Here is a 52,297-nt window from a genome sequence, read left to right on the forward strand (position 1 = left end):
CGAAGTGCCGGTCGCCAGTGGCGTCGGGCACGTACTTCACAGTGACAACGATCCTCAAGCTCATGGCTTTCCTTTCAGCCGGAGTAGTCGTGGAAGCCGCGGCCCGTCTTCCGGCCGAGGAGACCTGCGTCCACCATGCGCAGCAGGAGGGGCGGCGCGGCGTGCAGCGGCTCCCTGTGCTCGGCGTACATGGAGTCCGCGATCGCCTTGAGGGTGTCCAGGCCGATCAGGTCGGCCAGATGCAAGGGGCCCATGGGGTGGGCGCAGCCGAGCACCATGCCGTTGTCGATGTCGTCGGCGGAGGCGAGACCCGACTCCAGCATGCGGATCGCGGACAACAGGTAAGGCACCAGGAGCGAGTTGACGACGAATCCGGCCCGGTCCCTGGCGTGGATGACCTGCTTGCCCAGGGCCCGGCTGACGAACTCCCCTGCCCGGTGACGGGTTTGTTCACTGGTCAGCAGGGACGGGACCAGCTCGACGAGGTCCAGAACCGGCACCGGGTTGAAGAAGTGCACGCCGATCACCTGCTGTGCGCGCCCCGTCGCCGAGCCGAGTTTCATGATGGGAATGGAAGAGGTGTTGGAGGCGAGGATCGCGTCCGGTCGGGCGAGCACCTTGTCGAGTACCGCGAAGATCTCGGTCTTCACCTGTTCGTCCTCGGCCACCGCTTCTATGACGATGTCGCGGTCGGCGAGGTCGGCCAGGTCGGTGGTGAAGCCGATCCGACGGAGGGACGAACCGCTGTCGGCCGGGGCGAGTCTGCCGCCGCGTACCGCGCGTGCCAGAGACCTGGCGATTCTTTCCCGGCCCGCGTCGACCGCCTCGGGGCCGGTCTCGCTGACGAGGACGTCGAGGCCGGCTCGGGCACAGACCTCGGCGATGCCGCTGCCCATGAGTCCAGCTCCGACGACGCCCACGCGGCGGATGGGCTCGGGAGCCGCTCCGTTCGGGACGGCGTCGGAGGGGGTGCCTGACGGCTGTGTGGACATGAGTACCTCTCCATGGTGTCTGGTCCGGCCGGGCTCAGCCCCGCAGCAGGCTCCGCTGCAACTTGCCGGTGGCGGTGCGCGGCAGACGGTCCCGCAGTTCGAGCCGACGGGGGATCTTGTGTCGGGTGAGGGAGGTGGACAGGAACGTCTGGATGTTCTCCAGGGAGCAGTCCGTGCCCTCGGCGGGTACGACGATGGCGGTGACGATCTCTCCCCAGACGGGATCGGGCGTTCCGACGACCGCCGCTTCGTCCACGCAGGGACACGCCGCCAGCGCTTCCTCCACCTCCGTCGGATCCACGTTCTCCCCGCCGGTGATGATCGTGTCCTTCATTCTGCCGACCACCACCAGACGGCCCTCGGGATCCATGTAGCCCCGGTCGCCCCCGTGGAACCAGCCGCCGGCGTCGCGGGCCGCCGCCGAGTCCTCCGGCAGGCCCAGGTATCCGGCAGCCACGCTGGGGCTCCGGACGACGATCTCCCCCGTCGTGCCGTGCGGTAGGGGGCGGTTGTCGGGACCGACGATCCGGACCTCGGCCAGTGGGGCGGCCAGTCCGGCCTCACCGGAGCAGCCCGGGCCGTCGCGCGGGTCGCGGTAGGTGACGCCGGCGGCGGTCTCGGTGAGGCCGTAGGAGCTGAGGACCGGGATGCCGCGGCGGTGGAACACCTCGGCGACCGGCGCAGGTGCCGCCGCTCCCCCGCTGAGGATCCAGCGCAGCGAGGACAGGTCCGCCGCGGCGAAGCCCGGGTGCCGTGCGATCAGGGCGAGCATCGCCGGTACGGCGAAGGTCACGCTGACGCGGTGCCGTCGTACGGTCGTCAGGAAGTTGTCGACGGAGAAGGCGGGCTCCAGGATGACGGTTCCGCCCTTGGCCCAGGTGTAGGAGCCGACGCCGCTCAGTACCGCTATGTGGAAGACGGGTGTGGTGATGAGCGTGACGTCGTCCCGTGCCAGGTCCAGGCCCAGGAGTCCGTTGACACAGCTCCAGAACACGTTGCCGTGGGTGAGGAGTACACCCTTCGGGCGGCCGGAGGTGCCTGAGGTGTAGGCGATGAGGGCGAGGTCGTCCTCCGCCACGGGTGCCGGGGTGTCGTCGTCGGTGGGTTCGTCCGGCGGCCGGTTCAGTGCGGAGTATCCGTCGGGTGGCTCCTCGTCCAGGCACAGACGGGTGATGTCCGGCGTTGCGGTGCCGTCGAGTTTTGCGGCGCAGGCGGCGTCCGTGACCAGGACGTCCGCCCCCGAGTCGGCCAGCAGGTAGGCGATCTCGGGGGGCGTGGCCGCCCCGTTGACCGGGACGAACACGCCTCCGATGCGGGACGTGGCGTACATCAGGACGAAGACCTCGGGGCGCGAGGCGCCCGCGTAGGCGACGACGCTGCCCGGCCCGGCACCGTGCCCGCGCAGGTGTCGTGCGCAGGCGACGATCCAGTCCCGCAGCTGCCCGTAGGTCCATGCGCGGTCACCGAACACGAGCGCCGTGCGGTGGGGGTGCAGCTGGGCGCGGCGTTCCAGCAGATGGCCCAGGCGGAACATGGGGCGTGGTCGGGTGGGGCCGGTCATGGCGTCGGTCCTTTCAGGCGTGGCGGCCGGTGGCGCCGGTTCTGCTTCGGGTGTCGGGGGTGTCGGTGCGGATGACCGGGTGGTCGCGCGGTCCGTCAGGCATCGGCCGGCTCCGCGGTGACGGGCGCGTCCGGTCGGTGTCCCTTGATCAGGACCACGGTGACCACCGCCGCCGCGATCGCGCACAGTCCGACGATCAGGTAACCGAGCGAGTAAGCGTTGCCCAGGGCCTGGAAGGCGGTGTCCTTCAGCGGGTTGAACGGCACGGTCGAACCGTCGGGCAGGGCGACGGTCTCGGGGACGGCGTTCGCGCCGAGGGGACCGGAGTTGACGGCCGCGATGGCGCCCTCCACGGTCTCCCGCTGCGCGTCCGGGGCGGTTGCCGCTGAGGCGTTGAAGGTGTCCAGGGCCTGTCCCAGGGCCGGGTCGGACGCGACCTTGTCGCTGATCTCGTGCGCCGCCCGGCTGAGGGCGATGGCACCGACGACGGCCGGGCCGAGCGTGAACCCGAAGTCGCGCAGCAGGCTGGTCCAGCCGGCGGCCATGCCGGCGAGGTTGTGCGGCACGGTGTTGATCACCACGGCGGTGACCGCGGACAGCACGAACGCCACGCCGGCACCCGCCACGACGAGCGGAGCGATGAGGGGAGTCACCGACTGCTGGTCGATCGGTATCGAGGCCATCCAGAAGTCGCCCGCCCCGAGGAGCAGAAGACCACCGCCGAGGACCCACTTCGGGTCGTACCGCTCGATGAGGCGGGAGGCGATGGGCACCTGGATCAGAGCCGAGACGCCGTTGAAGACGATGAACGCGAGGGATGCCTTCAGGGGGGTGAAGCCTTGGATGGCGGTGAGGCGGATGCTGGTCACATAGCCGGTGCCCAGGTAGCAGAACATGCCGACGACCGTGACGATCGCCGCGACGGTGAAGTTGCGGTTGGCGAACAGGTCGAGCTGGAGCAGCGGAGACGTCGAGCGGCGTTCGGCGAGGACGAAGGCGACCAGGAAGACGGCGGCCACGACGAACCCGCCGATGACCTCGATGCTGCCCCAGCCGCTCGTGGGCCCCTGGATGACGGCGAACAGCAGGGCCACGGCGGCGACGGCTATCGTGATCTGCCCCGGCCAGTCCAGGGAACGGCCGTCGGGCGACTTCGAGTCCTTGGCCAGGGCGAAGGCGAGCACGGCCGACACGGCGGCGAGTACGACGACGACGAGGAACGCCCACCGCCAACCCGAGTTGGGCCACGAGCCGAACTGCGACTGCGCGACCAGGCCGCAGGCCAGGGGCGACAGCACGCTGCCCATGGACAGCGCGGCCGCCCAGACGGAGATGGAACGCGCTCGTGCGCGTGGCGTGTGCGTGCCCGCGGCGATCATCGCCAGGGTCGTCGGGATCACGGCGGCCGCGCCGATACCGGCGATGATCTGGCCGGTCCACAGCACGGTCAGCCGGGTCATGTGACCGGCCTCGGGACCCGGTGTCAGCACGCAGACGGCGAACCCGACCGCCACCAGCACCGAACCGCCGACCAGAAGCCGGCGCCGTCCGAACATGTCACCGAGCAGACCGAAGGTCAGCTCCAGGACCGTGACGGGGACGAGGAAGGCATCGGTGATCCAGGTCAGCTCGGAGGCCGAGGTATGGAAGTCCTGCTGGAACAGACCGTTGAGGCCGGCGGGCACGGTCAGGGCGAACTGGGCCATGAAGACGCAGAGAGCCGCCGCGATGAGCGTGCCCCGTGCCAGGGTGTCGACGCCGAGCGGCTGCCCGGACTTCTGCCGCACTGCCGAGGAGGCGGTCTTCGCTGCCGACGATGCGGCCGGGGAACCGGCGCCGCTTCCGACGCCGGTGTCGGATCTGGCCATACGTGGGTCCTTCCGAGGTGATGCGTGACGTGACCTGTCGGTAAGGGGGGTGGCTGTACCTGTCGGTAAAAGGGAGTGGCGGCCGGGCTGTCAGCGCCCGGAGGCGGGTGAGATGACGAAGTTGCTGAAGCCCCCGTGGCGGGAACCCACGTTGTTGATCGCGGCGTTCACCTCGTCGAGCGGGTAGACGTGGTGGCGCAGCGGCGAGAGATCGAGCAGGCCCGACGCGACCATGTCGGCCATGTCCTGTCCCTCGCCGGGCGTGAACCAGACGGACCCGCGGACGATCTGGTCCAGGTCCATCATTCGGTGCAGGTCGAGGGGCACTTCCCCGGCGACGGCGCCGATGTTGACGGCGACGCCGCCGCGGGCCAGCGCCCGCACGCCCTGCTGAAGGGTTTCGTGGGGTGCGCCCGGCCCGAGGGCGTCGATGTAGGCGTCCACGCCGGCCCCGCCGGTCTCCGCCGCGATCCACTCGTCCACCGGACCGTCGTGCAGGGAGTGCAGGCGCACCAGTCCCGGCCTGAGCTTGTCGATCTCGGCGAGCAGGTCACGGTCGCGGCCGGTGCCGTACAGCGTCGTGATGCCCATCGCCGGGGCCAGCAGCGCCGCGGCGATGCCGAGGGTGCCGGTGATGCCGTTGACCAGAACACTGCGCCCGGGGCCGACGCCGGCCTTGCGGAGCGCCGAGTACATGGTGCCCAGGTAGCCGAAGCGGGCGGCGGCCTCGAAGGGCAGGGAGTCGGGGATGTGGACGAGCGACGACGCGGGCGCGATCATCTTCTCCGCCAGGCCGCCCTGGTAGCGGTCGAGCAGCCTGACGGAGGTGGCCGAGAAACCGAAGTAGCCGGCGAAGGCGAAGCTCGCGCAGTGGACGAGCCTGCCGTTACGGCAGGCGCGGCACGCGCCGCAGGTGCGGCCCGGGTTGACGTAGACCCGGTCGCCGACCTCGACGCCATGGACCCCCTCGCCGACCTCCTCGACGACACCGGCGGGATCGAGCCCGAACACGGCCGGGAGGGAGGGCAGGGGGTTGAGCGGGAACCAAGTGGTCCAGTTGCTCAGGATGTTGGCCAGGTTGGGTACGATGTTCACGGCGTGCACGGCCACCCGGACATCGCCGGGTCCGGGCGCCGGTACGGGAATCCGCTCGATCTTCATCGGCTCGCCGACGTTGTGCATTCGCGCTGCGCGCATGGTCGAGGTCATGGCCTCTCCTCAAGGGGGCGGAGTTGTCTCCGGGTACGGCAGGGGCGGGCACTGGGCGGGTACTGGGGGTGCTGTCGGCCGCTGCCGCCGCGGTCTTCCGGTGGCTCCACGGGCGGCCCCTTGGGCCGGTGACGGCGAGGGGCCGTCAAGCCGCGCCAAGGGCGTGTGAAGAGTGGGCGAACCCGCCACGGGTGGGTTCTTACGCGTTCGGGCTGGTGAGGGGCCATACGACGATGCGTCTTCCGCCGTGCTCGGGGTCGTCCCGCCGACCTCGGTAACGGTGGTGCTGCGCCGCGCCGCACGGGCCCGGTCTCACGACCGCCCGGTCAGCGGTATGCGGCGAGACCCGTGACGGACTCGCCGACGACCAGGGTGTGGATCTCCTCGGTGCCCTCGTAGGTGAGCACCGTCTCCAGGTTGTTGGCGTGCCGCAGCACCGGGTACTCGGTGGTGATGCCGTTGGCGCCGAGGATGGTGCGGGCGTCGCGCGCGATGTCGAGGGCGGCGCGGACGTTGGCGAGCTTGCCCAGGCTGACGTGCTCGGGTCGCAGCTGACCGGCGTCCTTGAGCTTGCTCAGGCGCAGGGCGAGCAGTTGGGAGTGCACGAGGCCGACCTGCATTCCGGCGAGCTTGCGCTGGGTGAGCTGGAAGCCGCCGAGGGGCCGCCCGAACTGCTCGCGGGTCGTGGAGTAGTCCAGGGCCGAGAGGTAGCAGGTGCGGGCCGCGCCGACGACACCGCACAGGATGCCGAAGCGTGCCTCGGACAGGCAGGACAGTGGCCCGCGCAGTCCGGTCACCCCAGGGAGCACCGCCGACGACGGCAACCGCACGTCTTCCAGGTGCAGTTCGGCGGTGACGGACGCGCGCAGCGACAGCTTGCTGTGGATCTCGCTCGTCGTGAAGCCTGGGGTGCCCTTGGGGACGAGGAAGCCGCGGATGCCGTCCTCGGTGCGGGCCCAGACGACGGCGACGTCGGCGATCGAGCCGTTGGTGATCCACATTTTGGTGCCGTTGAGGATCCAGTCGTCGCCGTCGCGCTTGGCGACGGTGCGCATGCCGCCGGGGTCGGATCCCTGGTCGGGTTCGGTGAGTCCGAAGCAGCCGACCGCCTCACCGGAGGCGAGCCTGGGCAGCCACTCCTGCTTCTGTTCCTCCGAGCCGTAACGGTGGATCGGGAACATCACGAGGGAGCCCTGCACGGACACGAAACTGCGCAGTCCGCTGTCGGCGGCTTCCAGTTCGCGGCAGGCGACACCGTAGGCTGCGGCACTCGCGCCGACGCAGCCGTAGCCGTCCAGGTGCATGCCGAACAAGCCCAACTTGCCGATCACGGGCGCGAGTTCGTGTGTCGGGAAGGTGCCCGACTCGAACCAGCCGGCCACGTGGTCAGTCACGTGGTCGCGGACGAAGGCGGCGACGGTGTCGCGGATGAGCCGTTCGTCGTCGTCGAGTTCACTGTCCAGGTCGAGGGCGTCGACGGGGTTGAGGTGGGGCATCAGGAGTTCCTCCGGGCACCGATGAGAACGAAGAGCAGGGTTGCGGGTGAGGTGGAGCGGTTGCGCCAGGCGTGCCGGGTGCCGTTCTGCACGACGACGTCGCCGGGGGTGAGGGTGGCCTCGTTGCCGTCGTCGAGTTCGAGGACGATCTCTCCCTGGAGGAGGACGCCGTAGTCGACGGTGTCGGTGGTGTGCATGCCGGGGTGGTCCGGCTCGAACAGTTCGGCCAGGCCGGGGCTGGTGCGCAGGCGTTCTGCGACGGCCGCGGCCGGGTCGAAGTCCTCGCTCGCGTAGACCGTGTCCGGCGGGATGACCAGGTGGATCAGGCGGGTGGCGCCGGGCTCGGGGGCGTACGAGGTGACGGCGGTCGTCGGGTCGGTACCGTCGAAGGGCACGGTGGGCTGGGCGGGGGTGGCCCAGACGAGTGACGAGACGAAGCCGGGGGTGTGCTGGAGTGCGTGGGTGCGGGGCGGTCGCCCGTCCTCGACGACGGCGGCTTTGCCGTCCGCCGTCGGGCCGGTGACGATTCTCCGTGGCATGGTGCGGCTCCTCGGAAGGGGAGGTGCGGGGCGGGGCGCCGGCAGTTCGGACGGGCGGGCTGAGACGCACGGCTCGTGCCGGATCGGACAGCCGAGCAGGGGCGGCCCTTGAGACGCCGTACTGCTGGGGCTGTTGACGATGTGGGGTACTGCCCGGCGCGCCGGGAGGGGCGCCGGCTCGCCGACCCTGAGGGTTGGCGGGAGTGCGAGGGCAGTGGCCCTGGAGCTTCCAGGGAACGACGAGGTGCCCGTCGACTCCCCTAGGAGGGGCGCTCCTGGTTGACCATCTTGTCGAGCAGGATCACCAGTTGGGAGACCTCTTCGTCGTCGAGGACGGCCATCCAGGCGTGCTCCCGGGCGGTCTGCCCCTCGATCGCCTGGTGCAGCAGGTCCAGGCCGTCGGATGTCAGCGAGACCCGGACGACCCGGCGGTCGTCGCGCTCGCGGCGCCGCTCGACGAGCCCGCGCTCCTCAAGGGTGTTGAGGGCACTGGAGACGCTTGCCCGGGAGGTGCCGGAGATACGGGCGATCTCCCGCTGCTCCAGATCACCGAAGATCCACAGCGTGTTCATGATCCGGAACCCGGCCCAGGTCACCCCGAGCGGCCGGTGTACGGCACCTTCGAAGTCCTGGACCAGGCGGGCGACCAGCCGGGTGAGGTGGGTGACCACTTCGACTCCGCGGATCTGGCGCTCGCTGTGCCCCAGTTCCTTGTGGTGTGCCCGCACCTTGGCGGCGAACTCACGGGAGCGCGGATGAACGACGGGGTCACCGGGGACATCCGGCACGGACGGAGCTCCCTTCACAAGGTGGCGCGGACAGCGCCCGGCGGTATCAGCGGCTGATCGGATTGCGCATCGTACCGACCCCTGTGACCTGGGTCGTCAGCGTCATCCCCGGTTCCAGGTAGAGCCTCGGCGTGCGCCGGACCCCACAGCCGGCCGGGGTTCCGGTGAAGACCAGGTCGCCCGGCTCCAGGGTCACGTACCGCGACAGCCAGGAGACCAGTTCGGGGACGCTGAAGATCAGGTCGGAGGTCCGGCCGCGCTGGACCTCCAGGTCATCGACCCAGCCCACGACCTCGATGTCGTCCGGGTCGTCGAACTCGTCGACGGTCGACATCAGCGGCCCGCACGGGCTGAAGGTGTCGTAGGACTTGGCGAAGGTGAACTGGTTCAGCGGCTTGCGCCACTGCTCCTTGCGGTCGGTGACGTCCTGCCCGGCGGCCACGCCCGCGATGCCCTGCCAGACGTCCGCCGGTTCCACCGCGCGCAGCGTCCGCCCGATCACCACCACGACCTCGGCCTCGAAGTCGACCTTGTCGATGCCCACGGGCACGACGACCGGGGCGTACGGGCCGGTCAGCGAGCTGGTGAACTTGGCGAAGATACCCGGCTGTTCGGGTATCGGCATGCCCGACTCCTCGGCGTGCCCCCGGTAGTTGAGCGCCACGCCCAGGATCTTCCCGGCGCGCGGTGAGACCGGACCGAGCTGCTTCTCGTCGTAGGCGAGCAGATCGGCGTCGGTCGCCGCTTCCGCGAGGCGGCGCAGTTCGGCATGGTTGGCCAGGTCATACAGCACGGCGGGGTCGGGGCCGAGCGCTCCGTTGCTGGCCTTCTCCACGTCGAGGGCTCGGTCGCCGACGATGATGGTGGCGCGGCCGGCGAGATTGGCAAGCTGCATGGTCGTTCCTCCTGGGACGGTTGGGGCGGGCGGTCAGGACACCGTCGGCGCGGGCAGCGGGAATTCCTCGCGCAGCGCGGCGATGTCAGGTTCGGGCTGGATACGGAAGACGTTGATCGCCATGGCCACGGTCTGGTACTGACCGACCGTGTAGACGAGATCGATGAGCTGCTCGGTGGTGAGGCGCTCGCGCAGTCCCTGCCACACCGCGTCGTCCAGATCGGCTCCTGCGAACAACTGGTCGGTCGCCGCGAGCAGGGTGCGCTCGACGCCGCCGAATCCGGGGTCGCCGGGTCGGCCGAGGGCGCGGATCTCGTCGTCGGACACCCCGGCCCGGCGGGCGATACGGACGTGCTGCAACCACTCGTACTCGGCCTGGGCGAGCCAGGCGATCCGCAGGATCACCAGCTCGCGGGACCTCGCGGGCAGGGTGTTCTTGCCCAGGACGTGGTTACCGAAGACCAGGAAGCGGCGCAGCGCGTCCGGGTGGGCGGCCAGTGTCGCCCAGATGGCGTAGATGTCGCCGTCGCCGTTGCGGTACGACCGCAGGGCTTCCAGCGCCTTGTCCGGTATGTCCTTCTCCTCGACCGGAGGCAGACGCGGCTCAGTTACAGGCATGGCATGGCCCTTCACGAGTGACCGGCTTTGGTTCACGCCGCAGACCATAAGTAGATAGAACACCGATAGTCAACAGGTTTACAATCCTGCTCGTAACCTGTAGGACTTCTGACAGTAAGAACTTGAACGATTACCTGGTCGGCAGCCGGACCGTCCCGCACCCCGAGCAGGCCACAACGACCATGGGAGGTCTCGGTGAGCATTCGCAGCCTGGGTTACCTCGGCATCGGCGCCCCTGACCCCGACGGCTGGGTCGCCTACGCCAACGACGTCATCGGCACCATGCCCGCCGGCCCACCGGGCTCCCCGCAGGAGCGGAAGCTGCGGCTGGACGAGCATCCGTACCGGTTCAGCGTCGAGAGCGCCGAGTCGGGAGGGGTCACCCGGATCGGCTGGGAGGTGGGCGACCCGCGCGGCCTGGAGCAGATGGCACTGCGGCTGCGCGCCCACGGGGTGGAGGTCCACGAGGGCTCCCCCGAGGAGCGCGCCGACCGGCAGGTCGACCGCATGGTGTGGTTCGACGGACCGTGCGCGGTGCGCACCGAACTGTTCACCGGTCGGCACCTGTCGCCCGCGCCCTTCGTCTCGCCGCTCGGCGTGACGTTCGTGACCGGGGACCAGGGGATGGGGCACGTGGTCCTGAAGTCGCCCCGCGCACTGGAGGCGGTCGACTTCTACCGGGACGTCATGGGCTTCCGGCTCAGCGACGTGACCCACCTGCCGCTGGGCGGGACGTTCCACTTCATGGGCTGCAACCCCCGCCACCACAGCATCGCCTTCGTCGAGTCACGCAAGCGCGAAGGCACGCACCACATCCTGTGCGAGGTCTCGGACATGGACGCCGTCGGCCGCGCCCACGACCGGGCCCGCGCCCACAAGGTCCCGCTCATGGCGACGCTGGGCCGGCACTCCAACGACTGGATGTTCTCCTTCTACATGCGCTCCCCCGCCGGCTTCGGCATCGAAGTGGGTGCCGAGGGACGGCGGGTGGACGACGGGACCTGGGTGAGCCGCGTCTACACCTCGGACATCTGGGGCCATCACCCGGTCGACAACGGCGACGACGCGTACGCGGGAACGGAAGGGACGGCCTGATGAGACTGCTGCCGAGCTATGTACAGGACCGGTGGTACACGCCGACCGGGGACGGCACGCCTGTGTACGACGCGGTCACCGGCGAGGAGATCGCCCGGGCTTCATCCTCGGGCATCGACATGGCCGGGGCGCTCCACCACGCGCGCACCGTCGGCGGGCCGGCCCTGCGCGCGCTCACCTTCCACCAGCGCGCCGCACTGCTCGCGGACCTCGCCACCCACCTGCGCGGACACCGCGAGGAGCTGTACGCGCTCTCCGCCCGGACGGGCGCGACGCTGTACGACTCGAAGTTCGACATCGACGGCGGCATCCGGGTGCTGCGCCACTACGCCGACCTGGGTCTGCGTGAACTGCCCGGCGGGGACGAGCGTTTGGTCTACGCGGAAGGCCCTCAGGAGTCCCTGAGCCGGGACGGCAGCTTCCTCGGCGGGCACGTCTGCACACCACTGCGGGGCGCGGCCGTACAGATCAACGCGTACAACTTCCCGGTGTGGGCCCCTCTGGAGAAGCTGGCCCCGGCCCTGCTGGCGGGCGTGCCCAGCCTGATCAAGCCCGCCACCCCGACCTGCGTGCTGACCGGTCGGCTGATCGAACTGATCCTGGAGTCCGGGCTGCTGCCGCCCGGCAGCCTCCAGTACGTCTGCGGCGGCGCCGGGGACCTGCTCGACCACCTCACCGAACAGGACCTGGTGTCGTTCACCGGCTCGGCGGCCACGGCCGAACGGCTGCGCACCCACCCGTCGGTCATCGGGCAGGCGGTGCGCTTCAACGCCGAAGCGGACTCGGTGAACTGCTCGGTGCTCGGCCCGGACGCCATCCCCGGCACTGCCGAATTCGACCTGTACGTCGACCAGTTGGTCACCGAGATGACCGTGAAGGCGGGACAGAAGTGCACCGCCATCCGCCGGGCGTTCGTGCCAGCCGACCTGATGGACGCGGTCGGTGAGGCGGCCGCCGCCCGGCTGGCGGAGGTCGTCGTGGGGGCGCCGTCCGACCCCGCGGTGCGCATGGGCGCCCTGGCCGGGCTCGCACAGCGCGAAGAGGTGCGCCGCTGTGTGAAGACGCTTCTCGACTCCGCGCGCCTCGTCTTCGGACACCCCGACCGGGTGGAGGTCCGGGGCGCCGACGCCGAACGGGGCGCGTTCCTCTCCCCGTTGCTGCTGCGCTGCGACGACCCGGGCGCCTCCGCACCGCACGAGGTGGAGGCGTTCGGCCCGGTCAGCACGCTCATCCCCTACACGTCACCGGAGCACGTGGCCTTCCTGGCCTCCCTCGGCCGGGGCAGCCTCGCGGGGTCCGTCGTCACCGGCGACCCGGCCTTCGCCCGCGAGGTGGTGCTGGGAGTCGCGCCCTGGCACGGCAGGCTCCTGGTTCTCGACACCGACTCCGCCCAGGCGTCCACCGGACACGGCTCCCCGCTGCCCGGCCTGATCCACGGTGGTCCCGGACGGGCCGGCGGCGGCGAGGAGATGGGCGGCATCCGCGCCGTTCTGCACCATATGCAGCGCACCGCGGTCCAGGGAAGTCCACGCATGCTGGCGGCGCTCGGCGGTCGCGCGCCCGAGGAGCGGTGACAGGCGGGAACGCCCGCCCCTGAAACCCCGCGGGAGGCCCCTACCCCTGCCTCCCGCGGACAGGCGGCCGGGCCGGCGCCACGACGGGATGTCCCCTCGCCGCACACCTGCGGACATCCCGGCAGGCCCGGCCGCCGTGCGGCCCCGACGGACGGCGACGAGCACCGTCCCCTCTCAGTATCGTTCCCGCCTCGCGGGCGCCAGCTCCTGCTCGGCCCACAGGCACTTGCCCTCCTCCAGGTAGCGGGCGCCCCAGCGGCGGCAGAGCGCGGCGACCAAATAGAGCCCTCGTCCTCCCTCATCCGTGTACGTGGCACGCCGGATGCGCGGGGTCGTCAGACTGCCGTCGTACACCTCGCAGATGAGCGACCGGCTGCGGAGCAGGCGCAGCCGCAGAGGTCCCTTGGCGTGCCGGATCGCGTTGCCGACCAGCTCGCTCACGACGAGCTCGGTGGCGGCCTCCAGATCGCCCAGGTCCCAGACGGCCAGTTGGTGGCGGACATGCTCGCGGGCCTGGGCCGCGGCCCGGGGATCCTCGGCGAGGGGCCACGACGCGACGTCGGTGGCGGCGGTCGGGCGCGTGTGAGCGATGAGCAGTGCGGCGTCGTCGTCCCGCCTCGCCTCGTCACCGTGCGGCCCATCTCCGGCTCCGGAAAGCCGGGAACGTACATGTCGGTGGCGAGCGGGGCCACCGCGGTCAGCGCACCGAGCAGCGCGATCAGCACACCGGGTCCGCCGGGGCGGCGCGGCGAGGGTCGGGGCCTGGGACACCGATTCGGAACTCCTGGTGGTTACCATGGATCAACACAGTAAATGATTTGTATACTGGTTAACAATTGGCGGAAACAATGACTTCCCCCTCGGCTCCCGTCGACTTCCGCGCGATGTGGACCGCCGCGCGCCCTGATCTCGACACCTCCCCCATGGACATCGTGGGCCCCATCAAGCGCATCGAGGCCATGCTGACCACCGCCCTGGAGCCGTTGTACGAGGGCGCCCCGCTGACCGCACCGGAGCTCGACGCCCTCGTACAACTCCGGCACGCCCAGAGTCCGGTGATCGCCCGTCGGCTCGCCGAAACCCTGGGATGTTCCCGCGCGGCCGTCAGCAAGACGCTGGCCAAGCTGGAGAAGCGCGGCTTCGTCGAACGCCGTCCGAGCCCTGCCGACCGGCGCGCCGCACTGGTCACCGTCACACCGGCGGGATGCGACGCGATCGACACGATGTTCCCCCGGCAGCTGGCGACGGAGGCCGAGTTGCTCGACAGCCTCGGTGCGGAGCGCGAGCGGGTGGTGGAGGCGCTGAACCTGCTGGAGAAGGCCCTTCAGCAGCGGGTGGCGAGGCAACGGGCCTGACCCCAGCGGCCGGCGGGCCTCGACGCGTCGAAGTCGCGCGTCACCCTGGCCCTGGTCAACCCCGGGCCTCCTGCTCGTGGCCCCGGCACCTGCCGCGCCGGGACCACGGCAGCGGGCGCCCGACCTCGGCCTCGACGGCGATCAGCGCCTCCTGGTGCCAGCCCGCCCGCTCGAGCCGTCCTCGTGCAGCTCCTTTCGCTTCCCCAAGTCGTGGAGCCTGCCGCCACATGCGCAGAGCGCGGCCGGAGAGAGAGTGGTCACATTCGGGCCGGCGGAGGGCTACGGGGATTGCGGAAGATCGACCGAAAACATAGCTTGACCCGGCGAAAAGAAGGCCCTTGCCCTGCAAGGAATCGCAGCGGGACGCCGCAGCGCAGTGACAGCTCGCGTGCCGCACACTCCGACCCGCGCCCCGGCTCCTCACGCACCCAGGTTCCTGCATGCCCAGACGCACCCTCGCCCCTGTCCTCCTCCTGCTCGGCTCGCTCGCCCTGACGGCCGCCTGCTCCACCGGCTCGACACCGGCGGACTCCGCGCCGTCCCCGGACGGCCCGTCCCGGACCCGAGGGAACGACACCGGCAGCCAAGTCGATCTGACCAAGCTCAAGGGCGTCAACATCGTCAACGACAGCAGCACCGACCCCTCATGCCCCTGGGCCACGAGCTACCCGGACGTCCCCGGCGCCGACAGGATGACGACCGCGATGAAGAAGGACGTGGAGGGACGCCTCGCGGTCTTCCTCGGCACGGACATCGGCGGCCCGCCGAGCTGCGGCGGCTCGGCCGGGACAGACGGCCCGGAGGGCCCCGAGCTGAACGTCAGCTTCTCGTTCCTCGTGGCCTCCGGCGACGTACTGGGCGTCCGGCTGGGGACGGTCGACCGTACGTCGAACGCGGACGGCCTGGCCACCAGGGCGTACTGGTACGACGGTGCCGCCAAGAAGTACCGGCCCTCCCCCGGCTTCATCGCGGACGGCTCCTGGGACGCCTTCGTCTCGGCCCTGAAGAAGCGCCTGGAGAAACGGGAGGGGGTCACCCCCGACACCGTCGAGGCCCTCGACGACCAGGAGAGCCGCGACGCCTACCTGGACGACATGGCCTTCACCACCGACGGTGATCTCAAGGTGGACTTCGACCGAGGCACGGTCGGCCTCCCCCCGGCCGGCCGCATCTCCGTCACCCTCCCCAGGGCGACCGTCACCCCATGGCTGTCCGACTTCGGCAGCCGCGCCGAGCGGCAGACCACCGACCCGGACGACAAGCTCGACCTCGGTGCCGCCCACACACCCGCCCCGCCCGTCGCCGCCCAGCCGGACCCAGGGGAAGACACCACGGACTGCTCCAAGGCCAAGTGCATCGCCCTGACCTTCGACGACGGCCCCGCCGCCCCCGAGACGGGAACGCTGCTCAAGCACCTCGCCCAGTACAAGGCGCGGGCCACCTTCTTCGTCGTCGGCCAGAACGTCGCCACCCACCCGGACATCGTCCGCGCCGAGATGAAGTCCGGCCACGAGATCGCCAACCACTCCTGGAACCACCCGGTGCTCACCAACCTCACCCCCGCCCAGATCCGCTCCCAGCTGCAGCGCACCAACGCGGCGATCAAGGCCGCCACGGGCAAGGAACCCACGCTGTTCCGCCCGCCGTACGGCGCGATCGACGGCAAGGTCCGGGCGGCCACCAGCCTCTCCCCCGTCCTGTGGGACATGGACACCCTGGACTGGAAGACCCACGACCCCGCCAAGGTCGCCCAGACTGTCATCTCCCAGGCCGAACCCAACGACGTCGTCCTGATCCACGACATCCACCCCACCTCGGTCGCCGCCGTGCCGCAGATCCTGCGCACCCTCACCTCCCGCGGCTACCATTTCGTCACGGTCAGCCACCTGCGCGCGACTCTCTGAGCGCCGGCGGGCACGGCACGGTGAGGTGGACGGCCCTACCGCTGCTGCTTGCGGTCGCGATGCGCGGACACGTGGACCCGGGTGGCGCACAGGCGTGAGCAGTAGGTGCGGCGGCCGTTGCGGGAGACGTCGACGAAGACGGCGCGGCAGCCTGGTGCCGAGCACCGCCCGAGACGGCAGGGATCGGTCTCGGTGAGGACCAAGGCGAGCCCGGCCGCGGTAACGGCCCGCACGCGCGTGACGACGTCGGCGTTCTCGTCGGCGTAGTGCAGGTGGGGCGGCTGGCCGTCGTGGGTGGACACGTAGGGGCGGGCCGCCGCATCGGTCAGCAGGCGGTTGACGGCATGGACCTGCTCGGGCGTGGTGGGGGCCGCGAACGCCTCCCACAGGCGCGGGCGCCAGGCCAGCAGCCGCTGGAGCTGCTCGCCGGTCAGACGGGGGCGCGCCACCCGGTGCTCGGCCAGCAGCGTCTCGACCGTCGCGGTGTCGCACCGGTCGTCCAGGTTGGCCAGGGTCGCCGCCAGCAGGGCCGCGTTGCCGCCGTAAGCGTTGAAATGCATTTACTCATTGCATCACGCTCACGGCGTGACTTCATGCCTCTTCCTCACCTTGTCGAAGCACTCGACCTCCCTGGGCTGGGTGCGCTACCAGCGCTGCGCCTGCGGCCGCCCCCGTGTGCTGCTGGCCGGGGATGTCCTCAAGGACGGCCCTGCGCCGCCCCGCGGACCGTCACCTCAAGAGCCGGTGACGGTGACGGTCGGACGGGCAGCCGGTGGCGGTGAGCCGGCGTGCCAGGGCTGAGCTGGGCCCAGCTGGGCTCCTTCGTCGCGCTGTGCCTGGTCCTGGCGGCGACTCCGGGCGCCAATCTCACGGTCGTGCTCGGCTGCGCGCGACAGGGCGGTCAGCGTGCCGCGGTCGCCGCCACGGTCGGCTTGACGCTCGGCAAGGTCTTCTGGGCGGCAGGCTCCGTCCTCGGGCTCGCCACGCTGCTGGCGACCTCGCGCGTGGCCTACGACACACTCCGCCTCGCGGGCGCGGCATACCTGATCTGGCTGGGCGTGCAGGCCCTACGCTCGGCCCGGCGCAGGCCAGCGGTTCAGCCGCCCGACGGTCTCGTCCCCGGGCTGTCCGCGCTCGGCGGGTTCCGCCGCGGTCTGATCGGCGACCTGCTCAACCCCAAGGTGGGAATCTTCTACACCACCGTCTTCCCCCAGTTCATCGGACCGGACGATGCGGTCGTCCCGGCGGCCTCTACCCTGCTCGCCGCTCACACCGCGGTGCTCATGACGTGGTATCCGGGGATGAGTTATCTGCTGACCCGGGTGGGCCGCCGGCTCGCGAACCCTGGAGTCTCGGCGGTGTTCGACGGGGTCATGGGTTCCGCACTCATCGGGCTCGGCATCCGACTGGCGATCGTTCCGCTCTGAATCGATGGCGATCTGGGGACGCCTCTCGGCAACACGGGCCCGCACCATCGGACAGGTCACCACCTCCACTCCGTGTGCCGACAGCCGTGTTCGTCGCCTGACGGTCGACGCATGCACGACGCCTTGCTCCAGCTCGTCCATGGCATGACCCTCGCCCGCCAAACCCGGCATTCTGAAGGCGTCCCATGGCGCACTCAGCAGCCCTGGGGGTGAGGCGGCTTCCTTCCACTGTCGGTTTGACGGGTGCGGTCACGTAGATGGCCTCACCTGGACGCTAGCGAAGGCGGGACGGCGCATGCGCCAGGCGCGTCACGGTGCCTGGCCCGGAGGGCGGGGTCTCACCCACCGCGTGCAGGTGGCCCGGGATCACAACCCGACGTCGGCCAGCCACTGGCTCGTGGCCCGAGGGGTGACGTCCAGCAGCTTCTGGGCGGAGGTCTCCGGCGCGATCGAGCGGTCCGGCATGGCACTCATCGCCTGGTAGGCCCCCGCGATATCGGCAGCCGCGTCCTCCCCGATCAGAGGCGCGACCGAGGTACGGAACTCCTCAGGGGTGATCGGCTCGAAGAGAACGTCCCGGCCCAGCCTGGCGCCGAACGCCTCGGCCAGATCCGGCCCCGTGATCGCCGGGTACTGTCCGACAGAGACCACACCGGTGACGTCCAGGCGCTCGAACAGGGCGACGGCGGCGTCGGCGATGTCCAGGTGGGACGCCCAGGAGACGGGGAAGTCGGCCCGGATCGGGTAGGGCAGAACACCGCGCTCACGGACCGAGTCGATGACGTAGGGCATGAGCAGGTTCTCCAGGTACAGCTCGGGTGCGATCAGTTCTAGCCGTCGATGTCGGCGGCGCGGGCTCAGCATGCGGCAGAAAACGAAGACGGGGCGGCGTACACCGGACTTACAGATGTTGGCAGGCTCACCCGACCATGAACAGCCCGCGCGCGGGACCTCCGTGCGCCCAGCACACCGCACCGGCCTGGGCCAGGCTACGCCGCGGACCACGGTCGGCCACAGCCTCGCCGGGTCCAACGGCGCCTGGGCGGTCGCGTGCACGCGGTCCGCGCAGCCCCGGAGCAACAGGCAGTGTCGCAGACGCCCCCATAGGCGTTGGGCTTTGCGGGAGCGAAGGATGGGTCCCGGTTGGTCGCGAAGAGTTCCCGTATCACATGGTGTGCATCGGCCATAGGAGTCGTGTCGTCGCCGCGTCCTTGCTTCGGGTGCTCGAGAGAGGAGAACCCGAGTGCAACGGTGCCCACGACGGACACTGAAACCCACCTACTCAAAAGCCCCGCCGGGCCGCACCCCGCGGGCCTTCTCGTCACAGACGCCCCTATAACGCGGGGGTGCGGGCGATCGACCAGGCCGTCGACGGCCTGGTCCGCGGCGAGGCCGCCTGGGCCGCCTGCGACCTGGCGAAGCGACGGAAGCTGCTCGAGCAGATGCAGGCAGCCACCGCCGAAGCGGCCGAGGCGTGGGTGCGCGCGGCCGTCGTCTACAAGCGGCTGCCCGGCGACAGTCCGCTGCTCGACAAGCCGGCCACCAGCGAACTGGGCGGGGTCTCCCCCACGATCGTGCTGCCGGGCGGCTGGTCCGAGGCGGACCTGCGCTAACAGGCCGAGCACATCGCCACCCAGAAGCTGCACAGCAACGGCTACAACTGCGTAGCGAGCCGGGCGGTCGTCGTCAGTGCCGATTGGGCGCGGAAGGACCGCTTCCTGGCCCACCTGCGAGCCGCGCTGGCCGACGCACCCGCTCGCCCCCCGCACTACCCCGGCAGCGACGACCGGGGCGCCCACGCCCTCGACACGTACGGCGACGACGCCGAACGGCTCGGAGCAGGCCGCGTGCTGATCACAGGTCTCGCCCCGGCGGAACCCGGACCAGCTCTGACCACGGAGCACTTCGCCCCCGTCCTCGCCGTGCTGAAACTCCCCGGTGACCCGCGCCAGTTCCTCGCCGAGGCGGTCCGCACCACGAACGAGGAGTTCGCCGGCACCCTCGGCGTGAACCTCATCGCGCATCCGAGCACGATGGCCGTGCTCAGCCCCGCGCTGGACGAAGCTGTCTCCGAACTCTGCTACGGCACCATTGCGTTGAACGCCTGGATCGGCGTCGGCCGTCTCACCGCAACCACAACCGCCTCCTGGGATGCTTTCCCGGGGCACACCCCCGACGACGTGCAGAGCGGCATCGGCGTCGTGCACAACGCGCTCCTCCTGGACGGGCCCGAGCGCACCGTGGTCCGGAGCCCGTTCCACCCTGCGCCCCAGGCGCTCCTGCACGGGGTTCAGCTTGATCGGGCGGGCACTCTGGGTACCGATGCAGCACGCCCGTCACTTCCTGACCGAAGCGGCAGCATCCGCCTCACCCCGCAGCCAGGCTCTGCGCTCGACGACCGGCGGGCAGGGCCCGGCTCAGGGCAAACCCATCGCCAACGAGACAGGGCGGGGTCGGCGCCTGGCCCCGCCCACGGGGTTCCCAACTGTCTCTCTGGACGGGCTCTCACCTCGCCCGGCCTCGAGTGGTCCAGAAGCTCCTCACGGTCTTTCCGACGAGGAAGTCATGGACACGTCACTCGTCGCAGAGAGTTGGTGAGGCGCCCTGACTTTAGAAGAAGTGCTTGCGTCCACCGACCGCGCGACCGGTCGCACCCAGGATCCACAGGATGGCGCCAACCAGAATGAGGATGCCACCGATCGTCGTCAGCAGACCCATGCCGACAAGCAGGCCGATGATCAGCAGAATAAGCCCGAGAATGATCATTTTAAACCCAATCGTCAATTCCGGCTCATGCGCGTGTGCGTATGAGCTTCACCAGGGGCCTGAGTTCGTCCCTTAGTGGGTAGATCCCGACCAGCTCCGAAGGCCAGGACCTCGGTGCGATAGCCCTTGTGCCCGGCGACACGGTGTTCACACCCTCCTTCGAAACTTCGTTCAGTACGCCATCTCCTCGACCGTCCTCTGCTCCGGAAGGTCCTTCCACCCCGGACGGTTTGGACGTTGGTGACGGAGACATCGGGCAGCGGCGCCTACGGGCAGGTCCTCAGGTCCAAGGGCTTCTTCACCCTCGCCAGCCGGCCCTGGATGTGCCGGGACTGTGGCGCAGGCCGGTTCGGTGGCTCGCTTCGACCCTTCCTCTGCTCGTGACACCGCCAGCCCTTATGCGCAGGAACTCGTCTTCATCGGCACCCAGATGGACGCGGAACTGCTGCGGGCCGACCTGAACGGCTGCCTCATGCAGGAAGGCGTAGCTCTGCCCGCTTCCGATCCCTTCCCTGCCTGGGACACCTACGGCTCCTGCGAGAGCTGCGCGCATGAGCACGACTCCCTCACCACGGTGACGGGGCACTGAAACTCCGGGTCGGTCGGTGGTCGCAGCCACGGCGGAGCTTCAATGGTCCCTGACACGAGACCTTTCGGGCGCCAGCCCCGCCCTGCCTCCCCGCGGGGTTCCGTCGTCTCACGGCTGCAATGTCGACAGCGGATGCGATCGCAAATCCGTCGTCCCCACAAGCAACGCAGGAACCTGACTGAGCGAGGAGCCGAACGCGTCTTGTGCGCCAGCGCGTTCGACCTCACGGCGAAGCCGCCCCTATAACGGGGGGACGCTGGATACCGTCCTGACCAGGTTGAAGACCTCTCGGGCGGCATATCGCTTGAGGCATCGGATGATCTCACGTCGGGTCTTGCCCCCCTGGGTGCGGCGCTCGTAGTACGCCTGGGTGCGCGGGTCGTGGCGCAGGCGGGTGAACACGATGCGGTGCAGGGCAGCGTCGGCCTGGCGGTCGCCGCCATGGTTGAGACGACGCGAGGTCCGGCGGCCCGAGGAGTACTCGATGGGACTGACTCCGCACAGAGCGGCGAAGGACGCCTCGGTGCTCAGCCGCTCGGGGTTGTCTCCCATGGTGATCAGGAGTGTGACGGCGCTGTCCGGGCCGATGCCCACCGGTATGAGCAGTTGCGGGGCGTGGCGTTCGACGAGCCGGGTCAGGCGCTGATTCAGCTCATCGTCTGCCCGGTGAGCTGCTCGATGCGCTGGGCCAGCAGACTCAGGGTAATGCGGGTGGCCTGGGCCACGGCCTCCTCATCGCCCCCTGCGTCGTCGCCGTCGCGCGGGCTAACAGGTCATCTCATTTGGCGTGTTCGACAACCTGTCGGTGTGGGGATCGTCGAGCGGCTGGTGCCGGATGAGCTGTGGGAGTCATTCCAGCGGGTGGTGCCGGAGGCGCCGACCCGTCCGCAAGGTGGAGGCCGGAGTCGGCACGGTGACCGCGAAGTGCTGGCGCCTGCACCGCCGCTACGAACGCAAAGCCAGCCACTTTCTGGCCTCCGTGCCGCGCGGCCCCAACGACGCACGCAACAACCCTGCCCACAGGCGGGCCCGACCGGCCCGGTCCAGGGCCTCGTGGGCGGCCAGCAGGCCGCTGGTGACCGCGCCGAGGAAGCCGCCGGCCAGGCAGTCCTGGCCCGAGAGGTACAGGCCCTTGACCTCGGTTCGTGGGCGCAGCCAGTCCGCCAGGCCGGGGCGGTGGCCGTCGCCGAAGCCGGCCACGTCCTTGGCCAGCCCGTACAAGCTGCCGCCGGGCCAGCCGGCGAAGTGCTCGGCCGTCAGCGGGGTGCCGAGCTCGTGGTAGGCCACCCGGCCTGTGGTGCGGGGCAGCTGGCGGTGGAGTTGGTCAAGGAGCTGTGCGGTGAGCTCGGCTTTCAGGGCCAGATAGGCGGGGTCCCGGTGTCGCCATCGTGAGCCGTGGAATGGCTCGAACAGCTCTGGCCGTACGTAGGTCAGGATCTCTCCGGTCGACCGTCCGGGGTGCCGTGCGGTCCAGGTCGGGTCCTTGGCGCAGGAGAACGAGAAGAAATAGCCGCTGGTCCGCCCGCCCGTGCCGTCGAAGAGGGCGTCGCAGTCCTCGTCGGTCACCATCAGGTTGTGCCGCGGCAGCCCGAGTTCCGCGGGGTCACCGTCCAGTCCGAGGAAGAGCACCACGAACGGGAATCCGCGCCGCATGCCATCCAACCGGTCTGCGCTGCGGTCGGGTTGGCGTGGCAGCAGGGTGCGGTACGTGTTCTGGGCGCCTGCCGCGCTCACCACCACCGGAGCCCGCACGCGGGTGCCGTTCGCCAGCACCACGCCCGTCGCGCGCGACCCGTCCAGCTCGATCCGGGCCACCGGCGCCCGCACGAAGACCTCGCCGCCGGCGGCGCGGATCGGTTCGAGCATCGCGCGTGCGATCGCGGCACTGCCACCCACCGGGTACCAGGCGCCGGTCCGGAAGTGCTCGAACAGCACCGCGAGGAGGAAGAACGGCAGCCTCGCCGTGGAGTCGGCCAGCAGCAGCGCGCTCGGGGTGAGCACAGCCTGCCGCAGCCTCTCGTCGCGAACCAGCCCTTCCACCACGTCCCGGGCCGGCCGCAGCGCCTGGGGCGGCACGGCCGTCGCCCGCAGGACCCGGGCCAGCCGCCGCACCACCGGGCCTGTCAGCCGTCCCAGTGCGAGCGCGGGCAGGACCGCCCGGCACCGCCCGATCAGCCCGAACAGCGCCTCGATGCCCGCTCGTTCGGCCGGGAAGCGCGCGATCAGACCGGACCGATAGGCCGAGAAGCCGACCGGCGCCCGGTACACCTCCCCCGCCAGGCGGTACTCGTCGTACGGGTCCCCCAGCGGGGCCCATTGCAGAGTGCCACCGGTCAGATAATCCGAGAGGACACGGACCGGCTCTCGCTCCGTCAGCTGTCCCACGTAGTGGATTCCGACGTCCCACTCCCAGCCGCGCCGCCGGTAAGCGTGGGTGTAGCCGCCCGCGGTGTAGTGCTGCTCGAACACCGCCACCCGCCGGCCCTGGCGCGCCAGGCATACCGCGGTGGTCAGCCCGCCGGCCCCGGAGCCGACCACCGCCGCGTCGTACTCGTCCGTCAGCCCGCCCGCCGCCAACGGCCGGCCCACCAACACGCGCCCCGTCACAGCCACCACCTTCGCTGCAGTTCTACATGCCTACATACACCGGGTGAAACGAGCTGTTCACCCCCAGTCACGCAACCGCATCGCTGCGGACCACGACCTGTGGCTGGCCGAGGCATCCGGCTCGAGCCATGGCCGTGACGAGCACGGTGCCGGCCATGTGGAGCCACGCACGCGGTGGTGCTCGCGGAAAGCCGCCGACCCCAGCACCTCGCCGTGTACGCGCTGGTGCTCGCGCGGTATCTGGCCTCCTTGACGGTGGTGTGCATCCCACCTGCCGAGAAGTCCCCCCACGACGACGGTGTCTGCGCTGCCGGGGTCTCCCATCCCCGGGAAGCCTCCCTTACGCCGGCTCCACAGGTGGCAATCTGAGGGATCTGCCCCGGCTGCTCTCCTCAGCCTCGCGAGCGCCCTGCGGTCCTTCCCGAGCTGAGCGCGCGGTCGCTCGGGACATCAGGGTGCGGTAGCAGACCTTCCCGCTGTGGCCGAGGGGCATCTCGTCCACCACCAGGAGACGTTCGGGGTGTTTCCGGCGGGCCAGGCCACGGCCCTCCAAGTGGGTCGTGAGGTCGGACAGCGTGAGAACGGGTGTGCCCGGGACCGGGCGGATGCAGGCGCACAGTCGTTCCCCGAGGTCCGGATCGGGCACCGGGACGCAGACCGCCTCGGCCACCGCTGGATGGGTGCCCAGTTCGTGTTCGACCTCGGCGAGACTGATGTTGAGACCGCCGCGCACGGCGATGCGTTTGAGCCGGCCCAGGACGTGCAGCCTTCCGCGCTCGTCCAGCCGACCGAGGTCGCCCGAGCGCACCCAGCCGTCGGAGGTGCGGTAACGGGTGTCCAGTTCAGGCGCGTTGACGTAGCACAGCGGCGTCATGGGACCCAGGGCCTCGATCTGACCGGTCCGCCCGGTGGGGAGCGGCGCGCCGTCGGGTCCGGTGATCCGGATGCGGGCCACCGCGGGGTCCGGAGTGCCGACGCTGTCGCCCGGCGGGTGGCGTTCTCCGGCCGTGTGGCAGTTCACGCCGTCCGACGAGCCGTACACGGTCACCACCGGGCGGCCGAACCGTTCACGGCATGCCTGGGCGGTGGCCGCCGGCAGAGGGGCGCCGCTGGAGACGACGGCACGCAACGACGATGTGTCCTCGTCCGGCCGCGCCGGGAGGTCGGCGATGCGCCGGAGCATGGTGGGCACCGCGAAGAGGTGGGTGGGACGATGTTCGGCGACCGTCCGCAGCGCTCCGGCCGGGTCGAAGGCCGACTGCACGATGAGGGTGCCGCCGAGGGCGGCGAGGGTGACCGGTGTGCCCAGGGAACCGAAAGAGGAGGCCAGCGGGACGAGGACCAGGTGGCGTGGCGGCACCGTGGTGTCGGGGTGCAGGCTCCCGACGTACCGGGTACGGCCACCGGCAAGGGCGTGATGGCTGTACGCCACCATCTTCGGCTCGGCTTCCGAACCGGACGACACCAGGATGCGGGCGGGCCCGTACGGGTCGGCCCGCCGCGGCCGCCAGGGCCGGGCCGGAGTCGGCAAGGAGTGCAGCCCGTGCGTCCGTCCGTCACCCGGGCCGGGGGCGAACACGGTGCGCAGGTGCGGAAGATCCGCGACGGCCTGTGCCCGACAGGCCGATGTGAGGACGGCGCCGCGGGCCCGCGAGCGGGCGAGCAGCGCCCGGACGTCCCGGTCGTCGCCGCCCGGGGGGATCGGGAGGGCCACCGAGCCGATCGCGTAGACGGCGAGTTCCGCGGCCACGGCGTCGCGTCCGTTGGGCAGCAGGAGCGCCACCACGTCCCTGTCTCCCAGGTCCTCCTGGGCGAACAGGGCGGCGATCCGGCGGACTTCGGCGTCCAGCGCCGCGTAGGACAGCACTCCGGCGTCGTCCACCAGCGCCTGGCGGTCCGGATGTTCGCGGACCCGGCCGGTGAACAGTGCGTAGAGGTCGGTGTCCGGGCACAGGCCCGCCGTCACCCAGGCACGTCGTCGGGCGCGGGGCACCAGATCCGGGAAGCGCACTCCGGCGCGTGAGGTCCACACCGGCTGCCCGCCCCGGCTCGCGGACGGGGCAATACGGTGCCGGGTCGCGGGGGCAGCTGTCATGCGAACTCCCAGGGAGCGTACGGGCGTGCGTGGCCGGTGGACGGATCAGGGGGTGCGACGGCCGCCCGGAAGGCCGGATCGCGGGCCAGAGCCGCCAGGTCGGTGAGTACGGGGGTCGCGGTCAGACCGGCCTCGGCCAGTCGAACCGTCCACTCCTCCGTGGTGCGGCGGGCGAAGCGGGCCGCGAGGTCCTCGGCGGCCATGGGGCCGACGCCGTCCACCACGCGGAGCACCGCCTCGGGGCACGCCCGGGCCTCGGGACCGAGGTACAGATCGCCGTCCGCTGTGCGCAGCGGCCGGTCCAGCGCCGTCCAGCGGACCCTGTGCGCGGAACGGGGGACGAGAGCGGCCGCCGAGACCAGGGAGGAGTCGACACGGCTGCCCCGGCCCGTCGCCTCCCGAGCGGCCAACGCGGCCAGCACCCCCTGGGCGCACACCAGCCCACCGAGCACGTCGGTGAGGGTCATCAAGGAGGGGGCCGGGGGCTGGTCCGCCGGCCGTACCGCCGCGGCGAGGCCGCTGTGCACCTGGGCGAGGTAGTCGGTGCCCAGGGGCGGCGGCCGGTCGCCGAAGGCGTCCCCGAAGCCGGATGCCCAGGCGTACACCAGGGCGGGGTGGTCGGGCAGCAGGTCGGACGCGTCCAGGCCGAGCCGCGCGGCCTTTCCGGGGGCCCAGTTGTGCAGGAAGACGTCGGCCGCGGCGGCCAGCGCGCGAACCATGTCCCGGCCCGGCGCGGTGGTGAGGTCGGCCTCGACCACCGGCTTGCCCGCGTTGAGAGCCGAGAACCGGGCCGAGCAGTCCCCCGCCAGCGGAGGGAGCCAGCGCATCGGGTCGCCGCCGGGCGGTTCGATCCGGACCACCGCGGCACCCAGCATCCGCAGGACGTGCCCGGCGAGCGGGCCCTGCACCCTGCGGGTGGACTCCACCACCCGCAGGCCCGTCAGCGGCAGGACGGCACCGGAGAGCGGGACGGCCGGGCGTGGGCCGGGCACGGCGGTGTCTTGGTGCCCCCGGGCCCTGGGGAAAGGTGCCGGTCCCGGAGTGAGGCACCAGGCGGCCGGGCGGACCGCGGGGGCCGGGTCGGAGCCGACGGTGAGGAGGCTGACGCCGGTATGGTGCGTGGCGGCCCGCAGCTCCGCCAGCGTGCGGCGGCGGGCGGCCTGGCGCAGTTCGTCGGGCAGTGGGCAGACGGCGGTGGCGAACCGCTGCTGGAAGGGCAGCCAGCCGCGGCCGGCGAGCGCGGGGGCCACGCCGAGCCGGGCCCAGAACTCCCGCCACGCCAGGGGGTCGAGGGTCTCGACCTCTACTCGGGCGTCGTCGGACGTCTCCAGGGTCGCCAGACCGCCCGTCGGCAGCGCGTCCGGTCCGGCCGTCGGCGGGTGTGGCGCATCCGGCTCGGGAGAAGCGGAGTGGTCGCGGGCCGTCGCGGCGGCGAGGTACTGGCCGACCGCCAGCAGCGCCCCCTGCGCCACAGAGGTCCGCACCTCGCGCAGGTCCAGGCCGCGGGCCCGCGCGACGCGCAGAGCGGTGACGCCCTGGGCGGCGAGCACCCCCGCCACCCCCGAGGCGTAGTCGACGGCCAGCGGGAGCGGCCCGCCCGTCGCCCGGCCGTGGACCTGCATGAGACCGCAGGCGGCCTGTACGGCGCGCTCGTCCGGCAGGTCCGCACCGACCGGCCCCGCCCAGTCGACGGTGTACCGCGGCGTATCCCGGCCTGGGCCGCTCGTCTCCGGCAGGTCCCGCGCGGCGTGCCGCAGCAGACGGCCGGCGATCGCGGCAGCGACGTCCGGCCGGGCCGCGGCGCGCAGGTGTGGCGTCACGATCGCCCCCGGCCAGGCCGGCGGCCCTGCACCGAGTACAGGACGCTGGATGCGGCGCGGAAGGACGGGTCCTGCATCAGCCGTCCCACGCGGTCCAGGTCCTCCTGGGTCATGCCCTGTTCCGTCAGCCGGTCCCGGAGGTTGCGGGTGTGGTTCAACTGAAGTCCGAGGCCGGGGTCCTGGGCGTGCCGTACGCCGATGTGGAGGTGGACGTCGATGGCGGTCAGCCCCGCCGCCCGCAGTGCCGCCGGCACCTTGCGTCCCCAGTGCGGATCGCCGCCCGCGGCGCGCAGCGCGCCAGTCTTGGCCCGCAAAAACCGGACATAGAGCGCCTCCGCCTCCGCGTCCGGGGTCAGCAGCGGTGGCTCGTAGGAGGCGTCGAGCTCGTCGATCTGCAGCAGGCCGCCGGGTTTGAGAGAGCGCACCAGCTTGTGCAGGACGGCGTCGCGGGTGGGTAGGTGCTGCAGGACCAGGCGGGCCACCACCAGGTCGTAGGCCGCCTCCGGAAGCGGGTCGCGGGCCACGTCGAGGGCGGCGACCTCCAGGCGCGGGCCGGGTGCCAGGTCGCGCGGGTCGAGGTCGGTGGCGAGCACCGAGCCGCCCGGTGCCACCCGGCCCGCCAGCCAGCGTGCGATGCTGCCGCCGCCGGCGCCGACCTCCAGGCAGTGCCAGCCCGGGCCGACACCGGTGGCCGCCAGGCGGGGCAGGGTCACCGGATCGTAGGCGGCAGCCAGGCAGGAGTGCTGGTCGCGGCTGTGCGCGGTGCCGTTTCTGAAGACCGCGTGGGTGCCCTCCCGGACGGGAGCGGGCTGGGACACGGTGTGGCTCCTCTCGTGAGAACGCTGCCCGGTCGGGCCCGGCGTCGTCAGGTGCGGCCCGGACGGGGCCATGCGGCCGACACCGGCGGGTTCGACACCGTCGGTATGCGCCCGGTGGGCGAACGCCGACCGGGGCGGGAGCCGGCCGCTCCGGCGAGACCTGTCATCGGAGCGGCGCGGACAGCCGCCGCCGGACAGCGGCCCCGGCAGGCCGGCACCGTCGAACGGCCCGGACCGGCCGGCCGCGTCGAACGGCGCCCCGGTCACGTCCACCGGCCGGTGCCGGCAGGTGTGGCGCCGGTGAGCTGCCGGGCCAGGGCCGCGCGGCGGACCTTGCCGGTCCCGGTACGGGGCACCTCGTCCCAGGTGAGGACGATCGGGTCGCGCAGCGCGGGCAGTCCATGCGTGGCCTGCTTCCAGGCATCCGGGTCCAGTCGGCCGTCGGCGGTGACCACGACGGGCAGCGGATCGCCGTCCGGGGCGCCGAGGATCACGCATTCCAGGGCCTGCGTCAGTCGCTGCTCCAGTACGTCCTCGGTCCGCAGGCAGCTCATACCGGGCAGGGTGTCGACGGCGCGGTCCAGGATGCTGACACTGCCGTCGCGGTGGTGCACGCCCATGTCGCCCGTGGACCACCAGTCGCCGACGCGTTTGGCGTCCCAGCGGTCCTGTTCGCCGACGTATCCCAAAGCGAGGGCCGAGGTGCGGACGAAAAGCAGGCCGGGACGGCCGCGCGGCACCGGGCGCAGCGTGTCCGGATCCACCGCGCGCAGCCGGGTCCGGCCCGGCACGGGACGGCCGAGCCGGCGCGCCGTGGTCTCCGCGTCCGGGGCGAGCGCGGAATGCCGCGTGTGGAAGCGGAAGGTCAGCGGTCCGGTCTCGGTCTGGCCCCAGCCCTGCATCCACAGCGGGCGGGCGCGGTGGCTGGCGGTCAGGTACGCGCGCAGGGCCGGCGGGTGCACTGCGTCGTAGGTGCTGATGTAGAGGCGGACGTGCCGGAAGGGGTTGTCCAGCCGGGTGGTGAGTGGCCGCAGCCGGATGTAGGAGGCGGGCAGGGCCTCGACCACGGTGGGCGGGTGGGCCCGCAGGAGCGGGTCGGCGGTCTCCGGGTCGTTTCCGGTGAGGATCAGGATTTCGGCGGGCGCGAGCGACACGACGACGGCCGTCCAGCAGAAGGTGCGTCCGTGTCCGTACGCGCTGGCGTTGGCCAGGACGTCGTTCGGGCGGATGCCGATGCCCGGGTGGCGCACCGCTTCGAAGCGGGCCAGCTTGTGCACGAGTGTCCGCGTGGAGTGGACCACCAGCTTGGGCACGCCGGTCGTCCCCGAGGTGTGATGGATGACCAGTGGTTCGTCGTCGTGGCGCCGCACCGGTACGCCGGGGCGGGACGCGTCCAGCGCGGCCAGGTGGGCCGTGCCGGGCGCGGCGGAGTCGACGGTGACGACGATCGGGGCCGGTTCGCCGGCGGCGGCGTCCCGGCAACGGGCCAGCACCGCAGCGGTGGTGATCAGCGCGGCGGGCCGCAGCCGCTCCAGCAGGGTGACGAGGTACGCGGTGTCGAGGCGGGCGGACAGCAGCGCCGGTACGGCGCCGATGCGGACTGCGGCGCAGGCGAGCAGGTCGTAGTCCCAGTGGTTGTCCTTCACGATCGCCACGCGGTCCCCGGGCCGGACCCCGGCGTCGGCGAGGCGGGCGGCGGTGGCGCGGATCAGGCCGGCGAGTTCGGCGACGGTCCACCGGGTGCCGGCCCGCGGGGCGATGTCGAAGGGCCGGTCCAGGTGGACCACGGTCCGGGCGCCGGCCGCCGCTGCCTCGTCGAACAGGGTTCCCATGTCATGCGGTCGCACGGATCTCCTCCGCTCGGTCGGGGCCGGCCGGAGTGTTCCGTCCGAGCCTGCTCAGGACGCGGGACGCGGCCAGCGCGCCCGCCCGGACGGCCCCCTCGGAGGCGGGTCGCAGCATGAGCCAGTCGCCGGCGTACTCCACGGCGCGCACCGGCCGGGAGAGGAAGCCTGCGCGTTCCCGAAGGGCCTGGGGTGTGGCTTCCGGCAGGCCGTGGCGGAAGGCGTGCACGAGACGGTGGCGGCAGGCGTCGCCGATGCCCGGGACGTAGCGTTCCGCCGCGCGGACGAGGAGGTCGGCGGCCTCGTCGGGAGGGCCTTCCAACAGCTCGGGGACCCGGTGCGGACCGGCCACGAGGGTGACCAGGCCCCGGCCTGCGGGGGCCCGGCCGGGGTGCTTGGCGTGGTCGACGACGACGCCGGAGAGCACGTCCTCCTCGGCGGCCGGGGTGAGCAGGATGTGCACCGGCCGCCGGGCGGCTGGGGCGAGGGGGCGGTCCAGCAGGCAGCTGACCTTCATCATGGGTGTGAAGGTGCAGGAGGTGAGGAACGGCAGCTCGTCGGCGGGGGCGTCCGGGCGGAGGGCAGCCGCGACGGGTGCCGGTACGGCGAGCACGGCGGCCCGCGCGGTGACCTGTCCGTCGTCGAACCGCAGTACGGCGTGCCCGCCCGCGTCGGTGACCTCACGTACGGCCCGGTGGGCGACGACCTCGGTGCCGGTGGCCAGGCGGCGGGCCAGGAAGTCCATGCCGTCGCGGTAGGTGCGCCAGGCGGCGGTGGAACCGGCCTCCAGCAGCAGGCTGACCATGGGGGCGGCCGTCGACCGGGCGGTGTCCCAGCCGAAGAAGCAGCCGGCGACCGGCTGGAAGAGGTAGTCGTGCAGATCGCGGTGGTAGCGGGCGGACACCTCCCGCACGGTGGCGGCGCCCAGCGGACTGTGCTCGGGACGGTCGCCGTCGAATCCGGCGCGGCGGCGGCCGGTCCAGGCGGAGAAGGCGGCCAGGTCGAGCCGCGCCCGGGGGGACAGGCCCGCTCCGGTGACCACGGCCGTGCTCTCGCCGACGCCCAGGTGGGCGCGTCCGCCGCGCCAGACGGCCATCGCGCCGCCGACCCGGGGCACGTCCGCGGGAGTGACGCGCAGCCGGCGCAGCAGCTCCCAGGTCGCGCGGTATCCACGAGAGGGGACCTGCTCGGCGCCCGTGTCCACCGTCCAGCCCCCCTGGCGGATACTGCGCATCCGGCCGCCGACATCCGGCAGTTGCTCGTACACCCGGACGGCCAGCCCGGCGCGGCGCAGTTCGTGGGCGGCGGTCAGACCGGCGATGCCCGCGCCGACGACGGCGACGTCGAGTTCGGGCTTCATCGGGCGGCTCCCGTTCCGACGACTACGTTGGCCACGGTCATCAGCACCACACTGAGCCGGTGCACCGCAAAGCCCGTCCGGCGGGCGGTCATGATGTCGCCGCGGACGAACCCGGTCAGGTACTGACGGGCCCGCAGCACGGTCGCCGGCAGCATCAGCAGCACGAACCACCAGGGGGCCACCCCGGTGGCCGAGGCGACCGCGCCGATGAGGAACTCGGCAACCGACAGGGCTCCGATGAAGACGGCGTTGCCCCGCTCCGAGACCAGGGCGGCCACGGTCGGACGGCCCACGGCCCGGTCGCCGGCCACGTCGTTGGTGTTGGAGTAGACGCCGAACATCAGCGGCCCGAACCCGAACAGCACCGCCTGCACCATCAGGAAACCGGAGAAGCCCCCCGTCACCAGGCCGTACGGAACGATCACCAGCACGGCGCCGAGGGCGACCAGGAACACCTCCTGGAAACCGTGGTAACTGATCTTCAACCCGTACGAGTACTGCAGCGACACCGCGAACAGCGCGCCCGCCGTCACCAGCGCCCACAGCGGGTGGTGCGGCGCGAGCGCGGCGGCGCCCGCCCAGAGCACCGCCCCGGCCGCCGCGCAGGCCCAGGCGAAGCGCAGCGCCTGGGGCACCGTCAGCGCCCCGGCGACCAGGGGTTTGCGTGCCTTGCTGCGCAGCGGGTTGTCGGGGCCGTAGTTGGCGAGGTCGCTGCCGTCCCGGAAGCCGGTGACGTCGTCCAGGGCGACCATCGCCATGAGGATCGCGACTTCGCCGGCCAGGAACACCGCCAGCACCAGTGCCTGCCGGGCGGTGAAGGCGCCGGCCGGGAACAGCGCGGCGGTCAGGGCGAGGAAGATGCCGAGGTAGTAGTCGTACACGTCCAGCTTGCCGAGCCGCGCGTACGTGCGCAGCCGACTGTGGCCGTGGGCGGTCGCGGCGGGACGGCCGGCCGCGATGCTGTCCGTCATGGATGACCTCTTGGGGGGTGTCTGCGTCCGAAGGGAGGTGCCGCTCGCCCGGGCAGCGGGATGGGCGAGGCGGGCGGTCGCGGGTCGACGGTGTCCGAGGCGGGCGGCCGCGCGTCAGCCGCGCTCGTTGGCGAAGGCGCACACGAGGTCGGCGACGTGCTCGACCTGTGCGTCGGTCAGCAGGTGGTGCACCGGCAGGGCGAGATGGCGGCGGGCGGCCTGTTCGGCGCGCGGCCAGCGGGCACCGGGTGGCGCGTAGGGGGCGAAGGCACGGTGGGCGGGCAGGGGGTGCGGATAGTAGACGTGCGTGGCCACCCCCCACTCGGCCAGGTGGGCGCCGAGAGCCTCCCGGTCCTCGGCGAGGACCGTGTACACGTAGAAGCACCGGCCGTCCGGGCCGGGCGGCGGCGGTGCCACACCACGGTCGGCCAGGGGCGCGAAGCGTTCGGTGTAGTACGCGGCGATCTCCGCCCGCCGCGCCAGCCGCGCCGGGAAACCGGGGTAGCGGTACGTCTGGAAGGCGGCCTGGATCTCGTCGAAGCGGCTGTTGAGTCCGACGGCGTGGTGGACGAACCGGCGACCGGCGTACTGGCCGTGGTTGCGCAGCATCCGCACTTTCTCGCCCAGTGCCGGGTCCCGGGTGACGACCACGCCGCCCTCGCCGGGCATGCCGCAGGTCTTGACCTGCACGAAGGAGTAGAGCCCCGCGTCGCCCCACAGTCCGGCCGGGACGCCCCGCAGTACGCCGCCCTGGGCGACCGCCGAGTCCTCCAGCAGGCGCAGTCCGTGCCGCCGGGCCAGTTCGGCGAAGCGTGGCATGTCGGCCATGACGGAGAACATGTGGGCCGGCATCACCGCCTTGGTCCGCTCGGTGACGAGCCGCTCCGCCTCGTCCGGGTCCATGGTCATGGTGTCCGGCCGGATGTCGGCGAAGACCGGTGTGGCCCCGACATCGACCACCGAGGCGGCCAGGGGCGCGCAGCCGAACGCCGGCACGACCACCTCGTCACCGGGACCGACGTCCATGGCCCGCAGCACCAGCGAGAGCGCAGACGTGCCGCTGGAGCAGGCGACCACGTCGGCGGCCCCCAGATCCTCGCGCATGAGGTCCTCGAAGGCGGCGGTGCGCCTGCCCAGGATGAACCGCTGCTCCGGGTCGAGACCCACCTCGCGGACCAGCCCGATCAGTGCGGAGCGGTCGGCTTCGAAGAGGGCGGGAGGGAAGAACGGGACGGCGGGAGGGAGCGATGCGGTCATGCGGTCGTCCTCGTTCCGGCGAGGAAGGAGCGGATGGTGTCACAGACGCGGTCCAGGTCGCCTGATCCCAGATCGGGGTGGAAGGGCAGGGCGACGGCGTGCCGGGCCGCCGACTCGGCGTGGGGGAACTCGCCCTGCCGGTGGCCCAGGTGCGCGAGGGCGGGCTGGTGGGGCAGCGGCACCGGGTAGTAGACCTCGGTGCCGATGCCGTGCCGGTCGAGGTGGTCGACGAGGGCGTCCCGGTGCTCGGTCTCGATCAGGTAGACGTAGTACACGTCGCGGTCGTCCGGTTTCCCCGCGGTGGTCCGCGGCAGGCGGACGATCCCCGACGCGTCCCGCAGACGGGCGGTGTACGCGTCCGCCAGCTCGGTCCGGCGCGCGATGTGCTCCTCCAGGAGAGACAGCTTGGCGAGCAGGACGGCCGCCTGCATGTCGTCCATCTTGCTGTTCGCGCCCGGCAGGGCGCTCTCGGTGGAGATGGCCGGGAAGTTGTTCAGCGTGCCGCCCGTCCTGCCGTGGTGGCGCAGCGCCGCGACGGTGGCCGCCGCCTCCGGGTCGTCGGTGAGCACGGCTCCCGCGTCGCCGAGCGCGCCGAGCGTCTTGGAGGGGAAGAAGGACAGAACGCCGCCGACCCCGTGCAGGCCCGCGTGCACTCCGCGCCGACGCATGCCGATCGCTTCGGCGCTGTCCTCGACGACTGTCAGGCCGTGCTGCCGGGCCACTGCGGTGACGGCCGCCATGTCGGCCATCGTGTGGAACAGATGCACCGGCATCACGAACCGGCTCCGCGGAGTGACGGCCGCCTCCAGGGCCGCGGGGTCCATGGCGTACGTCTCCGGATCGATGTCGACGAACTGCGGTGTCCCGCCTGCCAGTACGACGGCCGAAGCGGTGGCGAAGAACGAGTACGCCGGCACCAGGACACCGTCACCGGGACGCACTCCGCAGGCGCGCAGCAGCAACACCAGCGCGTCGGTGCCGCTGTTGACTCCGATCACATGCCGGGCGCCGGTGTAGTCCGCGAGCGCCGCCTCGAGCTGCCCGACCTGTTTTCCGTGGGAGAACTTACCGTTGTGGAAAACGTCGTCCAACGCCTTTTCGATGGACGGCCACAGGCGTTCGAAAGTCGCGGCCTGAGAGAAGAAGGGAATTCGATCGGCCGTTCCCGGCGCAGTCGGTAATGCGCCCTTGACGCGCGCAGGAATCTGTCCACTGGAAGGCAATCTCTCACCCGTCCCCGTCGTGTCTGCGGAATGCCCAAGCTAATCGGACTTCCTGCCGGAAGAGAAGGGAGAGGATCATCTTCACACTTTGTAGGTAATGACGTTCCGGACGCCTTGACCATTTTCTCACTGGGTAGCAATAGTCGTGCGGCGCACCGGAGTTGTGCCCGACGCACCATGACTCGCCGCGCCTGTTTCCTTCCCGTTCCCTCTTAAGGAGGCCCTGTGCTGCAGCCCCTCGTGATCGGGCTCGGCCGGTCCGGATCAGGACTGCATCTGAAGACACTCGTCCGTCTGGCCCGGCGGACCGCGGCCACGGGTGATCCGCTCGTCGTTCTGCCCGCGGTCGGCTGCGACCCGTGCGCCGAAGCTCTGCGGCCCGTGGGCTTACCCGGCGAGGTCACGGCCGTCACCACGCTCGAACAGGCACTGCAACACGTCGACCCCGCCACCGCGGTGGTCCACGTGTGCACACCGCCCCGGCTGCGCTACGACCTCCTCGCGGAGCTGGCCGGACACGGCTTCCGCCGGGTGATCGTGGAGAAACCCCTCGCCGCGTCCGCGGACGAACTCGACGCCCTGATCCGGCTGCGTCAAGAGACCGGGCTCGATCTCGCGACCGTCGCCCACTGGATCACCTCCCGGCTCGCCGGCCGGTTACGCCGGCTGGTGAGCGGCGGACGGCTCGGATCCCTGCGACGTATCACCGTCGACCAGCACAAGCCCCGCTTCCTGCGGTCCCTGGCGACCGACGGTCATCCGTCCGCCCTGGACGTGGAGATCCCCCACTCCCTGGCGCTCGCGCTCGATCTGGCCGGGCCGGCCGAACTCCGGTCCGCGCACTGCTGGGACCTGCGCTGCGAGGATCGCGGACTGCCCCGCCTGGGCGGCGCGCACGTCGAACTGGAGCACCGTTCGGGCGTGGTGACGCTGCTGCGCTCCGACCTCGGTGCACCCGTCCGGCAACGCAGCGTCGTCTGCGAGTTCGAAGGCGGGACGGCCACGGCCCACTTCCCACTCAGCGAGGACGACGACCACGCACAGTTGGTCATCGCCCCGTTCGACGGCGGTACGGCGGCTCCGCCGGCCGGAGTCCTCGACGCGGACGGAGTGCCCGGGAACGGACACCACGTCTTCCGGGACGACGCCCTGACCGACTTCCTGGACGGCGCCTACCGCGGCTTCGTCTCCGGCGCCGGGGGCATCGGGAACTTCCCGCTCGCCTGCGCGACCGCCCGGCTGCTGTGCGCGGCCCGTGAACACTGCGCCGTCACATCGCCCGCCCGCGCCGGGAGCCGCTGACATGTCCCGGCACAGCACGGACAGACCCCGCTTCCGGGGGTTCGGGCCGCTCGCCGGCATCGGCGACGAGGCGGCGCCCGGCACCGACGGACAGCTTGCCGCCCTGCGACGCCTGGGCTGGAACGCCATCGAACTGCGCACGGTCGACGGCACGGCCCTCGCCGACCTCTCCGTGGCCGCCTTCGGCGCGCTGGCCCGGCGGCTTGCGGAGGCCGGCGTCACCGTGACCGCCGTCGCGTCCCGGATCGGCAACTGGTCCCGTCCCGTCACCGGCGACCTCGGCCAGGACCTGGCGGAACTCGACGTCCTGGCCGAGCGTTGCGCCACCCTCGGCTGCCGTCTGGTGCGGATCATGTCGTATCCCAACGACGGTCTGACGGAGACCGAGTGGGCCGACCGCGTCCTGGCCCGCACGGCCGTCCTGGCGGACCGCGCCGAGCGCGCGGGCCTGGTGCTGGCGCACGAGAACTGCGCGGGCTGGGCCGGGGACCGGGCCGACCGCGCGCTACGACTGCTGCGCGCCGTGGACAGCCCCGCCCTGCGGCTGCTGTTCGACACCGGCAACGGCGTCCCCTACGGCTACCGCGCTCCGGACATGCTCCGCGACCTCGCCCCGTACGTCGTCCACGTGCACATCAAGGACGCCGTCCGCACGCCGGACGGCGGCACCGCCTACACCCTGCCCGGCGAGGGTGAGGCCGGCGTGGCGGAATGCCTGGAGCTGCTGGCCGCCCACGGCTACACCGGAGCGCTCTCCCTGGAACCCCATCTCGCCGTGCGCCCCCACGAGGGGCTGGCCCAGGCCGGTGAGGACGCCGCCGACCTGTTCGTACGGGCCGGACAGGCGCTGGCGGGGCTGCCGGGCGCCGGACAGCCGGTCACCGGCCCGCCGGACGGCCCGGTGTGAGCGGACTGTTCGCCGGCCGGCACCGTGAGTTACTGCTGGACCTGCTGCGCCTGCCGAGCGTCAACCCCCTGGAGGCCGGCCCGGACGATCCGCCGTCCCGGCTGCCCGAAATCCTCCAGCAGTACGCGACGGCCGCCGCCGAAGCGGGATTCCGCACCCTCCGCCTCGCCAGTCCGCCCGCCGCCTGCCTGGACCGTCCGGGCGTGCCGTCCACGGTCCGCGCCGCCGCCCGCGATCCGCGCTTCCTCGCGGACCAGCCCAGTCTGCTGCTGCGACTGGGACCCGAGCGTTCCCGTGCGCACACCGTGATGTTCAACGTCCATCTGGACACCGTCGCCGGGCACGCCCCGCCCGCCTTCGACGGCGTGCGGTTCACCGGCCGGGGCGCGGTCGACGCCAAGGGGCCCGCCGTGGCCCTCCTCGCCGGGCTGCGGGCCGCCGCGTCCCACCCCGCCGTCGGACGGGACGTCACCGTCCTGCTCCAAGCCGTCGCCGGGGAGGAGGGCGGCGCCCTGGGCACCTACGGCACCCGCCCACTGCTGGAGGCCGGGCACCACGGCCGACTCAACGTGTTCTGCGAGCCGACCGGACTGCGCGCGCTGCCCCGGGCCACCGCCGCGATGACCGCCCGGATCACCGTCGAGGGCGCGGACTCGGTGGACGACCATCCGGATGCCGGACACAACGCCACCGTGCTGCTGGGATTCCTGGCACAGCACCTCGCCGCCCGCCTGGACGGGGCCGTACCCGGTACACGGGTGTGCGTCGCCGGACTGCACACCGGCCGCACGCACAACCGCGTCCACGGCACCGGCACGCTGCTGCTGAACCTGTCGTACCGCCGTACCGCCGACGGCGACCGCCTGAAGACCGAGGTCACCCGGCACGTCGCCGACGGTGTGCGTCACTTCACCGAACTCTTCGCCCCCACTCGGGAGTTCGCCCGCACGGCGCGGGACGCGGAACGGATCACCCGGCTCGGCTGGGACAAACAGGGCCTGCCCGCGCTGGACAACTCCGACCCGTGGGCCGAGGAACTCCTGGCCCGCGCGGGAGCCCGGCCGGCGGCCGAGGAGCCCGGCTTCACGTGCGACGCCATCTGGGCGGCCGACCTGGACGACGCCTTCACCACCGTCCTCGGACCCGGCTGTCTAGCCGCCAACCGCGCCCACGCGTCCGGTGAGTTCATCGACCTCGCCGACCTGGAGGAGTTCGCCGGCGTGGTTCGCCGGCTCGTCACACTCTTCGCCGAAGCGGTGCCGGCGGCGTCAACGCGGCGACCTCCGTAGAGCACCACACCCCCCAACCGAACGACCTACGAAGACAACTGGCCCGCCCCGTAAGGAATCCCGTATGACGGCACCCACCGCCCCACGAGCGGCGGTCGAGCGCACACCCCTCCTCGTCGACCACGCGGAGCTGCGCGCCGCGCTCACCGGCCTCTTCACCGGCCACGGCATCCCTGACGCGCGGGCCCGGCTCGCCGCGGACGCGCTGTGTCACGGCGACCTGACCGGGCTCGACTCGCACGGCGTGTTCAACCTCACCCGGCTCTACCTGCCGTTGCTGGAGTCCGGCCGCTGCGACCCCCACGCCGAACCGCAGACCCTCACCGACCTGGGCGCCTGCGCGGTCGTCGACGCCCGCCGCGCCCTGGGCCTGTGGGCGGCGGCCGAGGCCATGGACGACGCCGTGGCACGGGCCGGACGGCACGGGGTCGGGCTGGTGTCGGTGCGCGGGGCCACCCACTTCGGGTGCGCCGGCTTCCACGCCGTACGCGCCGCGCACGCCGGGATGATCGGCGTGGTCGCGAGCAACTGCGGCGGCCAGCGCATCGCACGACCCCCGGGCGGCACGGTGGCGATGCTCGGCACCAACCCGCTGAGCGTCGCCGCGCCGGCCCTCGACGGACACCCCTTCCTGCTCGACATGAGCACCACCGTCGCACCCACCGGACGGGTCCGCGTCGCCGCCCGCCGCGGTACCCCGGTGCCCGCCGGCTGGCTGGAGGACGCCGCGGGCGCCCCGGTGACCGACCCCTCCGCCTTCGACCGCGGCGAGGCCTTCCTGCGCTGGCTGGGCGGCACGGCCGAGACCGGTGTCCACAAGGGCTACGGGCTCGGCATCGCCGTGGAACTGCTGGCCGCCGTGGTCTCCGGCGCGGCCGTGGGGCCCGCGCCCGACGCACTGGAAGGGGACGGCCGGCCGCACGGCAGCGACGACGACATCGGCTTCTTCCTCCTCGCGATCGCCCCGCAGATGCTGCGCCCCGGCGCGGACGTGGCCGCCGCGACCCGGTCCCTGTTCGGCACGCTCGCCGACTGCCCGCCGGTGCCCGGCGGCGAGCCGGTGCGCTACCCGGGCTGGCGGGAGGCGGAACTCGCCGCCGGGCGCCGCCGCCACGGCATCCCCCTGCCTGCGCACCTCCACGCGGAACTGACCGACCTCGGTCTCCTCGGCGGTCCCGGGAGCCCGCGATGACCGGGCCCTTGCGGCTCGGCGTCGTAGGTCTCGGCGCCATCTCCCCCTACTACCTGGCCGCCGCGGAACGGCTGCCCGAGTGGCAACTGACCGCCGTGTGCGACGCCCGCGCCGAGGCCCTGGAGCAGGTCCCCGGCCCGGCGGCACGCTTCCGCGACCACCGCACGCTGCTGGACCGGGCACGACCGGACGCCCTCGTCGTGGCCGTGCCCAACGACGTTCACCTGCCCCTGTGCCGGGACGCCCTGGCCGCCGGCGTCCCGGTCTGCGTCGAGAAGCCCCTCGCCCTCACCGCGGCCGAGGGGTCCTTGCTGGTGGATCTGGCGCGGCGCTACGAAGTCCCGCTGATGACGGCGTTCCACCGCCGCTACAACGACGCCGTCCACGCACTGGCACGCCGGACGACGGGTCGGGATATCCGCTCCGTCCGGGTGCGCTATCTGGAGCGCATCGAGGAGCACCTCGGCGGCGAGGACTGGTATTTGGACCCGGCCCGCTGCGGCGGCGGCTGCGTGGCGGACAACGGCCCCAACGCCCTCGACCTGGTGCGGCTGCTGCTCGGTGAACTCTCCGTCACCGGCTGCGAGATCCGCCGCGACGGCTCCGGCATCGACCGTCAGGCGGTGATCCGCCTGCGTGGCCGCACGGGAACCACGGCCTCGGTCGAGCTGGACTGGTCGTACCCGGGGGAACTCAAGGACATCGAGGTGGAGCTGGCCGGCGGAGAGGTCCTGCACGCCGACATGCTGGCCGGACACACCGGCTTCAAGGCGTCGCTGTGGCATGAGTACGAGGCGATCCTCACCGAGTTCGCCTCACTGGTCCGTATCGGTGCCCCGGCCGGCCCGGGGGCGCACGGGGGCCTGGCCTCGCTGGAACTGGTGGAGGCGGCCTACCGCTGCGCCCGGTCCGGATTGGATGCGACCGCAGCGGAGGCGGACCGGTGAATCCGGCGGAGGACGGCCAGAAGCGTGTGGTGCGCGGATCACTGGTCAAGGTGCTCGTGCACCGCCGCACGGACCGCGGCATGCGGTTGGAGGAGCACGCGGCACGCTGCGTACGCCGGGGCGAGGTGCACGAACTGGTCACCACCGACCAGTGGGACCCGCGCCCCGGCGCACGGATCGACCGGGTCGGTTTCCTGGGCTTCACCGAGTTGCTGTGCGGCGGTGTGATCGACCGGGGTGATCTGGTCCGGATCGGGGACACGACGGTCGGCACGGTGCTCGGCTTCGACGCCTGCCACCTACCGAACCACTACAACATCCTGATCCACGCGGCGCGTCCGGTCAGCGGCAGGGACCTGGGCCTGCGGCCGGAGACCGCCGTCACCTTCGTCCAGGGCCGGGCCGGGGACCAGGGCACGGTTCCCGTGCCACCCGGTGCCTGAAGGGCATCTGGTCGCGCACCGGATGGCCCCGGCCCGGTGAACGGGGCGGCGCCATCCGGTGGCGGTGGAGCCCGGGTGGTTGCCCACCCGGGTCACAGCTGCCGCTCCGGCAGGTCAGCCGAGCAGGTCGACCTCCAGGCGGCCGAAGTGGAAGTCACGGACGACCTGCAGCAGTTCGTCCTCGGACAGCCTTCCGTCGCCGTTCGTGTCCACCTTCTGGAACATCTTCCCGGCCTGGGAGGCCGGCACGCCGACGGCCGACAGCCACGCCTGGAACTCACGGGCGTCGATCTCACCGTCGTGGTTGTCGTCGCACAGGCGGACCAACGCCTTCACGATGGGAGAGAGCGCACGGTTGAAGCTCGCCTCACCCTCCTTGAACAGCAACTCCCCCGTGGCGTCGAGGAACTGCTCCCGGCTGATGGCGCCACCGGCCGGGACGCCGGCCTTCTGGGCGAGGTGCTCGTACAGCCCCTGGAAGGCACTGTGGAGCTCCTGCACCTCCGGGGAGCCGGCGCTCTTGCCGAGGTTCTGGGCGATCCGGGCGGCCTCGCCCTGGAAGTCGCTCGCCTCCAGGACGCCGTTGCCGTTGGTGTCCCACTTCTCGAAGCGCTTCACCAGGCGGTCGTTGGCGACAGCGGTGCTCATGTGTCTCTCCTAGTCTCGGACGGTGTCCGATGATGTCGAGTGGTGTCGGGTGGATGCCGGACCGCGGCACCTGGGCAGGGCCGCGACCGCGCAGGGCGGTACCGCTGCGCGGGCTCTGGGGCCGGCGAAGGCCGGCAGGGGGAGACGCCGGCTCAGGCCGGCGCGAGGAGGCACCGGCTCAAGTCGGCGCGAGGGGATCAGAGAAGGGTGACCCGGCTGCCCACGGCCGTGCCGCGGGTGTCGAGCAGGGCGCAGCGAGCCTGGCCCAGTGCTTCCCTGGCGTAACAGGCGTGATCCTGCAGCAGGATCGCCACATCGGCCTGGGCCATGGCTTCCTGGAGGTCCTCGGCGCGCGGCAGAGACCGGCCGCCGATAGTGAACTCGGCTATGTACGGGTCGTGGTAGTACACCTCGGCACCGGCGGCAAGCAATCCTGCCGCCACCGGGTGCGCCGGCGTCTCCCGGACGTCGGCCACATCCGCTTTGTAAGTGATTCCGAGGAGCAGGGCCCGTGCGCCCTCAGGGCGGCCCCGGGCATCGGTGAGCAGGGCCAGCGCTCGGTCCACGACATGGTTCGGCATGCGGCCGAGGACCTCGTGTGCGGCTGCCAGCGTGCGGAAGGCGAAGCCCTGGGATTCGGCCCGCGCGGTGAGATAGCGGGGGTCGACGGGAATGCAGTGCCCGCCGACGCCGGGTCCGGGTCTGAAGGGTGCGAAGCCGAACGGCTTGGACGCGGCACAGTGCAGCACGTCCCAGATGTCGATGCCGGTCTCGTGGCAGAACAGTGCCACTTCGTCGACCAGGGCCATGTTGACGTACCGGTAGGTGTTTTCGAGCAGTTTGGCCATCTCCGCCTCCCGCGTGCCGCGGGCGAGGACGAGGTGGTCCACGAACCGGGAGTAGAACGCGACGGCGTACTTGGCGCACAGAGAGCTGCAACCGCTCACGACCTTGGGCGTGTTGCGGATGGTCCACGTCTCGTTGCCGGGGTCGATGCGCTGCGGCGAGTACGCCAGGTGGAAATCCTCGCCCGCCTGCAGCCCGCTGCCGTGCTCCAGCAGCGGCCGCACGACGTCCTCCGTGGTGCCGGGATAGCTGGTGGACTCCAGGACGACGAGTATGCCGGGGCGCAGCCGGGCGGCGACGACCCGGGCTGCGTCCTCGACCGCGGACAGGTCGGGTAAGCCCCCCGGTGTGAGTCCGGTGGGCACACAGATCACCACGGTCTGCGCGCCGTCCAGGACCGCTGGGTCGGTCGTGGCATGAAAGCCCGCGTCCAGCATGACCGCGACCTCGGCGTCGAAGACTCCGCCGACATGGGAACGGCCTGCGGCGAGTCCCGACACCACCGTGCCGGACACGTCGTATCCCATGGTCGCCAGACCTGCCGAGACCGCGGCTCTGGAGAGCGGCAGCCCGACATGCCCCAGCCCGATGACGACGAGATCGGTGGCCATGTGCGTACGTTCTCCTGAGTGTGTGGGGGTGAACGGGAACAGCGTTGTCTCAGGCGGAGAAACTGCCGCTGCCGGGCGCCACGTGCGAGCCGTAGCCGGGCTCCACGGTGAGGCCGGGGGTCAGACAGAACGGGTCGGCGTGGACGGTGACCGGACGATCGGTGTGGTTCGTCAGCACATGCGCGTCGGGCGGAAGCTTCTGGCACCCGTGCGGATCGCGATAGACCGTCAGTGGCGTCGCTTCCGTACTGAACACCACAACGTCGCCCTGCTCCGCCGCGGCAGCGGTGCCGGTGGCGGCGCTCGCCGCGAGCAGCGCACTGGCAGCGGCGAACATGAAGACCGTGGCGCAGCGCATGAATTGGTCCTTTCGGCAGCGTGTTGTCGAAATGATTCTTTTCGGGAGATGCACCCCCTAAGCACGGCCCAACCCTGATGCGCCCGAACCAGTGATGCAGTCAAATGAAATTGACACCACGGTCGGTGATCCGCGCGCCCCGTCGGTGTCTGACGCGCGCGGGGCCGGGCACCGGTTCACCGTCTCGGCGAGGCACCGGTTGTGGCTCAGGCGATCCCAAGGCGGCTGCCGACCAGCGGCCACCCGAGGAAGATCGTGCCGCCCCCCACGGCAGCGTTGCCTGCGAACTCGGGTGCGCCGAAGCACCCATCCGCCGTTCCTGTCCGTCTTTCGCAGCTGACGCGAGATTTTCGCATCAGATGCGACTCGGGGCGTCTTCGCAGTTCAATCGCTCGATGGAGTGAGGTCCGCAGATGTCCGCCAACGCCAACCTGCACGACCTGGTCGGGTCCCTGTGCGTAATCAACGAGGACGGGCAACCCCTCGCCGTAGGGCCAGAGACCCATCCCGCAGCCCCGCGCCTGTACTTCACCGGGTACACCAATCCCCTCACGGCTGTCCTTCGCCAGGCGGGCATCGAAGCGCGCGCCATCACGCGGGCGTTACGGCGCGAGACGGCGCGGGTCCCCCTTCCCTCCCCCCGCGTTGGCGACCGACACGGCCGACACACTCCACAGAGGGCACGCTTCGAGTTGACGGGGTCTCGGGAGCTCGGTCCTGCAGCGGCGTGCCCGGCCGGCCGGAGATCGCCGAGGTTTTCGAGATCGTAGGAGTCGCTGGTCTTGCTGGCCCTGACCACCATGTGCTTGACGCCGGGGTCGCCCGGCCCTCCCGAACTGCACCAGATAGGTTGCCATCGGCCTTGGTGTCGAAGGTCTGGACGACGGTTCCCGCAGTACAGGCACCGTTGAGATCCAGCGACTGCCCGCCCTCGACAGCCACCTCCAGGAGCGACGAACCCGTAGCTCGGGCGCTTCCCGCCCGTCGGCGCGCGCGGCCGCCCGGCGGAACGGTCAGGCGGCGTAGCAGAGCACCGCGGGGCCGGCCGAGGCCGCGGCGCGGGCCACGGTCGCGGGCATGGGACGGACGGTGCGAACGGTGGGCGCGAACTGCGAGCGGTTCCGCGCGAAGACGACGAGGCGCAGCACCGTGAACCGCGCGACACCGGCGAGTGCGGAGGCGGACAGGTAGACGACCTGCTCGAGCACCGCACGGGGCGCCGCCACCAGCTGCTGCAGGACATCGCCACACAGGTCACCACGTACGCGGCCGCCGCAGACCCGGCCGAGAATCTCCACAGCCTGTTCACCGCGCGGTGCCAAGGGGCCGTGGCCCCCGCGGCCGTCCCGCCTTCCCAAGCACGTCGGGTAACCCCGGCACGCGTGCCGGGTTCTGTCGCACCGCAGTGCTGGATGGTGGCCCGAGGACGAAGAGTGAGAGCATCCGCGTCATGGATGCAGACGGTCACACGGCTCGGTGGTGGGTGGCGTTGCGCCGGACGCCGGTGGCCGTCTGGAACGACGACGTCACGGACTGGGGCGCTGCGCTGACCTACTATGCGGTTCTGGCCCTGTTCCCGTTGCTGCTGGTGATCCTCTCGATTCTGGGTCTGACCATGCCCACGGCCAAGCCGGAGGTCATCGACCGTATGACGCAGGCGGCCCCGGCCGAGTCCCGTGCTCTGCTGCGCAGCACTCTGCGGCAGATGGTCGCACAGCCGACGGCGGCATGGACGCTGATCTTCGTCGGAGGGGCGGGGGCTCTGTGGTCGGGATGCAGCTATCTGAGCGTCTTCCGCCGGGCGTTGTACGCCATGCATCGGATCAGCGCGGACCGGCCGGTCTGGCGTACCGCTCCGCGCATCATCGCCACGGCCCTCGTCCTGAGCTCCCTGCTTCTGACGTCGACCCTCGCGTTGTTGCTCACCGGCGGCCTGGCCCGGCGTCTGGGTCAGGCTCTGAGTCTGGGTACCGGGCCCCAGGCCACCTGGGACACGCTGCGGTGGCCGGTCGTGGCCGCCGTAGCCGTCGCCTTGGTGCTCGTCCTGTACCGGTCAGGACCGGCATCCTCCCGCCCTGTCCGGAGGATGGCGCCCGGCGGCACACTGGCGGTTGCGCTCCTGCTGACCGTCTCACTCGGATTCGCCGTCTACACCTCCCTGGTCAGCACCTACGACCGTCTGTACGGTTCACTGGCAGGCGTCGTGGTGTTCCTGGTCTGGCTGTGGCTCTCCAACCTGTCCCTCCTGATCGGCGCTCAGTTCAACGCAGAGCTGACGAAGCCTGCGCACGGGGAATGAGCCGGTCTTCTCGTACCTGCGGCTGACCGCCCGTACCCTTGGGGCCGGTTCACCGCGGCCCCGTGGGCCGTGGCGGCCTCTGGCCTCGCACGGCGCGCCGTCCGCCGCTGGACCGGCAGGGCACCGCACAAGGTCAGCGCGATCAGGGCCAGGGTGGCGAGGGGAGACCACAGGCCGACCGCGAGCGCGGCGATGCCAGGTTGGTAGCCGGGCGTGGAGAAGCAGTCGGCATCGTGCAGGCACATCACGCGCCACCACCGGTGCCCCTCCTGTTCGGGGTGCGGGCCCGGGCGGGCGTCCGCTCACTCAGGCCCTGTCGAGTCAGACCACCCATCGTGCATCCGGGGCGGCGGATTTGGGGTCTCGCCGAATCCGACCATCTGCCCGGCCTCAAGACAAGGTCATCGGCGAACTGTGGCTCCGAGATCTCGAGCTCACCGCCTGGCGCGTTCTGCATGCAGACTGCAGGTCGGACGATTCGGCTGGGCGGAAAGCCTTCCTCGACGCCTGGACCAGCGCCTGAACGACTGCTCCTCCAGGCAGCCGCGCAGGGCATGCGGCGCCCGAGTCGGCACGTGGCGCGCACCCCGGCCTCGTACCCCTACTCCTCCGGTTCGGTGTTGCAGCACCTTGCGAGCAACCCTGGTCGCCGACGAACTGGGACACGTACGGTGAGGCGGCCGAGCCCGGGACAACGCCTGATGTGACCGAGTTCAGAAAGGGCACAAGAGCGGACCCCCTTGTTCGGGCGAAAGGACGGCCTGCACGGGCCGCGGCAGTCACCGGACGCGGCGGGCACTATCCCTCGGGCAAGGCTGCGAGGTCAGGCCGGGGTTGATGTTCTCGGCCTGCGGGTCCTTCTGGGCCTGGGAGACGTTGAACGGTGGGTGCCCGAACGGCGTACCGTTCGGGCACCCACTACTGTTTGTCATCTTCGGTGCCAGCGTGGCATGGACTCTGGTAGGCCGGATGACTGCGAGGCCCAGGCGTTCCACACGGCGACGGTGGCCGCGCCGTTCGACGAACAGCCGGCCGACAGGTGCATCCGTTCAGAGGCTCTGTGGTGCAATAACATCTACCGGGCACCGGGCACCGGGCTTGGCGCCAGCCCCTCGCATCCCCGGGCCGAAGCCCTGAGCAGCACCGAGCAGCGAGGAGTCACCGTGACCGTGCGCGGGCCTGACGGGGACGGTGGGTCGACCACTCGTACTCCCGCGAACGGGGATGGCCGGGGCAGGGAGATAACCCTAACGGAGACTCTGGCCGCAGCGGAGTCCGCAGCGCCTGTGGAGTCGCTCGACGTGGTCGCGCACATGCTCAAGGAGCGCCTCGGGGCCGCGTCCGTGTCGTTCCTCATCACCGACTTCACCGGCGGATCGGTCGTACGGCTGGGGGCGGCGGGCAGCATCGATACCGATCAACCCGCCCGGCGCATCACACTGCGCGGCACCCTGTACGACGACGTGATCCGCACCCAGCGGCCGAGCGTGGAGGACAAGGGCGAGGGCACGCTGGTGCGGATCGTCGCCCCGGTGACCAACCGCGGGGACGCCATCGGACTCCTCGAACTCTTCCTGCCCGCGGCGCCGGACGCGGAGACGATGCGGGAGATCGGCGAGACCGCGCACGCCCTGGCATACATCGTCATCGCGAACCGGTCCTACACCGACGTGTACCAGTGGGGACGCCGCACCAGCCCGCTGAGCCTCGCTGCGGAAATCCAGCACCGGCTGCTCCCGGCGTCGCTGGCGTGCGAGGCCGCGCAGTTCGCGGTGGCCGGGGCACTGGAGCCCGCCGACCACGTCGGGGGCGACACCTTCGACTACGTGATCGACCGGGATACAGTCCAGCTCTCCGTCACTGACGCCATGGGGCACGATGTCGACGCCGCGCTGCTGGCGACCCTCCTGGTGGGCGCCCTTCGCCGGGCACGGCGGGCCGGCGCCGACCTCGCCGAACAGGCCCGACAGGCCGACCAGGCGATGCGTGAACACGGCCGCCAGAGCTACGTCACCGGCCAGCTCCTGCGCATCAGCCTGACCGACGGCAGGGCCGAGTTCATCAACGCCGGCCACCCCTGGCCGCTGCGCATGCGGAACGGCCAGGTGCGGGAGATCACTCCGAAGATCGATATGCCGTTCGGCTTCCAGGTCCCCCACACCTACCGGGTCCAGTCGCTGGACCTGCAGCCGGGCGACCGGCTGGTGATGCTGACCGACGGCATGCTGGAGCGCAACGCCAACAGCCTCGATCTGTCCGACCTGATCGTGGGTACCCGCGCGCTGCATCCCCGCGAGGCCGCCCGCACCCTCATCGCGGCGATCGTAGACGCCAACCACGGCCACCTGCAGGACGACGCGACCGTCATGTGCCTGGACTGGCACGGCGTCGGCCACTCCGAGCGGGACGCCGACACCGGCGCCGACCTCTCCGATGCCTCCGCCCCGTCGCGGACGGGGCGGACCACTCCTGGGCGATGACTCGACGACTGCTCCGACACCCCACTACGTCCGGTCCCCGGGCGGGCGGCCCGTGGGGGCGCTTGCCCGGCTGACCGCGTCACCGGGGGAGGCGCCTGCGGCGGCGGCCCAGGCGTAGGCCGAGGAGGACGAGGTCGGCGACCAGAACCACCACGCCGATGACCAACAGGTAGAACAGGCCCTTCGCCACCACACCGATGATGCCGAGCACGATGGCCACAATGAGCAGCAGGAGGAAGAGAGCCATGGGTGTCACCTCATGGTGGGGGACGTTGGTGAGGGCATCAGCGGCGGGCGAGGCGACGTTCGCCGCCCGCACCCGTTCGGTAGGCGAGCTCGTAGTGCGCGAAGACTGTCTTCTCGTCCTCCGCGAGCAGTTCGCCGTCCGTGCCGATCGAGGGCGCTTCCTTGACCTGCTTCTTGTCGTAGGCGACCTTCAGATAACCGGGACCGACCGTCGCGTCGCCCAGGGGGACGAACACGAGCCGGTGCCGGGTCGGAAGGCCGACCGTCACCGTCGCGAACGCGGGCTGGTCTGTGGCCGTGTCGACATAGACCGCCTCCAGGACGCCGATCTTGTGCCGCTCGTGGTCGACCACGTCGTGACCTCGCCATTCCCTGATGTCTTGCGCCTCGAACACGGAGCCCCCTCTGTCTCAGATCAGCTGAAGACCGCTGTCGTCTTTCTCTCGCTCCTCCCTCCTTACCTGCCTACGGAGCGTCACACCCTGGAGAGCAGCCAACTTTCAGGGCGGACGGCGGCGGATAACCTCGTATCCCTGGCCCCTCCACCGGCGTACGGGTGATGCGCCACAGCGAACCATCCCCCTGATGTCTTCCGCCTCGACTTTCACGCGCGGGGCGATGCCTCGGCGACCGCCCGGTCCGCCGCGGTCCAGCACGCGGCGACGTGGGCGATGAGCGGTGGACCGGAACACTGTCGCGGGGTCAGTAGGTGGCGAGGGAGATGGCGGTGTAGTGCGCGGTGAAGGCCACCACGGTCAGCGCGTGGAAGACCTCGTGGAAGCCGAACCAGCGGGGTGCGGGGTCGGGCCGCTGGAGGGCGTAGACCACCGCGCCCGCGCTGTAGAAGAGACCGCCGACAACGATCAGGACCACTACGGCCGCTCCGCCGGTGCGCAGGAAGTCGGGCAGGTAGCTCACCGGTGCCCACCCCAGCGCCAGGTAGCACGGGGTGTACAGCCAGCGAGGGGCTCCGACCCACAGGACCCGAAACGCGATGCCGGCCAACGCTCCTGTCCAGACGATCCACAGCAGCACGGACCGCTGGTCCGGCGGGAGGAGGATCACAGCAAGGGGGGTACAGGTGCCGGCGATGATCAGGAAGATGTTGGCGTGGTCGAGGCGTCGCAGAAGAGCCTCGCCGAGCGGTCCCCAGGTGCCGCGGTGGTAGATGGCGCTCGTCGCGAACAGCAGCCAGGCGGTGACCGAGTACACGGCGCAGGCCACGACCGCCTGCGAAGTACGGGCCAGGCAGATGAGCACGACGCCTGCGATCAATGCGGCGGGGACCATTCCGGCATGGAGCCAGCCACGCAACCTCGGCTTGATCGGCTCGGCCAGGTCGGAGACCCGCTCCACCAGAGCAGCAGCCGAGTGAGCCCCCTCCCCCACATGGTCGCCCTGTGATTCGTCGGGCAGCCCGTCTGCACGGCGCTCTCCACGCGCTGACCCGACGTGACCACATTCGACTTCAGCGGCGTCGCGGGACACAGCTTCTCGTCCTCCCCCGGGCTCCCGGGCGTCACTGGCAACCATGCGGTCATGCTAGGAAACCTCACCCGGACACATGACGGGAGGTCGATCCACAGCCACGTCGCCGGGCCCGGGCCGGTTCGCCGCCGTGTGAACTCCAGTCCCCTTGACGCTACCGCCGATTGGGCCTGCCGAAGCCGAGTAGACCGGCTGGTCATGGGAACGATCAGGGCTTCCGAACGGGGCATCTCCGCTCGCCTGCGCGCAAGGATCGCCGATGCTTCCTGAGGTCCGCCCCCACGTATCCACCGCCCTCGCCAACCAGTTGGCACACCAACTGGACCTGGCTCCGCATCTCGAAGCCGACCAGCTCGATGTGGAGCGCGTCGCCGGGATCGCAGTGGTCGCAGCCGCCCACTCCGATGGCGATGCGGCCACCGGCCATCTCCTCGGGCTGCTGGCCGCGCTGCCTGCCCCCACCGAGGCAGGAGAACGCTTCTGGTCGGACCTGTGGAGGCCGTCGGGCACCGCACACCTGCTGCCCGTCAACATCAAGGCCCCGGTGCTGCGTTCCCTGGCAGGAGAGGGAACCACCCTGGGCCGGCAGGTCCTCTCGACCGTCGATGAGATGACCCCGCCCCAGCGCGTCGCGGCCGGGGAGGTGATCGGTCAGGCCCTCGCCGAGTCCGACCATCTGCCCGACCTCAAGACACAGGTCATCGGAGAACTGTGGCTTCGAGATATCGAGCTCACCGCCTGGCGCGTCCTGCACGCAGACCGCAGGTCGGACGATCCCGCTGGACGGAAAGCCATACTCGACGCCTGGACGAGCGTCTGAGCGTCGGCTCCTTCGAGCTGCACGGCAGCCGCGCAGGACATGCGGCTCCCGTGCCCGACGACGCTTGCAGCGACTAAGGTCCGGCGACCGTCTCGGTGCGCAGGTCAGAAAGTTCCGGGCCGAAGTCGCACCCGCCCGGGGGCCTCCACAGATCAGGGGCCGCGCAACCATTGCTGCGCGGCCCCTGATCCTGCCGGCCCGGCACGAGAGCAGGCGCCTTCGTCCGGGTGGGTGGCAGAACCCGCAGGGGCGGCGGCCGCCACCTGGACGCGGCGTGCGCGATTCCTCGGGCAGGTCTGCGAGGTCAGGCCACGTTGATGTTCTCGGCCTGCGGACCCTTCTGGCCCTGGGTGACGTCGAACGTCACGGCCTGGCCCTCCTGGAGCTCACGAAAGCCTGTGGAGTTGATCGCGGAGTAGTGCGCGAAGACATCCGGGCCGCCGCCGTCCTGGGCGATGAAGCCGAAGCCCTTCTCCGCGTTGAACCACTTCACAGTTCCCGTAGCCATGTCTCATGCCTTCCAGTCGATGAACGCCTCCCACTCGATGTGGCAGACGGAGGTGATCGTCCTGGTCCCTGCGGCACAGCACAGCAAAACGCCCACACCGAAGGCGTGGGCAAGAGGGAATTCCGAACCACGACAGCTGACGCAGACGCTACACGCCCACACACCGCGTCACCATAGGAAATGATCACACCGCACACCGCGACCGTGCGTGCGGTGCCGCCTACACTGACGGGCACTCATCTCATGCTGCCGCCGTTGGGTTCGCCGATTCGGCGGCACGGCGATATTCGGCGTTGAGGCGCTGGGCTTCCTCGAGCTGGTCTTCGAGGATGACGATCCGGCAGGCGGCCTCGATGGGGGTCCCTTGGTCGACGAGTTCCCGAGCGCGCGCGGCAATACGTAGCTGGTAGCGGGAGTAGCGGCGGTGGCCGCCTGCGGAGCGGAGTGGGGTGATGAGGCGGTGTTCGCCGATAGCGCGGAGGAAGCCCTGCGTGGTGCCGAGCAGTGCGGCGGCCCGGCCCATGGTGTAGGCGGGGTAGTCGTCGTCATCGAGACGGCCGAGCATGTCGTCTGCTGTCATCGCACCTCTCTGTGGAACGCGTGGAGGGGCCCTGGCGCCGTACTGCCGCCAGGGCCCCGAAGGAACTGCTACACCATCTGCCGGCCCTGATACTGCACCGGCCCTCTGTTTCCGCAGACCCGACCGAGACGCTGTCGGGGGCGCGGGGATCGCGGTTGCTCGACCGGAGACCACCTCACTATCGATGTCCTGCGGTACCCGGGTCCAAGACTTCCACCCGGGCGATCCTGATGGCGCTCGGCTCCTCCGTTCTCCCTCTTGATCAGCTACTTACTAACGGAAACTGCGAACTACTGGTGGCCTCGAACAGCGCCACTCTTCGGCAGCCAGCCCCGTCGCCCGTCCTGCGTCTGCTCTGGCTTGGAACCCCACTGCCGAACCTCCCGGTGCGCGCGCCCGCAGTCGACGCCTTCACCGAGGTACTGCTCACTGGCTTCACTGCTGGGTACTGCGAACCTTCACTTACTGGTACTGCCACTGCGGTACTGCTCATGGCGGCCCCTGATCACTGCGGGCCACCCGGCCCGGTCGTCAGTCCCGTCGCCGTCCTGCAACCGCTCTGGCTTCGGAACTCCACCACCGCACCGTCCTGCTAAGAAGTCATCTCATTTGGCTGACTCGGTAGGCTATCGCCCGTGGGGATCGTTGAGCGGCTGGTGCCT

General features: G+C 71.2%; 47 protein-coding genes and 3 pseudogenes. 17 read left to right on the forward strand and 33 right to left on the reverse strand.

Features of this window, described 5'->3' with window-relative positions:
* Positions 1 to 74: 74 nt before the first annotated feature.
* The 9 genes from QNO09_RS36200 to QNO09_RS36240 form a co-directional block, all read right to left on the reverse strand.
* Positions 75 to 992: a 3-hydroxybutyryl-CoA dehydrogenase gene (locus tag QNO09_RS36200; RefSeq protein ID WP_283974482.1), complete on the reverse strand. Its 918-nt coding sequence runs from the start codon at positions 990 to 992 to the stop codon at positions 75 to 77.
* A 34-nt stretch (positions 993 to 1,026) separates the two neighbouring features.
* Complete coding sequence (locus tag QNO09_RS36205) at positions 1,027 to 2,553, reverse strand: class I adenylate-forming enzyme family protein (RefSeq protein WP_283974483.1); 1,527 nt, start codon at positions 2,551 to 2,553, stop codon at positions 1,027 to 1,029.
* Positions 2,554 to 2,648: 95 nt separating this feature from the next.
* Positions 2,649 to 4,421: an MFS transporter gene (locus tag QNO09_RS36210; RefSeq protein WP_283974484.1), complete on the reverse strand. Its 1,773-nt coding sequence runs from the start codon at positions 4,419 to 4,421 to the stop codon at positions 2,649 to 2,651.
* 90 nt (positions 4,422 to 4,511) lie between these two features.
* Positions 4,512 to 5,630 (reverse strand): alcohol dehydrogenase catalytic domain-containing protein, encoded by a 1,119-nt coding sequence (locus QNO09_RS36215; protein WP_283974485.1) that lies wholly within the window; start codon positions 5,628 to 5,630, stop codon positions 4,512 to 4,514.
* Positions 5,631 to 5,956: 326 nt separating this feature from the next.
* A complete protein-coding gene (locus tag QNO09_RS36220) occupies positions 5,957 to 7,126 on the reverse strand; it encodes an acyl-CoA dehydrogenase family protein (RefSeq protein WP_283974486.1) in 1,170 nt (389 codons plus the stop codon).
* A complete protein-coding gene (locus QNO09_RS36225) occupies positions 7,126 to 7,665 on the reverse strand; it encodes a cupin domain-containing protein (RefSeq protein ID WP_283974487.1) in 540 nt (179 codons plus the stop codon). The genes QNO09_RS36220 and QNO09_RS36225 overlap by 1 nt, the downstream gene beginning before the upstream one ends.
* 260 nt (positions 7,666 to 7,925) lie before the next feature.
* On the reverse strand, positions 7,926 to 8,453 hold the full coding sequence (locus tag QNO09_RS36230) for a MarR family winged helix-turn-helix transcriptional regulator (RefSeq protein WP_283974488.1): 528 nt from the start codon (positions 8,451 to 8,453) through the stop codon (positions 7,926 to 7,928).
* Positions 8,454 to 8,499: 46 nt separating this feature from the next.
* Positions 8,500 to 9,348: a fumarylacetoacetate hydrolase family protein gene (locus tag QNO09_RS36235; protein WP_283974489.1), complete on the reverse strand. Its 849-nt coding sequence runs from the start codon at positions 9,346 to 9,348 to the stop codon at positions 8,500 to 8,502.
* A 33-nt stretch (positions 9,349 to 9,381) separates the two neighbouring features.
* Positions 9,382 to 9,966, reverse strand: coding sequence for a carboxymuconolactone decarboxylase family protein (locus QNO09_RS36240; RefSeq protein WP_283974490.1), 585 nt, complete (start codon positions 9,964 to 9,966; stop codon positions 9,382 to 9,384).
* Positions 9,967 to 10,161: 195 nt separating this feature from the next.
* Here QNO09_RS36240 and QNO09_RS36245 point away from each other — a divergent pair, with 195 nt between their 5' ends.
* The gene (locus QNO09_RS36245; protein ID WP_283974491.1) at positions 10,162 to 11,061 is read left to right on the forward strand and encodes a VOC family protein; all 900 of its coding nucleotides are present in this window, start codon (positions 10,162 to 10,164) and stop codon (positions 11,059 to 11,061) included.
* Positions 11,061 to 12,635: a phenylacetic acid degradation bifunctional protein PaaZ gene (gene paaZ, locus QNO09_RS36250; RefSeq protein WP_283974492.1), complete on the forward strand. Its 1,575-nt coding sequence runs from the start codon at positions 11,061 to 11,063 to the stop codon at positions 12,633 to 12,635. The genes QNO09_RS36245 and paaZ overlap by 1 nt, the downstream gene beginning before the upstream one ends.
* A 174-nt stretch (positions 12,636 to 12,809) precedes the next feature.
* Here paaZ and QNO09_RS36255 read toward each other — a convergent pair.
* A pseudogene (locus tag QNO09_RS36255) lies at positions 12,810 to 13,247 on the reverse strand (ATP-binding protein); the annotation flags it as partial.
* Between the two features lie 236 nt (positions 13,248 to 13,483).
* Between QNO09_RS36255 and QNO09_RS36260 the strand changes: the two are divergent.
* Entirely contained in the window at positions 13,484 to 13,990 is a 507-nt protein-coding gene (locus QNO09_RS36260) for a MarR family winged helix-turn-helix transcriptional regulator (RefSeq protein ID WP_283974493.1), read from the forward strand.
* Between the two features lie 440 nt (positions 13,991 to 14,430).
* The gene (locus QNO09_RS36265; RefSeq protein WP_283974494.1) at positions 14,431 to 15,894 is read left to right on the forward strand and encodes a polysaccharide deacetylase family protein; all 1,464 of its coding nucleotides are present in this window, start codon (positions 14,431 to 14,433) and stop codon (positions 15,892 to 15,894) included.
* Between the two features lie 35 nt (positions 15,895 to 15,929).
* On the opposite strand, the gene QNO09_RS36270 is transcribed toward QNO09_RS36265, so the two are convergent.
* On the reverse strand, positions 15,930 to 16,454 hold the full coding sequence (locus tag QNO09_RS36270; protein ID WP_283974495.1) for a CGNR zinc finger domain-containing protein: 525 nt from the start codon (positions 16,452 to 16,454) through the stop codon (positions 15,930 to 15,932).
* Positions 16,455 to 16,479: 25 nt separating this feature from the next.
* Between QNO09_RS36270 and QNO09_RS36275 the strand changes: the two genes are divergently transcribed.
* The gene (locus QNO09_RS36275; RefSeq protein WP_283974496.1) at positions 16,480 to 16,695 is read left to right on the forward strand and encodes a hypothetical protein; all 216 of its coding nucleotides are present in this window, start codon (positions 16,480 to 16,482) and stop codon (positions 16,693 to 16,695) included.
* Positions 16,683 to 17,321, forward strand: a complete 639-nt coding sequence (locus QNO09_RS36280) for a LysE family translocator (RefSeq protein WP_283974497.1) — start codon at positions 16,683 to 16,685, stop codon at positions 17,319 to 17,321. Before QNO09_RS36275 ends, QNO09_RS36280 begins: the two co-directional genes overlap by 13 nt.
* Before the next feature lie 366 nt (positions 17,322 to 17,687).
* Here QNO09_RS36280 and QNO09_RS36285 read toward each other — a convergent pair whose 3' ends face one another.
* The gene (locus QNO09_RS36285) at positions 17,688 to 18,185 is read right to left on the reverse strand and encodes a Rossmann-fold NAD(P)-binding domain-containing protein (RefSeq protein WP_283974498.1); all 498 of its coding nucleotides are present in this window, start codon (positions 18,183 to 18,185) and stop codon (positions 17,688 to 17,690) included.
* A 482-nt stretch (positions 18,186 to 18,667) separates the two neighbouring features.
* On the opposite strand from QNO09_RS36285, the gene QNO09_RS36290 reads away from it, so the two are divergent.
* Positions 18,668 to 18,934 (forward strand): hypothetical protein, encoded by a 267-nt coding sequence (locus QNO09_RS36290; RefSeq protein ID WP_283974499.1) that lies wholly within the window; start codon positions 18,668 to 18,670, stop codon positions 18,932 to 18,934.
* Between the two features lie 997 nt (positions 18,935 to 19,931).
* Here the strand turns inward: QNO09_RS36290 and QNO09_RS36295 are convergent.
* Positions 19,932 to 20,087 carry a hypothetical protein gene (locus QNO09_RS36295; protein ID WP_010059700.1) on the reverse strand — a complete coding sequence of 52 codons (156 nt, stop codon included), beginning with the start codon at positions 20,085 to 20,087 and terminating at the stop codon, positions 19,932 to 19,934.
* A gap of 172 nt (positions 20,088 to 20,259) precedes the next feature.
* Between QNO09_RS36295 and QNO09_RS36300 the strand changes: the two are divergent.
* Positions 20,260 to 20,676: pseudogene (locus QNO09_RS36300) on the forward strand (CobW C-terminal domain-containing protein); the annotation flags it as partial.
* Positions 20,677 to 20,916: 240 nt separating this feature from the next.
* On the opposite strand, the gene QNO09_RS36305 reads toward QNO09_RS36300, so the two are convergent.
* From QNO09_RS36305 to QNO09_RS36350, 10 genes are all read right to left on the reverse strand, one after another.
* On the reverse strand, positions 20,917 to 21,228 hold the full coding sequence (locus QNO09_RS36305; RefSeq protein ID WP_283974500.1) for a transposase: 312 nt from the start codon (positions 21,226 to 21,228) through the stop codon (positions 20,917 to 20,919).
* 393 nt (positions 21,229 to 21,621) lie between these two features.
* Positions 21,622 to 23,283, reverse strand: coding sequence for a phytoene desaturase family protein (locus QNO09_RS36310; RefSeq protein ID WP_283974501.1), 1,662 nt, complete (start codon positions 23,281 to 23,283; stop codon positions 21,622 to 21,624).
* 340 nt (positions 23,284 to 23,623) lie between these two features.
* A complete protein-coding gene (locus QNO09_RS36315; protein ID WP_283974502.1) occupies positions 23,624 to 25,378 on the reverse strand; it encodes a class I adenylate-forming enzyme family protein in 1,755 nt (584 codons plus the stop codon).
* A complete protein-coding gene (locus tag QNO09_RS36320) occupies positions 25,375 to 27,198 on the reverse strand; it encodes a CoA transferase (protein WP_283974503.1) in 1,824 nt (607 codons plus the stop codon). Before QNO09_RS36320 ends, QNO09_RS36315 begins: the two co-directional genes overlap by 4 nt.
* Positions 27,195 to 28,016, reverse strand: a complete 822-nt coding sequence (locus tag QNO09_RS36325) for a class I SAM-dependent methyltransferase (protein WP_283974504.1) — start codon at positions 28,014 to 28,016, stop codon at positions 27,195 to 27,197. Before QNO09_RS36325 ends, QNO09_RS36320 begins: the two co-directional genes overlap by 4 nt.
* Before the next feature lie 263 nt (positions 28,017 to 28,279).
* Positions 28,280 to 29,863: a class I adenylate-forming enzyme family protein gene (locus QNO09_RS36330; protein ID WP_283974505.1), complete on the reverse strand. Its 1,584-nt coding sequence runs from the start codon at positions 29,861 to 29,863 to the stop codon at positions 28,280 to 28,282.
* Positions 29,850 to 31,220: an FAD-dependent oxidoreductase gene (locus tag QNO09_RS36335; protein ID WP_283974506.1), complete on the reverse strand. Its 1,371-nt coding sequence runs from the start codon at positions 31,218 to 31,220 to the stop codon at positions 29,850 to 29,852. The genes QNO09_RS36330 and QNO09_RS36335 overlap by 14 nt, the downstream gene beginning before the upstream one ends.
* A complete protein-coding gene (locus QNO09_RS36340) occupies positions 31,217 to 32,191 on the reverse strand; it encodes a UbiA family prenyltransferase (RefSeq protein ID WP_283974507.1) in 975 nt (324 codons plus the stop codon). The genes QNO09_RS36335 and QNO09_RS36340 overlap by 4 nt, the downstream gene beginning before the upstream one ends.
* Positions 32,192 to 32,305: 114 nt before the next feature.
* Positions 32,306 to 33,448 carry a DegT/DnrJ/EryC1/StrS family aminotransferase gene (locus tag QNO09_RS36345; protein ID WP_283974508.1) on the reverse strand — a complete coding sequence of 381 codons (1,143 nt, stop codon included), beginning with the start codon at positions 33,446 to 33,448 and terminating at the stop codon, positions 32,306 to 32,308.
* Positions 33,445 to 34,539, reverse strand: coding sequence for a DegT/DnrJ/EryC1/StrS family aminotransferase (locus QNO09_RS36350; RefSeq protein WP_283974509.1), 1,095 nt, complete (start codon positions 34,537 to 34,539; stop codon positions 33,445 to 33,447). The genes QNO09_RS36345 and QNO09_RS36350 overlap by 4 nt, the downstream gene beginning before the upstream one ends.
* A gap of 357 nt (positions 34,540 to 34,896) precedes the next feature.
* Here QNO09_RS36350 and QNO09_RS36355 point away from each other — a divergent pair, with 357 nt between their 5' ends.
* The 6 genes from QNO09_RS36355 to QNO09_RS36380 all read left to right on the forward strand — a co-directional run bounded on the left by QNO09_RS36355 (position 34,897) and on the right by QNO09_RS36380 (position 40,751).
* A complete protein-coding gene (locus tag QNO09_RS36355) occupies positions 34,897 to 35,973 on the forward strand; it encodes a Gfo/Idh/MocA family protein (protein ID WP_283974510.1) in 1,077 nt (358 codons plus the stop codon).
* A gap of 1 nt (position 35,974) precedes the next feature.
* Positions 35,975 to 36,880, forward strand: a complete 906-nt coding sequence (locus QNO09_RS36360; protein ID WP_283974511.1) for a sugar phosphate isomerase/epimerase family protein — start codon at positions 35,975 to 35,977, stop codon at positions 36,878 to 36,880.
* On the forward strand, positions 36,877 to 38,169 hold the full coding sequence (locus QNO09_RS36365) for a M20/M25/M40 family metallo-hydrolase (protein WP_283974512.1): 1,293 nt from the start codon (positions 36,877 to 36,879) through the stop codon (positions 38,167 to 38,169). The genes QNO09_RS36360 and QNO09_RS36365 overlap by 4 nt, the downstream gene beginning before the upstream one ends.
* Before the next feature lie 64 nt (positions 38,170 to 38,233).
* Positions 38,234 to 39,361, forward strand: coding sequence for an Ldh family oxidoreductase (locus tag QNO09_RS36370; RefSeq protein WP_283974513.1), 1,128 nt, complete (start codon positions 38,234 to 38,236; stop codon positions 39,359 to 39,361).
* Positions 39,358 to 40,308: a Gfo/Idh/MocA family protein gene (locus QNO09_RS36375; protein ID WP_283974514.1), complete on the forward strand. Its 951-nt coding sequence runs from the start codon at positions 39,358 to 39,360 to the stop codon at positions 40,306 to 40,308. Before QNO09_RS36370 ends, QNO09_RS36375 begins: the two co-directional genes overlap by 4 nt.
* The gene (locus tag QNO09_RS36380) at positions 40,305 to 40,751 is read left to right on the forward strand and encodes a DUF6917 domain-containing protein (protein WP_283974515.1); all 447 of its coding nucleotides are present in this window, start codon (positions 40,305 to 40,307) and stop codon (positions 40,749 to 40,751) included. The genes QNO09_RS36375 and QNO09_RS36380 overlap by 4 nt, the downstream gene beginning before the upstream one ends.
* 114 nt (positions 40,752 to 40,865) lie before the next feature.
* Here QNO09_RS36380 and QNO09_RS36385 read toward each other — a convergent pair whose 3' ends face one another.
* From QNO09_RS36385 to QNO09_RS36400, 4 genes are all read right to left on the reverse strand, one after another.
* Positions 40,866 to 41,399: an EF-hand domain-containing protein gene (locus QNO09_RS36385; RefSeq protein ID WP_283974516.1), complete on the reverse strand. Its 534-nt coding sequence runs from the start codon at positions 41,397 to 41,399 to the stop codon at positions 40,866 to 40,868.
* A 197-nt stretch (positions 41,400 to 41,596) separates the two neighbouring features.
* Positions 41,597 to 42,856, reverse strand: a complete 1,260-nt coding sequence (locus QNO09_RS36390; RefSeq protein ID WP_283974517.1) for a nucleotide sugar dehydrogenase — start codon at positions 42,854 to 42,856, stop codon at positions 41,597 to 41,599.
* Between the two features lie 49 nt (positions 42,857 to 42,905).
* A complete protein-coding gene (locus tag QNO09_RS36395) occupies positions 42,906 to 43,214 on the reverse strand; it encodes a hypothetical protein (protein ID WP_283974518.1) in 309 nt (102 codons plus the stop codon).
* Positions 43,215 to 44,227: 1,013 nt separating this feature from the next.
* Complete coding sequence (locus tag QNO09_RS36400) at positions 44,228 to 44,512, reverse strand: hypothetical protein (protein WP_349637013.1); 285 nt, start codon at positions 44,510 to 44,512, stop codon at positions 44,228 to 44,230.
* Positions 44,513 to 44,664: 152 nt separating this feature from the next.
* Here QNO09_RS36400 and QNO09_RS36405 point away from each other — a divergent pair, with 152 nt between their 5' ends.
* Positions 44,665 to 45,513 (forward strand): YihY/virulence factor BrkB family protein, encoded by an 849-nt coding sequence (locus QNO09_RS36405; protein WP_283974519.1) that lies wholly within the window; start codon positions 44,665 to 44,667, stop codon positions 45,511 to 45,513.
* Positions 45,514 to 45,599: 86 nt separating this feature from the next.
* On the opposite strand, the pseudogene QNO09_RS36410 reads toward QNO09_RS36405, so the two are convergent.
* Positions 45,600 to 45,803 (reverse strand): annotated as a pseudogene (locus tag QNO09_RS36410) (amino acid transporter); the annotation flags it as partial.
* A gap of 951 nt (positions 45,804 to 46,754) precedes the next feature.
* Here QNO09_RS36410 and QNO09_RS36415 point away from each other — a divergent pair.
* Positions 46,755 to 47,993 (forward strand): PP2C family protein-serine/threonine phosphatase, encoded by a 1,239-nt coding sequence (locus QNO09_RS36415; RefSeq protein WP_283974524.1) that lies wholly within the window; start codon positions 46,755 to 46,757, stop codon positions 47,991 to 47,993.
* A gap of 79 nt (positions 47,994 to 48,072) precedes the next feature.
* Here the strand turns inward: QNO09_RS36415 and QNO09_RS36420 are convergent, their stop codons facing one another.
* The 3 genes from QNO09_RS36420 to trhA all read right to left on the reverse strand — a co-directional run bounded on the left by QNO09_RS36420 (position 48,073) and on the right by trhA (position 49,772).
* Entirely contained in the window at positions 48,073 to 48,240 is a 168-nt protein-coding gene (locus QNO09_RS36420) for a hypothetical protein (RefSeq protein WP_167551660.1), read from the reverse strand.
* Between the two features lie 37 nt (positions 48,241 to 48,277).
* Positions 48,278 to 48,634, reverse strand: a complete 357-nt coding sequence (locus QNO09_RS36425) for a PRC-barrel domain-containing protein (protein WP_283974520.1) — start codon at positions 48,632 to 48,634, stop codon at positions 48,278 to 48,280.
* 307 nt (positions 48,635 to 48,941) lie between these two features.
* A complete protein-coding gene (gene trhA / locus QNO09_RS36430) occupies positions 48,942 to 49,772 on the reverse strand; it encodes a PAQR family membrane homeostasis protein TrhA (protein ID WP_502962391.1) in 831 nt (276 codons plus the stop codon).
* Positions 49,773 to 49,986: 214 nt separating this feature from the next.
* On the opposite strand from trhA, the gene QNO09_RS36435 reads away from it, so the two are divergent.
* Positions 49,987 to 50,547, forward strand: coding sequence for a hypothetical protein (locus QNO09_RS36435; protein WP_283974522.1), 561 nt, complete (start codon positions 49,987 to 49,989; stop codon positions 50,545 to 50,547).
* A 304-nt stretch (positions 50,548 to 50,851) separates the two neighbouring features.
* Here QNO09_RS36435 and QNO09_RS36440 read toward each other — a convergent pair whose 3' ends face one another.
* Both QNO09_RS36440 and QNO09_RS36445 read right to left on the reverse strand, forming a co-directional pair.
* Positions 50,852 to 51,055 (reverse strand): cold-shock protein, encoded by a 204-nt coding sequence (locus QNO09_RS36440; RefSeq protein ID WP_031104458.1) that lies wholly within the window; start codon positions 51,053 to 51,055, stop codon positions 50,852 to 50,854.
* 241 nt (positions 51,056 to 51,296) lie between these two features.
* Entirely contained in the window at positions 51,297 to 51,635 is a 339-nt protein-coding gene (locus QNO09_RS36445; protein WP_283974523.1) for a MerR family transcriptional regulator, read from the reverse strand.
* Positions 51,636 to 52,297 lie beyond the last annotated feature (662 nt).

Source organism: Streptomyces sp. 378, from assembly GCF_030124145.1.
Taxonomy (GTDB): Bacteria; Actinomycetota; Actinomycetes; order Streptomycetales; family Streptomycetaceae; genus Streptomyces.

What these genes read in the sequence shown, in the direction of transcription:
- QNO09_RS36200 (WP_283974482.1), bottom strand. Translation starts at nt 992, where the DNA reads ATGTCCACACAGCCGTCAGGCACCCCCTCCGACGCCGTCCCGAACGGA.
- QNO09_RS36205 (WP_283974483.1), bottom strand. Translation starts at nt 2,553, where the DNA reads ATGACCGGCCCCACCCGACCACGCCCCATGTTCCGCCTGGGCCATCTG.
- QNO09_RS36210 (WP_283974484.1), bottom strand. Translation starts at nt 4,421, where the DNA reads ATGGCCAGATCCGACACCGGCGTCGGAAGCGGCGCCGGTTCCCCGGCC.
- QNO09_RS36215 (WP_283974485.1), bottom strand. Translation starts at nt 5,630, where the DNA reads ATGACCTCGACCATGCGCGCAGCGCGAATGCACAACGTCGGCGAGCCG.
- QNO09_RS36220 (WP_283974486.1), bottom strand. Translation starts at nt 7,126, where the DNA reads ATGCCCCACCTCAACCCCGTCGACGCCCTCGACCTGGACAGTGAACTC.
- QNO09_RS36225 (WP_283974487.1), bottom strand. Translation starts at nt 7,665, where the DNA reads ATGCCACGGAGAATCGTCACCGGCCCGACGGCGGACGGCAAAGCCGCC.
- QNO09_RS36235 (WP_283974489.1), bottom strand. Translation starts at nt 9,348, where the DNA reads ATGCAGCTTGCCAATCTCGCCGGCCGCGCCACCATCATCGTCGGCGAC.
- QNO09_RS36240 (WP_283974490.1), bottom strand. Translation starts at nt 9,966, where the DNA reads ATGCCTGTAACTGAGCCGCGTCTGCCTCCGGTCGAGGAGAAGGACATA.
- paaZ (WP_283974492.1), top strand. Translation starts at nt 11,061, where the DNA reads ATGAGACTGCTGCCGAGCTATGTACAGGACCGGTGGTACACGCCGACC.
- QNO09_RS36260 (WP_283974493.1), top strand. Translation starts at nt 13,484, where the DNA reads ATGACTTCCCCCTCGGCTCCCGTCGACTTCCGCGCGATGTGGACCGCC.
- QNO09_RS36265 (WP_283974494.1), top strand. Translation starts at nt 14,431, where the DNA reads ATGCCCAGACGCACCCTCGCCCCTGTCCTCCTCCTGCTCGGCTCGCTC.
- QNO09_RS36270 (WP_283974495.1), bottom strand. Translation starts at nt 16,454, where the DNA reads ATGCATTTCAACGCTTACGGCGGCAACGCGGCCCTGCTGGCGGCGACC.
- QNO09_RS36285 (WP_283974498.1), bottom strand. Translation starts at nt 18,185, where the DNA reads ATGCTGAGCCCGCGCCGCCGACATCGACGGCTAGAACTGATCGCACCC.
- QNO09_RS36295 (WP_010059700.1), bottom strand. Translation starts at nt 20,087, where the DNA reads ATGATCATTCTCGGGCTTATTCTGCTGATCATCGGCCTGCTTGTCGGC.
- QNO09_RS36305 (WP_283974500.1), bottom strand. Translation starts at nt 21,228, where the DNA reads ATGGGAGACAACCCCGAGCGGCTGAGCACCGAGGCGTCCTTCGCCGCT.
- QNO09_RS36315 (WP_283974502.1), bottom strand. Translation starts at nt 25,378, where the DNA reads ATGACAGCTGCCCCCGCGACCCGGCACCGTATTGCCCCGTCCGCGAGC.
- QNO09_RS36335 (WP_283974506.1), bottom strand. Translation starts at nt 31,220, where the DNA reads ATGAAGCCCGAACTCGACGTCGCCGTCGTCGGCGCGGGCATCGCCGGT.
- QNO09_RS36340 (WP_283974507.1), bottom strand. Translation starts at nt 32,191, where the DNA reads ATGACGGACAGCATCGCGGCCGGCCGTCCCGCCGCGACCGCCCACGGC.
- QNO09_RS36345 (WP_283974508.1), bottom strand. Translation starts at nt 33,448, where the DNA reads ATGACCGCATCGCTCCCTCCCGCCGTCCCGTTCTTCCCTCCCGCCCTC.
- QNO09_RS36360 (WP_283974511.1), top strand. Translation starts at nt 35,975, where the DNA reads ATGTCCCGGCACAGCACGGACAGACCCCGCTTCCGGGGGTTCGGGCCG.
- QNO09_RS36370 (WP_283974513.1), top strand. Translation starts at nt 38,234, where the DNA reads ATGACGGCACCCACCGCCCCACGAGCGGCGGTCGAGCGCACACCCCTC.
- QNO09_RS36375 (WP_283974514.1), top strand. Translation starts at nt 39,358, where the DNA reads ATGACCGGGCCCTTGCGGCTCGGCGTCGTAGGTCTCGGCGCCATCTCC.
- QNO09_RS36385 (WP_283974516.1), bottom strand. Translation starts at nt 41,399, where the DNA reads ATGAGCACCGCTGTCGCCAACGACCGCCTGGTGAAGCGCTTCGAGAAG.
- QNO09_RS36390 (WP_283974517.1), bottom strand. Translation starts at nt 42,856, where the DNA reads ATGGCCACCGATCTCGTCGTCATCGGGCTGGGGCATGTCGGGCTGCCG.
- QNO09_RS36395 (WP_283974518.1), bottom strand. Translation starts at nt 43,214, where the DNA reads ATGCGCTGCGCCACGGTCTTCATGTTCGCCGCTGCCAGTGCGCTGCTC.
- QNO09_RS36405 (WP_283974519.1), top strand. Translation starts at nt 44,665, where the DNA reads ATGGATGCAGACGGTCACACGGCTCGGTGGTGGGTGGCGTTGCGCCGG.
- QNO09_RS36420 (WP_167551660.1), bottom strand. Translation starts at nt 48,240, where the DNA reads ATGGCTCTCTTCCTCCTGCTGCTCATTGTGGCCATCGTGCTCGGCATC.
- trhA (WP_502962391.1), bottom strand. Translation starts at nt 49,772, where the DNA reads ATGGTTGCCAGTGACGCCCGGGAGCCCGGGGGAGGACGAGAAGCTGTG.
- QNO09_RS36435 (WP_283974522.1), top strand. Translation starts at nt 49,987, where the DNA reads ATGCTTCCTGAGGTCCGCCCCCACGTATCCACCGCCCTCGCCAACCAG.
- QNO09_RS36440 (WP_031104458.1), bottom strand. Translation starts at nt 51,055, where the DNA reads ATGGCTACGGGAACTGTGAAGTGGTTCAACGCGGAGAAGGGCTTCGGC.
- QNO09_RS36445 (WP_283974523.1), bottom strand. Translation starts at nt 51,635, where the DNA reads ATGACAGCAGACGACATGCTCGGCCGTCTCGATGACGACGACTACCCC.